Here is a 54,380-nt window from a genome sequence, read left to right as displayed (position 1 = left end):
TCAGGCTGCCCTCAGCTTCAACCGCCCTGCTGCGACAGGACGATGGCGGTGGTCTTTCACCTCCGCTCGAACAACAAGCGCCTCACGGCGCACACAGCGGGAAACACAAGGCCCATGGCCTGCTCTTCCTCGCGCTGACCGACGAGCAGGGAAACCTGATCTGGATCTCTTCCGCACGCCCCGGCCGGGCCAGCGAGATCACCGCCGCCCGCCACGACCACATCACCAGGCATCTACGCGAGGCCGGCCTCGGCGCCCTGGCCGACCTCGGCTTCGTCGGCCTCGACGACGACCCCGACGATGCTCCGGTCATCATCACCGGCCGCAAGGCGACCCGCTCCCACCGCCTCACCGACGCCGAGAAGGAGGCGAACCGGCTGGTCAGCCGCGAACGCGCCGCCGTCGAGCACGGCTTCGCGAACCTGAAGACCTGGCGCATTCTGACCAAGGTCCGCATGAACGTCCATCACGCCACCACGCTGCTACGAGCCCTGCTCGTACTGGCGAACCGCGAAGTCCAGCGGTGACAGACGTTCACCCGACGGCAATCACTCCGCCTGCCAGCACGAGGACCGCATCACGGACTCACACCAGTACCACGACCTGCGAGTTCACGATGAAACGATCTCAGTGAGGACGGGGGTCGCCTGACTCCTCCTCGCTGGTGGGCACTGAGTGGCTGTTGCTGCTCGGTGATTCGACAGCAACGAGCTGTTCAGGAGTGGCTGGGGCGGCAATTCGACGGCCCCAGCAAGGCGCCTTCAACCGGCCCCGGATTCGCGATAGTTCGTGAAGATCGGGCGTTATGAGGTGGCTCTGAGGGGCGGCTTGATTTGGGACCGCCTTCCTTCGAGATCGGCAGCCGGGACTGGCGCTGTCTTCACCACGCCAGTCCCGGCAGTTCATCAGCGGGAGCAGACCACGGTGACGAGGGTGAAGGAGGCGAAGAAGGGCCCCTCGGAGAGGGAGGTGAACCACCTGCGGCCGCGTGCTTCGTCGATGTGGCCGTCGTGGATGGCTTGTTGCATGTTGCGGCCGAGCCCCAGGGTGTGATCCGCGTCCTGAAAGTCGAGCAAGACCGGTGTCGTGGCCCTCACCGTCTCGATGACGAAACCCGTTTGCACCGCGAGACGGGCGAGGCTGCGGCCGATGGTGGCGTGCCGGACCACTTCCGAGGTGGTGTAACGCGTGAACGCACGGCTCGTGTCGAGATCCTCGGCATCGACGACCAGGGTGTCCCAGTCAGGCTCGGCCAGGCCGATCCGTGCCCCCGGCCGCGTGACCAGGTGAAGCTGTTCCAGCACTCCGGCCGGGTCGGTGACATGCATGAGGACCCGGTCGATCTTGCCCCGGTCCACCGTGCCGGGTTCGACGGGCAGGGCGTGAACGTCTGCTTCGCGGATCTGAACTGCCGGCAGGTCGCTGGTGCGTCGGCGGGCTTCGGCCAGCATCGCAGGATCACGGTCCACGCCGATCACTGTGCCGCTCGCGCCGACGCCCTCTGCCAGCGTGGGCAGGTCCGTGCCCGGGCCGCATCCCACGTCGAGCGCGGTCTGGCCTGGCTGGACGTCCAGCAGTTCCATTAACTCCTGCTTGTAGCCGCGGCTCGCAGCATGTAGGCCGCCGGGTCAGGCCGGGGTGCACCGAGAGTTGTTGACATGCGGGAAGTGAAACACGGTCCATGATCCGCGGGCAGCGCGATTCGAGAACAAACCTCTATTCGGCGCTGTTGTTCCTGACCTTGGTGCGGGCCAGGCGATAGGACTCGGTGCCGCCGGTGCCGGTTTTCCTGCCCTCGCCCGCCGAACCGGACGTGCCCGTTGGCCGAGCATCCGGCTTTCCACGTGATCCGCTGGGTCAGGTGAGGTATGCGCTGACCTGGCCGACGAAGGCCACATCCTCGTGGTTCGTCCGACGGAAACGTGCTCCGTCGGGATTGACGTCGTCGATGTTGTTGGGCGTGCTGATCTGCGCTCCACGGAACGTGTATCGCTGGGCCTTCATCTTCGCCGGGTTGTAGCGGACGAGCCCGCCCTCATTGATGCGGTCCGCTCCGTGGTAGTGGCGCCGCAGCTGTTTCCAGGTCAGATGGGGGTGCTTGTGGCCGATCCAAAGAAGCAGTCTCCACCACGCCTACCAGCCGAGGCGGGAGAACGTTCTCTTCGATGCGCCGCCTCCTGCAGCCCGACGGCCACTCGGCACGCGTCACCATCCAGTACACCGGCGCCTACGAGTGGTACACCCTCGTCGGCTCCCCGCCCCCATCTCGCCCGGCGACCGCGCCGCCTACCACCGCTACCTCCTCGGCCTCGGCCGCATCCGCCGCCGCGGCCAGGGAGCCCACGCCATCTGACCCAGGCAGCACCGGTGAGCGGCCACCCACCGCTCAGCCGGCTCAGGCACGGCCGAAGCCGATCCCCTCGCCAGTGGTAGGTGACCAGCACTAGCAGTACCTGGGGCACTCCGTTGACGGCCAGGGCCAGGGCAGGCGAAAACGTCGAGGGGTCCGACGGCTGCCGGACCCCTCATCTCGTAGCGGGGACAGGATTTGAACCTGCGACCTCTGGGTTATGAGCCCAGCGAGCTACCGAGCTGCTCCACCCCGCGTCGGTTCCACCACTGTACACAGCAGCACCGGCCAGGGCCAAACCCCTTTCAACAACGGACGATGTTCTTGGCCTGCCGTGACACCAGCACCCACACCACCCTCAAGATGGTCACCATCGCAGCACCGGAAAGCTGAGCACCACCGTCACAGCCACCGCAGATGGCTACTACCTGTACGCCTTCGCCGGCTCCTCCCCCGCCGTCACCGCCGCCGACGACTCCATCGACGTCCAACAGCGCGCGCTGCCGCCCCAGCCTGGCGCCCCTGGACCAGGCCGTCCCGCCGCGGACACGCAAACGGCCCCGCGCGGCGTGCGAACCGGGGCGCGGGACCGTCGAGACCCGGCTTTCCTGTCAGAGCTGGGCACCACGAACGTACGAGACCGCGTGATCGCCCCGCACGCCGGACGGGCCAGGCGAGTGATCGCCGGACGGGACTGCGCAGGCCGTGCGGTCGGTCACACTCGGTTGCGCGGCCACCGGCCCGCGATGGTGGAGGCGGGAGCAGCTGCGCCGCCGCATCCGTCTGGCCGCGGGTCGCCGATGCCGCAGCCCAGGACTCGCTCGCGGCACGGGAGCTGATGTTCCGCCTCGCACTCCTACACCCGAAGACAGCGATCGTCTGGGCCGACTCCGCCTACGCCGAGAACCAGCTGGTGCCCTGGGCGAAGAAGTACCTCGGCATCACGATCAAGACGGTCCGACGCCCGCCCCACACCAAGGGCTTCGTCGTCCTGCCGCGCCGCTGGGTAGTCGAGCGGTCCTGGTCATGGACCACGCGGAGCCGCCGTCACTGCTGCAACCACGTCCTTACACGGTACTTACACGGCTCTACATCTACCGTGCCTCCGAAGCTTCACGGCCCCGAATCTTCACCGGTTTCTGGCGTAGTGGCCTGCGGTCGGCCGAGGGGGGAGCACGTCTCCACCGGGCCGACCGCAAGTGCTCGTTACTCGGCCGAGCCGGTAGCCGGGGGTGCCTCCAGAACGAAGAACAGGAAGCTCATTTGGGTCGAGAAACGGTGGAAGTCGTCGGGGTACAGCTCGCGGGCGACCTTCTCCGGCGGCTGGGGCACCCGCAGTGACCCGCCTGCCGGCGATCAGGACGGGCCGGGCTGGTGCCGTTCCTGGAGCTGGTACGCCTGTACCCGTATCTCAGGTGCCCCGGCAGGCGCTCTGCAGCGCGTCGGCTGCGGGTTCAGCGCCGCAGAACCTGTCGATGACCGGAGCGAAACCTCACTCGCGTCTGATCGTTCTCTTATACGCACGGTACGAGGTCGACGGCATTGTGTTGTCGCGCTGGGGCGAGGGGGCCGTGGATGCTGGTGCGGCGATGGCTGGACGAGGCGGGGATCCACGATCCTGTACTGCGGCAGTGCTACACGCTGTGTGCACGGCGCGCTGCCGGCGAGGACGGCGGGAACCTCCGGTGGTGGGGGCTCAGATCCGTGCCCGCGGCGGTGCGGCCGCACATGGCGGCCATGGCCGCGCTGGGGTTCGAGGCCGACCTGCGTGCCGATACCGGCCCGGTCGGCCAGCGGCGGCGCACGTTCGACGCCTATGTCGACGCGGCGCTCGCTGCGATTTCCGCCGGTCATGCCGCTGATCCGGTTCATCACGCCGTGGCACACACCATGTGCGCATCCGGGATGTCGACCATCATGCTGACAGACTGGTTCGACGCCATGCGGCGGGACATCGACTTCGCCGAGTTCGCCACCTTCGAGGAGGTGCGGCAGTGGGCGAGGATGACCGCCAGCGGCTCGTTGGTCGGCATGATGACGCTGCTGGAGGGAGCGGACGTCGCCCGCGAACTGGAGGATGTACTGGACGAGTTCAGTGTGCTGCTCCAGTGGACGGACCAGCTCGCCGACCTCGCCGAGGACCTCGACAACGGGCGGATGTACCTGCCGCTGGCCGATCTCGACCGGTTCGGCGTACGCGCCGAGGACCTCAAGGCCAGGCGGTGGATGCCCGGCATGGCCGAACTCCTCGCGTTCGAGGCGGACCGGGTCACCAGCCGGATGCCCGCGCTGGTCGCACAGCAACAGCGCCACACTGCTTCCGCGCTGGTGGCGGCACTGCACGACCACTGCACACTCATGCTGCACCAAGTGCTGTCGGACGGACCCGCCCTGCTGCGTCGCCCCTCGCGCGTGCCGCTCGCGGACCGGCTGGACGTGTGGCTGCCGGTGTGGCGCTCCACGATCCCCTGCTGAACACGGAGGAACCTGCACATGCCATTACCCGCTTCCCAGCCCCACGACTTACTGGTTTCACGCATCGAAGCCGAGCTGGTCCGGCTGACCGGTACCGGCGAGAACCTGATGGAACTGGTGTGCCGTGACGCGCTGTTCCCCTCGGGCAAACTGCTGCGACCGATCCTGTGCGCGGAATCGGCGCGCGCCGTCGGCGCTGACGCCGACGCGGTGCTGCCGTTCGCGGCCGGAATCGAGTGTCTGCACGTCGCCAGCCTGATCCACGACGACATCGTCGATCAGGACCCCGTCCGCCGCGGCCGCGCCTCGACCGCCGAGCAGTACGGCATCAGCGAGGCCCTGCTGGCCGGTGACGGCCTGTCGATGGCGGGCCTGGCGGCGATACTCAGCACCGGATGCTCCGATCGCGTCCTGGAGGCCGCCCGGGTGGTGGTCGACGCAGCACGGCACATGTGCCGCGCCATGCTGCGTGAAACGGAGATCCGTGAGGACCTGACCCGCGGTGTGCCAACGGCGCTGGAGGTGATCCGCGGGAAGACCGCCGCGATGATCAGCGCCGGCTGCCAGGCGGGAGCGCTCCTGGGAAGCGGGACGCCGCAGCAGGCTGCAGCCCTTCGCCAGTACGGGGAACACCTCGGCATGGCGTTCCAGATCCGCGACGACCTGCTGCCGTACACCGCCGACGAGCGGCAGACCGGCAAACCCGCCCTCAGTGACGTCGCCAACCGGCACCCGACCCTGCCGGTACTCCTCGCCTACGAGGCAGCGGACGATGCCGACCGGAGCCGCCTGGCGGAGTGCTTCCGGGGCGACGTCGCCCCCGTCACCGCGCATCGGGACGTGTGCGACATCATCGCCCGCACCGGTGCCGTGGCGAAGGCGTCCCGGCGAGCACAGGAGTACCTCGGCAACGCGCGGGCGGCGCTTGACGCAATCCCGCACCCCGGCCGACTCACCGAGCTGGCCGCCTCGGCCGTCCCCCGAGGAGCCACATGTCCTTGCACGTGACGGACCTGCGGCACGCCTACGGCAAACGCCAGGTGCTGCGTGGCGTCACTTTCGACGTGCCCGACGGCGTACTGGCCGGCGTCGTCGGGGAGAACGGCGCCGGCAAGACCACCCTGCTGCGCATCCTTTCCGGGGAACTGACACCGGCCGGCGGCGCTGCCACCCGCACGGGCAGCCTCGGCTACTGCCCGCAGCAGGCCGTGCTGAACCACCAGCTCACCGTGGCCCAGCACCTGCGGTACTTCCAGGTGGCCTACCGGCTCGGCGACCTGCGTCTGGCCGAGGAACTCCTCGACGTGCTGAGCTTCGCCCAGTACCGCAACGAACGCGTCAGCACACTCAGCGGCGGCACCCGGCAAAAACTCAACCTCACCCTCGCGCTGATGCACGACCCCGACCTGGTGCTGCTGGATGAGCCCTACCAGGGCTTCGACTGGGACACCTACCTGCGGTTCTGGGACCTGGCGCAGCGACTGCGCCGCCGGGGCCGCTCCGTGCTGGTGATCTCCCACCTCGCCCACGACGCGGACCGCCTGGACACCCTGCACCGGCTCGAAGCCGGAACACTCCAACCGGGCACCGAGACACTCCGAGGCCAGTAGATGTACTTCGTGACAGCGACCCGCATGGCGCTGACCGAACACGCCCGCAACCGACTCGCCCTCTGGCTCGTCGCGCTGTACCTGCCCATCTGGCTCACCCTGAGCTACCTGATGATCCCCGCACAGCGCGTGAGATACGTGCTGCGCGCCCCGGGCGAAACACTGTGGGCACAAGGCAACGAACTCAGCCAGATCTCCGGCGCGCTCAACGCGGTCACCCAGATCGTCGGCTTCATGATGTTCTCCGTCACCTTCAACACCAGCGCATTCGACCGCAGACTCGCACTCGCCGGATACCCCCGCACCTACCTGGTGACCGCCAAGACCTGCGTGCTCATCACCCTCTCCGCGCTGATCTCCGGCTACGCCACCACCGCCATGACCCTCTTCTGGCACCAGCAACGACCGGCCGTCCTCGCTCTGAGCATCTTCCTCGCCGCCATCACCTACGGCGCGCTCGGCGTGCTCCTGGGCACCCTGGTCCGCGGCGAACTCGAAGGCATGTTCCTCATCCTCATGATCAGCATCGCGGACGTAGGACTGCAGAACCCCATCGCCAACCACGCGGCGGACAACGGCTACATTCGCGTACTGCCTATATACGGAGCGATGCAGGCCGCAACAGCCGGGGGCTTCTCCACCACCACACCCCTCACCCACCTCGCCCTCCAACTCACCTGGTTCGCCGCACTTACCGCCCTGGGACTGATCGTCTTCCACCGCAACACCCGCGACCGCAGCCCCCGCCCCGGAGACGCACCAGACACCCTGACCGAACACTCCCTGCCGGCCGCATAAGACGACCGGGCACACAAGGATCCGGACACAGGCGAGCGACCGGCCTCCCCGACATCCGGACGGACATGCCCCGGACTCTCCGCGTCGTGCCGATCGAGCTTGACCATGCCGATCATTGCTCCGTCGAGATCGATCACGAAAAAGCCAGGGCGCCGCCCGGGCACCTCAGGCACTGCGTGCTCGAGCTCATCACGCGGTCGAGAGCGACCGAGGTAGGTATGCATCTCCGGTGAGGCGAGCAGCTCGATGAACGCCGCACGGTCCCAGGCCTCGGGCTCGCGGAGCACGAGCCGCTCGGTCCTGATCGGGGCAGGTGGCCCGGCGACGGGTCCAAGCTCAGTCACGGCGGGCAACCTATCGCGCGCCCGCCGGGCAGGAGCCTCGGACGACCGACAGCGGCGGCAGCTTCTGCCCCGTCGGCCCGATCTACACACAGCCCCCAGCGATTGGCAGCGTGAGCCGCCCTGCCGATGGCCGCAATCGGAACGATGTCACCTTCGAGACAGCCCGCGCAGCCCCGGAATCGATGTCTTCAGCCCGCGAAGCCACCCCTCCGTAAGGAAATGAGTGGCTTGCGCCGGTCGTCGTCCCGATAATCACCATGGTCGTGAACAGGGGCACGCCCGGCTTGAGGAATCGATGGACGTAGTGGACGCGCTGCTGACGGCGTATGACGAGCAAGTGCGGGGACATGTGTCGGAACGGGCGCCTATAGGGGCCGTGGTCGAACGGGACGGGCCTGTCCTTCGGACGCATTACGGCACCCACGGGACGGTCCGCCACACTCCGTTGCCCGCCACGACCACGCCGACGGAGGTGGCTGAGCTGGTCCGTCGGGTGCAGTCAGCCTTCGCCGCTCGGTGCGAGCCGTTCGAGTGGCGAGCGTACAGTCATGACCCGGTTGCCGTGGACGAACCGCTGCGCGCCGCTGGTTTCACAGCGACGGGTCCGGAGCGGACACTGCTCCTTGCCGACCTCGCTGACGTGACGGCTGGCACGGGCGCATTGGCCCCGCCCAAGGGATTGCGTGTGCGCCGGCTGAGCTACGGCTACCACCGCGAGCGGGAGCTGGATCGCCTCGTCGAAGCCAGCGGCCCATACGCGCGCGGTCTCGCGGATGTTCGCGAGGATCACGGGAACCTGTTGAGCTGGGCCTTGAACGTCCAGCTTCTGGAAGCGGATACACGGCTCGTCGGCGTCGGCTGGGCGGAGGCCGTCGGATCGACGGAATTCGTGGCCGTGCGCGGGATGACCGGTCCGCATACCGAGTTCCTGCCCGACTGGCTCCGGTGGGCCCGCAACAGCCACGCCCTCCACCTGGGCAGCGGTCCGCCGCGAGAGGCACCGGACCGCCGCTACCTCATGGCCGAGGCACCCGACGGCCCGATCCGCGACGCCCTCCTCGCGGTCGGCTTCAGGGCCGTGTCGACCGTCCGCAGCTACGCCTGGACCCCGGCTGGTCCACCGCCGGCCGTCACCCGCCCCGTTTCCATGCTCATCGGCGACCGGGATCACGACGCGCTGTGCGAGGAGTTCAAGGCCCGCTTCACCTTCAAGCCCAGCTACACCTACTACCCTGCCATCCAGGAGCCGCCCGACTCCGTTACCTGGCACGTCGGGGACGTCACCGACACGCGCCACGCATACCGGCTCATGCGAAATCTCCCGGACGATCACCGTGTCGCTCGCCTCCAGAAGGCTGTCGAACGCGGCCTGCGCGCTTGCGTCCGCCCCGGTGAGCAGCTCTATTCGGTCAGCTGGTGGCACCAGGGTTACCGCTTCGACCCGGCCCGCGTCGGAGGCTCCGGCCGGCCGACGTGGCCGGGCGCCGCTTGTTGGGAGGGTGAGTACTACAAGCTCCTCAGCCGTGACCTGCGCATGGGTACCTTTTGGCACCCTTGGGAGGAGTCCTTGTGTGTCTTCGGTGCCGAGCTCCTGGCCGAGGTCGAGCACGACCTCACTGCCATCCTCGGCACGGTGATGCGTCGCGGCGGCCGCAACACCGGCAACGTCTGGACTTTCGAATCGCGCAGCGACCCTGTCTGAAGGGCTGCACGACCACACCGGCAGCACGGGCTCGACGCCCTGTCCACAGCCCATCTGCCGCGTCGCGTACCCGGTCGGCGATGACAGCAGCGTCCTTCGCGTCGGCCTTTCCCTCGCCGCGGTAGCCCTCGGAGGCGCGGTGGTTGGCCAGGCCGGAGATGTAGCGCACCGGCCGGTCATGGTTTTCGAGGGCGTCGCCGTCCGGGTCGCCCGGTGTGTCCTCGCGCTGGCCGCCACGGTCTGGCACCACCACAGGACCGGTGCCCCTGTCCTACGGTCCCTGACCGCACCCGATCACTGACCGTCACGGAGCCGCGTCTCGTGCTGAACCGGCGACATGGGCTTTGGGGGCCGGGACATTCACGGGCGGTCGGTGGCCGGCCCTGGCGGGCCGGCCACGCCAACGCACGCCTCGTTGCCCTCGGGGTCGGCCAACACCCAGTTCGACGGCGCGTCGGCGTCGTTCACCAGGCGGCCGCCAGCCGCAAGCGCTGCGGCTATCCGGTCTTTGGCCTGGTCGTACGGCACCCACACGTCGACGTGGACCCGGTTGCGCTGCGGGCGTCGCGCGTCCATCTGCTGGAAGTAGAACGGTGCCCCGCGGCGGCGCGGGTCGATCAGGTCCTCGCCGCTGTTCGCGCGGTCCTGGTAGCCGAGCAGGGCACGCCAGAACGCCACTACGTCGGGACCTGCGAGGGCATCGATGGTGACCTGGACGGTCTGCACCGCGGACGGGTCGGCCGGTAGGTCCAGTGTGTGGGCCACCGCCGAGATCTGCCGGGCCAGCTCGACGTGCCGTTCGGTCAGCCCGTAGTAGTCGTCCGTGACCGTGATCAGCCGTACGATCACGCCCTCCTGCCTCACGTCGACGTCCGGGTGGTCGTCCCCAACCCCCGGCATCTCACTGATGGCCTGCACGAACTGGGCGCCGACCGCGAACGACCCGGTGCGGAAGTACGCACACGCCCCCTCGCCCATGACGCGCCAGTCCTCCACGCCGATGGTCTCGTGGAACTGCTGCGGCCTGATGCGCTCGGCCTTGCTCTCTACGTAGGTCATGCGCTCAACGTAGCGTGCAGGTCCGACAACCCCCTCGTCCATTCGATACTTCGGAACCACTCATCCAAGGCTGCGTGTTTCACCGCGTCCAGGATTTGCTCCACAGTCAGATCAGGCTCGATGGGCGCGACGACGCCCACGATGGTGCCGCGTGGGTTTCAGTGGGGCCACGGTCAGGGGCCACATACCGCACCAGTCCGTCCCCACGCGCGCTCTGCGTGGCGACGAGGTTGACAGCCACCCGGAAAAGGTCTGGTTACTGCTCAGTGGCACCTGGTCAACTACGCCTCCACCCGCCGATCGGCCTGACGGTGGCTCACAGAGCGATCAGATTACTGGACTCGGCGAGTTCAACCTCGGGACCTCGCCAGACCCCAGATCCGTGCAGCGAACACCTGGATCAAGGCCGTCGGAGAAAGTCCTAGTTCCTCTCGAACTCAAGCTGGACCGGATTACCGCCGATAGAACACTGGGCACTGCAGCTGATGCGTCGTCTTGAGGTGAAAACCATCTTATGTTGTCCGCAATGGAGCTACTTACACAACTGGGTTCGACAGAGGGAGGGTGGCGGCTGGCGGAACCGCTTCCCAGCGATGGCGTCGACGTCTCGCAGTATTTCTCCCACCCCCGCCCCGAGATCGCCCAAGTCGTTCCGGAGACGGCCGACAGCGTCCTCGAACTCGGCTGCGCCGCCGGCGCCATGGGTTCAGCCATCAAACAGCGCCAGAACTGCACCTACATCGGCATCGAGATGAACTCCGGGGCGGCTGCTGTGGCCTCCCGCTCATTGGATGCCGTGCTGGTCGGCGACATTGAAGCCGGCCCGCTCCCCTTGCCTGATCAATCGATGGACTGCATCATCTGCGCCGACATCCTCGAGCATCTCGCTGATCCCTGGCAGATACTGCGGGAGCTCAGGCGCATCATTCAACCCGGCGGCACTATTGTGGCCAGCGTACCCAACATCCAGAACGTGGACATTATGCAGGCCATAATGAACGGCCGATGGGATTATCTCGATGCGGGCATTCTGGACCAAACCCACTTGCGCTTCTTCACACGTTCAACGTTCCAGGAAGCCCTCGCCCACGCCGGCTTCACCATTACGGCTGCAACTTCACCATGCTCCCCCAGCATGCATCGTTGGTCGATTTCGCCAATCCAGCCAACAGGAGAATCAAGGTCGGAAAGCTGACGTTCGAAGACCTGAATCAGACCGAGCTGATGGGCCTGGCCGCCTATCAGTGGATCTTCAGCGCCAAGTCGCCCGAGGTGACGCCGACCACGGAGCCACTGCCAAGCCCGCGTGCCACAGCCTCACCTGATCCCCGAGAGAGTTAGCAGCACCTAATATCGAAGGAGAAGTTTGTGCGATTCGCAGTCACTATTCTTCGCCCGCCAGGTTATCAGCATTGGGAAGCATTCACAGAGGTCGCCACAACCGTGCATGTGGCATTGCTACGCCTTGGACATGACAGCGTACTGACCCATGATCCGCGACTGCCGGGGCGCAGGCACATTATTTTTGGCTCCAATCTTCTAGGACACCACCCGAACCCCACCGATATCTTCCCAGAGGACTACATTCTGTATAACCTGGATCAGGTTTCCGCCGATTCCCCTTGGCTCACGCCAGGTCTACTGGATTTGTTCCGAAAGCATACAACCTGGGACTACAGCGCTCGTAACATCGCCGAGCTCGAACGCTTGGGTGTGGGCGGCGTGCGCCATGTCCCCATCGGCTATGTCCCGGAACTGGAGCGGGTGCAACCAGTGACCGAGGAGGATATCGATGTGCTCTTCATCGGTTCATTGAACGAACGTCGTCTCGCTCCGATTCGCTACCTGGCCTCGGAAGGACTCAATGCCGTCGCTCGATTTGGCCTCTATGGCGAAGCACGCGATGCACTGCTGGCCAGAGCAAAGATTGTGTTGAACGTTCACTTCTACGAAGCCAAGATCTTTGAGATCGTTAGGGTTTCCTACCTGTTGGCCAACGGCAGGTTCGTAGTGTCCGAGCACGGCTGTGACACCGAAGAGGAAGCCCAGTATGCAGCAGGTGTGGCTTTCGCCGACTACGCCAAGATTGCTGACACTTGTCGCCACTACGTCCAGCGCGCCGATGAGCGACGGGCCAGATCAGAAACAGGTAGGAAACTCATGCGCTCGAATCTCGCTACGGAATTTCTGCGCCCCGCTGTCGCTGCCCTGTAACGGTGGCTTCGATTGCTTGGACCAGGACCCTTGCCTCCCCTGGCCGCAAGGTAGAAGCCCCATCGATGGTCGGCGCGCTGGAGCCCGTGCGCACTGCGGTGGCACGCCCTCGAAGTCTCGGCAAACAGGGATCCGTCGACAAGCCACGTCGGAAATCAACGTCGGCAAAGGGCTCCTGTCGACGCGATACCTTACGGCTGGTGTCCGAGATGGAAGCACAGGGCCGGCCGGGCAGGTGACGAACCCGCGGCCGGGCGCCTGGGTGCGTTCACCGGTCCCGCCCGCAACCGCCGCGCGATGCCCTGGCAACACCTTTGCGGGCCAACCGTCGTCGTCAGCGGATCGTCCGCCGGGGCGTCCATCCCTCCACCGCATTGGCCTATGTCGATGCCCGCGACCGTCTGATCCGGTGGTTCACCAGCCGGAGCACCAGCCCTCCGATTCGGGAGCGCTGGATCCGTCGACTTGACGTGTTGGGACAGGCCCAGTTCGGTGATCCCCACCGTCCCTCAAACGCCCGGATCGAACTGGTCACCTATCCCAAAACTGTCAGTCTCACGGGTGGAGGGCCTTCCTTGGTGGGTCACGTCCCGGTGGAGCCGTCGATGCATTCGCGCAGGAGATCGGCGTGGCCGTTGTGTCGTGCGTACTCAGCGATCATGTCCACCACGATCCTGCGCAGTGAGATCGGCTCGCCGGTCCTCTTGCGGATCCCTGTTTCATCCAGCGATGCGGCAGCGGCCGTGATCTGCCTGGAGTGCTCGCACTCCGTCCGCCAGACGGCGAACGCTTCGTCGACGTCACCTTCCAGACTGTCGAAGTCCTGGTTCGGGTCATCGTCGGAGTAGTAGAGCATCGGAACGTTCTCACCGGCGAACTGGATGCGGAACCACCAGCGTTCGACGCCGGCCAGATGCCGCACCATGCCATGGAGGGACAGGCCGGACGGCGACACCGCCCGTTCGGACAGCCGCTCCGGAGGCAGGCCGGCGCACTTGAGCTCAAAGGTTGCCCGATGCCAGTCCAGGACGGCGCTCAGGATCTCCCTCTCGCCGCCGACGGAGGGCGGGGTCGGGCGAGTGTCGTTGTTCCACCTGGGTGCATAGTGCTCGGGGGCGGCTGCGTCGGTCATCGTCTGCCTTCCTGGCCGGTGATGGGCCGAGTCTGACAGGCACCACTGACATCGGGCCTGAACTGCACGCGGACTCGACACTGGCCGAGCCCCTTCCGGAACGCCTTGTTTCGCCCTCGGCGAGTCGCGAGGCAGCATGTCACCCCGCAGGTCAGTGGCCCCACCCTCTGCAAGATCTAATGGGACAGGACAGGAACCGCCATCCTCGTGAGAGGGCGTGCGGCGTGTCATCGATGGTTGTCGACGTGATGCTTCACAGCCGTTGGACGCGCAGCACGCCGGTCAGCATCGGGAGAGTGAACTCACCGCGGGCGGTCTCCGGTCTGCCGGCGAGGAACGTGCGGATCCGGCCCAGCGTGACTTCCTGTTCCTGTTCTGGCATGACCAACACTCCCGCGCGCGTCGCGATGGTCGCGACGAGAGAGTCGGTGGTGCGGCGCTGTCCGTGCGAGAACTCGGCCTGCTCCGGCGAGCCGAACCGGGCGGCCGCGCCAGTCTTGGGAAGGTGCATGCCGGCCGTCTCGGCGCGCCAGCTCGTTGGCGTGTCACGCGGGCCGATGGCCGCGCTCCCGCTGACCCGCGCGAGCCCGGCAACCCACTCGACCTGGTCGTCCATGAGGTTCCACAGGCCGGCCAGGATGCCGCTGGGCGCGAGGACCCTGGCGATCTCGGGTCCCGCGACGGCCATGTCGAACCAATGCATGGCGTTGCCTGCCAGGACGGCATCGACGGAAGCGTCCGGCAGCGGTATCTCCTCGGCACTGCCCGATAGGGCACGGACATCCGGCAATAGGCGGCACAGCTCGGTCAGCATCCCCGGGTCGGGCTCGACCGCGATGACTTCGGCGCCCAGTGCGACCAGCGTGACGGTCAGCTTGCCGGTACCGGCGCCGAGGTCGAGCACGCGCGGGCCGGGCGCGGGTTCAAGCGCCCAACGCACGGCGGTTCGGGCGTAGTCCGGACGGTGTTCGGCGTATGCGACCGCCGCCGCACCGAACGACGAGGCGTGAAGTAACCGTTCATCCTGATCCACGCGGTGAGGCTACCGGTGCTGCCGACGGTCGACCACCCCGCGTCACCGCTCCGGCGACGGCAACCCGGTAGCGCTACTAACCTCACACTCACCTGAGAAGTGCCTCCGGCTAGTCCGGAAGCCAGGGTCTCGAAGACCAGCATGCTCACTGGTCAGAGGCATTTTTCGCTGAGCTGGCCAGCTGCCGGACAGCCCGCTTCATGAAAGCGCGAGGCTAACCGGACCCGACCGGCGGTACGGGTTCGGCTGCCGCATCAACCCCCCGGCGCTGAACACGCAGTGGCCCGGGATAACGGTGGCGCCGCTCGGCGGTGGGTGGCAACAGCGGCGCCACCCGCCCGCAATGGTCGTCCAGAGCAAGATCAGCCCACACGTGGAAACCCTGCCCACCGAGTGCTTCATGGGCAAGACCCTCATTTGGATTTTGTCCCGGGAGGCGTCCGATGGTGAGTCGGTGAGGCACGAATCGGATCAGTCCAACTGCGGTGGGACCCAGGCGTGATGCCGAAGGATCATGCTCGTTGCGGCGCGGGAGGGCGTCATCCGCATCACCGTGTTCCGCAGGGCCACAGCCAGCGGGTGGGAGAGTTGCTGGCCCATCCGCCCGGCCTGCCGGGCGGCCCCGGCGACGCCTGGCTGCGCGGCCGGCGCTCGGCGTCGTACCGGGCGAGCGCGGCCTCGACGTCGGGCCCTGCTGCGAGCGCGGCGGCGAGGGTGACCGCGTCCTCCAGCGCCTGGCAGGCGCCCTGTCCGAGGTTGGGGGTCATCGCGTGCGCCGCGTCGCCGAGTAGCGCGATACTGCCGACCGCATACGAGGGAAGCGGCGTTCGGATTTCGTTCACGTCGTGGTGCAGCACCGCCTCGCGTCGGGTCGCGTCGAGCAGGGCGGGGATCGGGTGGTGCCACTTGCGGAATCGTCGGCGCAGTTCGGTCAGGGGGTCCGCGAACCGGGTCCCGGCGGGGACGTTGAGGACGGCGTGCCACTCGGCGCGCCCGTCCGGGAAGGCGATATGCCCGAACTCGGCGCCGCGCCCCCAGGTCAGCTCGAAGTCGGTGCCCACGTCGAGCGCCTGCTCGGTGATGGCGCGCAGCACCGTCGAGCCGCTGTAGATCGGGCCAGGGTGGGATGGGAAGAGATGTCTACGGACCCTGCTGCCAACACCGTCTGCCGCCACCACCAGATCGGCGTCCAGAACCGTGTCACCGCAGTGGACGCGAGCAATCCCGGCACCGAGCTGCTGGACCGAGTCCGCCTGCGCGCCGATCAGTAAAGTCTCGGCGGGTAGGGCCTCGCGAAGCAGCCCGTGCAAGGTAGAGCGGGGGATTCCCATGATCGGCGTGCCCACAGCCTTCTCCAGCGCTGCCCCGTCCATCCGGGTCAGCCAACCACCTCTGGCGTTCGGGTGCCGCCGCTGTACTGGCCCCGCGAGGCCTCCCGCACCGCCTTACCGACACCGAGTTCGTCCAGTGCCCGAAGGCCGTTGGCGGCCAGTGAGATGCCCGCCCCCGCATCGTCCAGCACGGACGCACGCTCGACGACCGTGACCTCCCAGCCGATGCGGCGCAGACCGATCCCGGCGGCCAGCCCGCCGATGCCCCCTCCGACGACCACTGCTGTGTTGCCCATGCCGAAACCTCAGCCCTTCTACATCTGTAGAAGGATGATCCTACCCGCAGCACTACAGGTGTAGAAAGGAGCTATGGCTTCGGATCGGCGCACTCTCCTCGCGGACGCAGCTCTCGACGTACTCGCAGACGAAGGGATCCGCGGCCTCACCCACCGCGCGGTCGACCGCAGAGCAGACCTTCCTTCCGGCACCACGTCGGCGTACTTCCGCACCCGAGCCGCACTGCTCACCGGACTCGTCACCCGCCTGGTCCAAGTCGACCAGGCCGAACTGCAGACGACGGCCGAACTGCTTCCATCTCTGCGCACCGAAGAGGACCTGGTGGACGGCATTGCGCTGCTCGCCCGACAGCGACTCACCGGCGAGGGCCGCCGCCGCTCGCTCGCCCGCTACGCCTGCGCGGTTGAGAGCGTTCGCGACCCGGAGCTGCGCGAGATCCTCGTCCCCCGCGAGAACGCCGGCCGCGAGGCCGTCCGACTCTTCCTCGCCGGACACGGCGTGACGGATGTCGAGAACCGCACTCACACCCTGCTGACCTGTATCGACGGGCTGGTCTTCGACCGGCTGGTGAGCGGTGGCGATGTGCCGCGCGAAGCCATCGAAGGCCTGGTCGCCGCCGCTCTGCGTTAGGAGTTGGCCACCGGCCGTTCCGGGCCATCCAACGGGCTCTCGATACCAGCGCCCTGCCCGAAATGACCTGCGGTCCGTCCGCCGCCCACGCCCTCATTGTGCAGCGATCGGCAATACGAGCCGCCCCACGCCTACGAGTTCAGTCCAGCCCTTCGGCCGCCGCGGGGCTTCCGCGCTCAGCCGCGACTGTCACCCGGCCCGAGCAGACCGGCGGGTTCGCTGATCGCCTCCGGGACGACTTGAGCCAGCGGCGGACGTTCTCCGGCTTCCTGCGCCAGGACGTCGCCATCAGCAACTACGCCCAGACGCCTCATGCACGCCGACTGGCTACATGCCAGGACATGCCGCAGCTGCTCCCTCAATTGGGTCAGCGCCTGCGGCTGCCACGGTAGCCGCGAGTCTGGATCTCCAGGAACAGGTGGGTGCGGCTGACCTGGCCTTGGACTTCGGTGAAGCGGGCGTCGAGGTGTGCCTCTATCACTGTCTTCAGAAGCGCCGATTGTTCGACGAAAACACAGCGTTCCCCACCGAACTCGCCGCCGCCGCTTGACGAGTGAAGCGCCTGATCCGATTTGGACGCCATCGGAGTTTGAGTGGCGTCGGTCACCGTCCGCGGCCGCGACATCGCGCTGGACCGATGTTGCCCCGCCTGCCCGGCGGTGTCCGACCCCTGTACGACGGGGGCGCAACTGATTGGGCATGCCGTCGGCATCGAATGGTCCGGTCCCGGATCTGGCAATGTCTGGGAGAACGTCAGGGCAGGGTCAGGATGCGGGGGCCATGGTCCGTGATGGCGACGGTGTGCTCGATGTGGGCAGCCCCGCTGCCGTCGGTGGTGCGCAGGGTCCAGCCGTCGATATCGGTGCGGTAGGTGTTCTTCCCGCCGGCCATGAGCATGGGTTCGATGGCGAGGACCAGGCCGTGGCGGAGGGGGAAGCTACGGCCGGGGCGGCCGCGGTTGGGGACATGAGGGTCTTCGTGCATGCGACGGCCGATGCCGTGGCCGCCGAAGTCGGCGGGCATGCCGCAGCCCGCCTTGCGGGCGACGGTGTCGATGGCGTGGGAGATGTCGCCGATGCGACTGCCCACCTGGGCGGCGGCAATGCCGGCGTCGAGGGCTTGCTGGGTGGCCTCGATCAGATCAAGGTCGCCGGGGCGCGGCGTTCCGACGGTGAAGGTGATGGCCGCGTCGCCCGTCCAGCCGTCGAGCTCGGCGTCGAATTACGACTTCGCCCGGAAGCAGATCCGGAGACCCGACGACCACGTCGACATGGAGCAGCTCCTGCGCCGCCTCACACGACTGGAGGCCAGAATCCACGATGCCCTGCTCCCCACCAGGACGGAGGACGTCCGCAGGATCGTGGAAAAGACCGGCCTGCCGCACGAGAGCTTCTCCGAGGACGTCGCCGAAGCGCTCGGAATGCAGCGGCCGCCGCGTTCGTAGCCACACGTAAGCGGGCCTGGTCTCCTGGTCCGCGACGCTGTTGGCGCATCAGCAGACGGGGCTCCGTCCCAGCGACCTCACGGTCGGTGCGGAGCCATGATGCATGCTCCGGCATCATTGCGTCTGCCGAACCGCGTTCTCCGCCTGCGGTCCCTTCGGCCCCTGCGTCACCGCGTACTCGGCCCTGTCGCCCTCGTACAACTCCTTGCACCCGGTGGACTGGATAGCCGAGAAGTGGACGAACACGTCCGGTCCGCCGTCATCCTGCTGGATGAACCGAATCCATTGTCGGCGTTGAACCACTTCACTACGCCTGTTGCCATCGGTATGAGTCTCTCCTTCACCGCCGTCGCACGAGCGGGGCCCAAGGCCAAGGCAGTTGGTCGGGTCAGTGTCCGCGGATGACGTTTCGATGTGAGTTCGGGAGTCACTCGGGGCGGGTCACCATGATCGATGTCAGTGAGACGTCACTGTGCTGCTCCCCCGATCTCGGGCCACCGTCGCTTGGGACGCTTAGGGGAGGAATCATGACGTTCGGTCGGCGGCCTGAGGACACCGTGAGACTAGCGGCGCTGAGGAGGGCGTCGCCGGTCAAGGCGGGTGGCTGCGCGCCGAGGGTGCCGACTCTGAGCCGCTCCCGGCCGGCTCGGCCGGCTGCCGCCTGGGCATCGAACCACGGCCTCAGGTGGTCGTCACACCACTGGTGGTAGGACGTCGTCAGGTCATGGTCCGTCAGGTCGTGGCGGGCGATCCAGTGGGCGGCTCGCAGGGCGAGGGGGATTCCCTGCCCAGAGGGTCGGGTTGGTGTGAACGGCACTGTCGCCGATGCTGATCAGGCCAGTGACCTGCGGCCCATGCTCGTCCACCAGCGCCGTCCACCGGTTGTCGAGCCCTCCCATCACGCGCACGGGGGTCACCCGCCCGTGGTGCAGGGACAGCCAGTCCGCTCCACCGGGGAAGAGTCTTGCCGCGACGTCGAAGCCCTGCGGATCGCGTCAGCGCCACCGCGAAGTAGCCGTTGCCGGACGGGAACACCCCGCAGGTGGCGAATGGGGCCGCCCCTCTGAGCGGCGGGTGGCTCCAGCTCCTGGGCATTTCCTGCTCACGGTGCCCGTGTTTGCCCGTCATTCCCCGCGGTTTCCCGCTGGATCGGGCTCGCAAGGGACACGCCGGCCCGTTCGATGCGAGCTTGTAGCGGAACGGCCGCTGAGGTGACTTCAGTTGGTCAGCTTGCTGTCGGGCTCTGCGGGACCTCCGCTCGCATGAACCCGTGGCTCCGCTCCACTTTCGCCACATGCAGCGTGTAGCTCTGGTACCACTCGGCTTGCCCGCGCTTTTGCGCCGCGCGGTGCTCGGCGTTGGACCGCCACTCCGTGAGGGCGTCGGCGTCGCGGAAGTACCCGACGGTGATGGACAGGCCACCAGGAGTATGCGCTTGATCCATCCCCAGGAACCCAGGGACGTCCTTCACCAGGTCTTCCATGCGTGCGGCGGTCTCGCTGTAGCCGCTCTGGTCCTGGGTTCGCGCCGCGGTGAAGACAGCCACGTAGTAGGGGGGTTCATAGGCCTCGACGGGCGCGACAGGCGCTTCGGAGTGATTGCTCATGGCGCCACTGTAAGGCAGGGTGCGCCCAACGATCCGGCGTCTTTCCTGAACGGGATACACAAGGGATCCGGCTCTTGACCAAAGCTGTCTGAGCTGATGCTCTCCGGCTACCTGACGGCTGGATTGGCCTCGCGCCCCAGGTCAACCGGCCTGTTCGGCTGCACACGGCCGTAGCGGGCGATGGTCTTCGACAGCTGCTCGGCTTCAGCGGCCTCGATCAGCTCGTCGACGAGTTTGGTCGCGAGCACGTAGCGGACCGCGGAAGCCCTGCATCGTGGCCTCGGTGCCCAGCGCGAACGGCAGGTGGGACTTGCCCATGCCGGAGTCGCCGATCAGGTAGAGCGGCTCGCCCTTCTTGACCCACTCGCAGGTGGCGAGGGTGTTGATGGTCGCGGGGTCGATGCTGGGGCTCGCGTCGCAGTCAAAGGCCCGCGGCGACTTGTCCCTCAGGAAGGCCGCGGCCCGGATCCGGCCTTCGGAGCGGCGCCGGGCCCGTTGGTCGCACTCGGCCATCAGCGGCTCGGCGAGGAGACCGCGGGAGGACATCTGGACGTGGCTGGTGCCGTCGGACACCTCCTTGAACCGCCGGCGGATGGTGGGCCGCCGCAGCATGCGGCATGCCTGGTCGATGGAGGCGGTGGCCTTTCCTTCGGTCAGGCCTCACTTGCGCATCATGATCCTTCCTTGTCTCCGGCCGTGCGGCCGCGCCGGGTCAGCAACTGGTCGTAGTGGGTCATCGAGGGCAGCGGTCTGGTGTCGAGCGGGACGTGCGCAAGCCTTCAGTCGGACAGGAACACCACCGAAACGGCTGGCCCGTCACCGTCGGCCAGGCCGTCGGCGCGACCGGGGGCGGGGCGAGCGGGCCGTCTGACTCGGCGAGCTTGCGGGCCTCCAAGGCGGCCGCGCCGGCAGTCAGCGCGCCGAGCCGGTAGACGGCGGCCAGGCAGACGACGACCCCTCCCGAACAGGCCCGACAGGAAGACGTAACGGAGTCCTACTAGACGCAGCGCACCCGTCGATCTCCACGAGCGGTGCGGCGCGCTCCAGTCGCCTGCGGACCTGATCAGCGAAGGCGAGCTCACCGGCCTCCCAAGACCACGTGGCCACGGTCCCTGGCTGGACCATGATCAACCGATCGGCCCGGCGTGGGTCCGTCCTCGCCATGGAATGAACCATCAAAATCATGAGTCACACGAGGAACAACCGACAGCACGTCGTGCCACTCGGCTTGGAGGGGCTTTCCATGACTGCAGAACTGCACGGATCCACCGCTCTTGTCACCGGCGCCACCGCCGGCATCGGCCGGGCCGTTGCCCTTCGTCTGGCAGCGTTGGGGGCCTCGGTCATCGTCCACGGGCGGGACGAGCAGCGAGGTGCTGAGACCGTCAAAGAGATCGCTGCAGCAGGCGGGAAGGCCCGGTTCGTTGCTGCGGATCTGAGTAGCTCTGGAGATGTCCTGCGTCTTGCCGCCGAAGCAGGCGAAGTGGACATTCTAATCAACAACGCCGGTATCTACCGGTTCGCCAGTACGCCGGACACCACCGCCGAGATGTTCGACGCCCACATGGCCGTCAACTCACGCGCGCCGATGCTCCTGGTCGGTGCCCTCGCCCCGGGAATGGCTGCACGGGGGCATGGCGCCATCGTGAATGTGACTACAGCGGCGGCTACCACGCCGGTGCGGGAAACGGGCGCTTACGGGGCCTCCAAAGCCGCACTCGAACTTCTCACACGAGTATGGGCTGACGAGTTCGGCGCCCAGGGCGTCCGTGTGAACGCCGTGGCCCCGGGCCCTGTCGCTACCCCCGGGACGGATGAGATGGAAGGTGACACCATCCAGATGATCGGGCGAACCACCGTACTGGGGCGGATCGCAGACCCTGAAGAAATCGCGGAGGCGGTTCTGTTCCTCGCCTCCTCCCGCGCCAGCTACATCACCGGCGCGGTTCTCGAGGCACGCGGCGGACAGCTCGCGATCGGCTGACTCCAGGCTGGGCCGCGATGGACATGCCAAAGCGGCCGGACGCGAAGCCGCAACATCACCCGCCGACCCGCGACGGGGAGGTCAGCGGGAAACCGCAGGTAGGAGCATGCACCCGCCCCGACCAGCCCCCGCAGCCCGGGCACCGAGCCTGCGTCGTCCGACATCTGACACCGACTTGGATCAGCTCGCCGTCGTCCTGCACCGACACCACCCTGATGTCCGGAGCCGACATGAAGAGCAGCTCTTCCAGCCGGAGCAGTACCTCGCGCACAGCCCAGAACCATCAGCCCGAACGCCGCCACCACCGGCAATTTCCAGACGATGTCGCGGGGCGCATCAGTAAGACCAACGGCCATAGGGAGTAGGCACACCAAAGAAGTTGGACCAGAACCTGAGAGCCGACACCACATCTCGTCGAGTCTGGGCAGCACTTGTCGATCACAGAAGCGCGAATTGTCGATGAGAACTGACACCGCTGCGGACGGAGGGTTCCCCTTCGATGCCGAGATGATGGCCTGGCGGCGATTCGCTGACGGGGTGTTCGCCGACGTTGGTTGATCCACAATGGGGCTATGACTGCCATCCAACCGCAGCCGCGGTTCACCATATTCGTGCACCTCACGGCTTTGCCCTCGTGGCTCGCGCTGGGGCGCCCTGAGCGTCAACAGATCATCGCCGATCATGTGCAACCGCTGCTGGACAAACACGACACTGTCCAGGTCCGGTGGTTCGACGCTGAAGCCTGGGCCGCCGCTCCGTCCGATGTTCTAGTGGCGACGACCAACGACCTGACCTCGTGGTCCGATCTGTTCGAGGGTCTTCGCGACAGTCCGCTGTGGAGCGTGCCCTACTTCCGGGTGGAGCTTGTACTGCCGACGATCGAGGACGGCTTCGCTGACTACGAGCGTCGAACCGGGCAGCGTGACTGAGCCGTCGTTGGCGCCGTGATGATGGCCGGCCGAATGCGGCACCCATGGCGGAAGGGGCCTGGTGCGAGGTCAGCTCGCGGTGTTGCCCTGGGCCGCGGCCCGGGCCTGGGTGGTGGCGCGACGGTAGGATTCGGTGCCGGTCTGGATCAGGTTGCTCGCGGGGGAAGGCGGTGGCCTTGATCCGTCGTTCCGAACGGCGGCGGGCCCGGTCGTCGCACTCGGCCATCAGCAGTTCGGCGAGGAAACCGCGATACGACATCTGGTCACGGGCGGCTGCTTCGGCCAGCTCGGGGAACCGTGCTCGAATGGTGGGCGGCAGCAGCACGCGGCATGCCTGGTCGACGGCAGTGTCGGCGGCCTGTTCGGTCAGTCCGCGGTGGCGTTTGAACGTCGTCATGGCCTGTCTCCCTCGACGGCGGAGCGGTCGGGCCGCATGGGTGCGCTGTCGCCCAGGTGCTCCATGGCCTTGCGCAGGTCACTCACAGTGAGGGCCCGGTGGAGCAGGCCCTTCCGGATCACCGCCGTGCCGTACTCGAAGGTGTGGCGGGCAGGATGGGCGGCCAACAGCAGGCACGGCGTCGGGGCGTCCGGGATGTACTCGGTGTCGCGGGCTCGGCAGGAGGCGCGGTTCACCAGCTCCCGCACGCCTTGGCGTCGGCACAGCCACGCGTGGAAGGAGCCTGTTGCCCTCGGAGGACTGAACGGCCTGCAGCAACCGTCAGTGCTGCCCGCCCGGCCCGACACGGCACGGCAGTGGCAGGCGCTCAGGTACATCCTCGGGCAGGCGGGCCGGCCTCGTCGCACGGAGGGCGCCCATACGCCGCCCATTGAGACCGGCGCACGCCTGCTCGACTGCCCATTCCCGGACGCTGACCTCACCTGCGGCGCGTCGGTGACCCTTCCGGTGTCCCTTCGCCTGGCTCTTGCGCCAAACGCGCAGCGACTGCCTTCTCGGTTGACTGGCGGGTGGTGCGGGTGGCCAGGTAGAGCGCCGAGGTGGCCATGAGGGCTGCCATCACTACGAGCATGACGCGGTAGTCCACGAGCGCGATCAGAACGGCTCCCGCGGCGATGGCCGTGGTCTGCGGAACTCCTAGCAGAACGTTCAACGCAGCGTCGGTTCGCCCCATCAAGCCGGTCGGCGTGCGCCGTTGGAAGAGTGTCATGATGCCGGCGACGATCCAGGGCAGGCTGGCGCCGATGAGTATGATGCCCGGTGCAACGGCGAACAAGGAGGGGACGGCACTCAGGAGGGAGCCACCGGCCGCGCAGGCCAGGCCGAGCACCACGGTCCGTCCTTCCCCCGCACGTCGCATGAGTGACCCAGCTGCCACACCGGCCGCTATCGCACCTGCGCCCTGCAATGAGCTGAGGACACCAAGGAACCCCGGTGGACGATGCAGTCCTTCGTCGACGACGGCGAAGAGGGCTGACTCCGAAAGACCGAAGGCGACGGTGGCGAGCACCGCGGCAACGGTGAACTGGCGCAGGGCGGGGACCGTGGCGATGTATCGGAAGCCGGCGGTGATCTGGACGCCAGACTCCGGCTGCACCGGCTGCGGGTCTTCCTCCCGCTGGCGGATCAGGGCAATAAGCAGCGCTACGAGGGCGAAGGTAGCGGCGTCCCCCATCACCAACGGGCCCAGCCCGAATACGGACAACACGCCCGCGCCCAGGAGCGGCGCGATCAGCCGCAGGCCCTGCAGCATGGTCTGCAGGAGGCCGTTGGCGTCGCCCAGGTGCTCCGGTGGGATCAATGTCTGGGTGAGCGCGGTCATGGCCGAACCGGTGACACCGCTGGCCAGCCCGTACAGAGTCATGACGACGTAACAGATCCAGATGCTGTTGCGGTCCTGCACCAGCAGCAGCGGCAGGACCAGCACCGTTGAGATCACGTTCATGGTGATCAGGAACGGTAGGCGGCGCATCCGATCCACCAGGGCGCCACCCAGGGGTGCGCCCAGGGTGCCGAGGACGAGGGCGAAGAAGATCAGGCCGGCGTCAGAGTTACTGCCGGTCAGCTCCTTGACCCGGATACCGAGGGCGATCCATAAGGCGTTGCTCCCGGCCATGTCGATCAGCCTGGCAACAACTAACAAGAGGATGTCGCGGCGGGCGAGCAGGGCACGCACGGTCAGTCCTCCAGTGGGCGCAGGGCGTCGACGGGAAAAGTGAACTGGATCAGCTCCATCGGGATGGCGCCCTCGGGCCGCAGCGACGGATCTTCAACTCGCTCGCGGTAGCGGAAGAGAAGAGCGGTCAGTTCCTCCTGGAAGGACTCGACTTCGTCAGGGGTGAGATAGAAGATCGACTCGGACGCTCCGGTGATCTTTTTCCAATGCTCGGGGAACACGGATCGTATGGCTCCGATCTTGCGGATCCGTTCCAGCCAGTACTCCCACAGCACCGTGCTGAGCGCAGTGGCGGCGATCGTGGTGTCGGGGTCGCCTCTGTGCTCGGACTCCTCGATGCTGAAGCCGATGTGAGCACGCCGCCAGGGGCGACTGCGGCCAGTACCGCCTCCGGCCTCCTCGACGAAGCCGTACTTGGCCAGGGTGCGCAAGTGGAAGGCGCAGTTGGTCGGGGACTCACCCACCATGTCCGCGGCTTCGGTCGCGGTCAGCGGCTCGCGCCGACCCAGAGCCTCGAGCAGGGCGAGGCGAGTGGGGTGCGCGACAGCCCGCATGGCCTTCGGATCAGTGAGCCTACGGGGCGCGCGTGAAGCAGCACTCTGGTTCTCGAAAGACATGTTTCGAAACACTACTCTCGAAACAGCACTCCCCGCTTAATGAGGGAAGAGATGAGGGAGACGTGATGGGCGAGCGTCCGCCAGTGAGACGTCGCGACGCGCAGCGCAACCGTAGGCTGCTGACGGACAAGGCCCGCGAGGTCTTCGTCGAACAAGGCCTGGATGCCCCGCTTGATGAAATCGCGCGGCGGGCGGGCGTGGGCAACGCCGCCCTCTATCGTCATTTCCCGACCCGCGCCGTGCTCGTCGATGAGGTCTTCCGGGATGCGCTCGCCGAGACCACAGCGGCAGGCGAGCGGGCGATCTCGGAGCCGTCCCTGCTGATGAAGAGGCAGCCTGCTCCGTGGACGCTCTAGGAGTAGGTGCCGAAGTCACCGCTCCGGCTGATCTGGTGCGAATGAACCGGGCCGAGCACGTCCGCAAGCCGCTCGAGCCTGGGGAATGCCGCCCGCATGGCTTCACCAGCCGAGCTGAGAGCATCGACGTAACCAATCACCAGGTCACACGCTTTCGTCAGATGCGGCCCTCCCATACCGCGCCACCCCCTGCGTCCGTGTACCAGGCGATTGTTCCACGTGGGCTTCCGGCGTCTCCGTCGGCGGCATTCTGAAACGATCAGTTGGTGCCGCGCCCCTGCGTCGGCTTGGTGGCGGTACGGGGGCGCACGCCCTCTGGCGCTTCGCAACGACTCCAAGACCGCTGCCGCGGAGCCGTTGCCGCCTGCTCACTCCTTCGACTGGATCCGGCCCGACTGGCTCGGCCGGCCGACATCCGCGACGATCCGATCGCCCGCATTGCCGAGGCCCAACGGGAAGGCTGGCTCGGAGAGGTCGAAGGACTACAGGTCAGCCTGGCCGCAGCAGAAGAGAAGACCGCCCAGCTCGGTGCCGCCAGGGGCGCAGGTCATCGAAGATGTTTCTCGAAGTCCCTTCGTTCGACCAAAACGGAGCTCGAACGGGCGGTGAGCCCTGATCACAAGTCGACGCCCGGAGCCTGACGGCTCTCCGTTTGGATGCGGTCATGTGCTCGGTCAGACAGGCCCCCGCCTACGCTTTGCGGGCGAGAAGGTGAATCTCCTGGAATTGCCGACGGTCGGTGGGCTGAGGCTGGCGCACCATCCGGGCTACCTCGGCGAGCCCGGACTTGCGCAGCATCGCGGCGAGGTGATCCGGCGACCAGCGATAGGCCGGAGCCACTGTGTGATCGAAGACCTGTGTCGGGTGAGACGGATCATCGCTGGCCGAAAAGCCGATCAGAAGGTGGCCGCCAGGTGCCAACACACGGTGAAACTCCGCCAAGATGACGGGGAGTTCTTGCGGCGGAGTGTGGATGATCGACCAACGTGAGAGTACGCCGCCCAGCACGCCGTCAGCGATGTTCAACGCGGCCATCGAGCCCACGTCGAACCGCAGACCCGGATAGGCCTGTCGAGCCAACTTGATCATCGCAGGAGAGGCATCAACGCCGAACGCCGCCAGCCCCAACTCGTTCAGATGGGAGGTGATATGGCCGGGTCCACACCCCAGGTCCCCGACCTGACCGTCCCCACTCGCACTTACGACCTCGGCGAAGGCACTCAAGAGAGCTCGGTCCAGGTGCCTGTCACGCAGCTCGCCGCGGAACAGCTGCGCATACACGGTGGCAGCAGCGTCGTAGGCCTCGCGGGTGACACTGAGGGCATCGTTTTCGACCATGCTCGCGACAGTAGCTCCCGGCGCTGCGGCGAGCCGGGAGAATCGCGATCTTCACTCCCCCTCGTTCGCCTGGCTAACGCCAGTTCAGAGAAGCCACAAGACCGAACGAGATGGCGCCGGACCAGATACTCCCGGGCATGGCAAACCCCCTGGTGCGCAGCCACGGGACCGCCTGCCCTGAGTACAGTCTGGAACTGGTGCTGGTCGGCGCCCAAGCCGCTCGGCCGCTGATGTCCGCGGTCAGGTACCCCGGGGCGAACGGCAGCGAGCAGGTGCTGCTCGTGCCGGTGGTGAAGGGACAGTTCGGTCCTGCCACGTCATACGTCCGTCTGCCGGGCTTCACCGTCGAGTGGGTGTCGACGGCGTGGAGGGCCTCTGCTCCCGTACCCGTGGCTTCGAGCACTGCTTGGGATGCAGTGACGGTTGCTGTCTCGGTCCGCGCCACGCTCAACGAGGCCCCCTACAACGCCTGGCGGCAGGTGCGGGAACTCGTCGGTGACGACCTGCGCAGTGTTCCGGTTGCCTTGGCGTCGGTCTGGCGCTCGGCCAGGTGTGTTCCCGGGCCGGACGGCAGTCGACGAGGTGCTTGAGGGCGCGGCCGGCCCACAGGCCGCCGTGCAGGAGCTGCTAGGCGAACGACTGCTGCGGCGGAAGTGCTGCAGCGAGGCGGTTCGCTCAGATCCGTTCTGGATGTTCGACGAACGCAGCGAGGACCTGCGTGCCTGGCTCCACGCGACAGCGCCGGACCACGCGGCCGACTCACTGACGCCTGTCGATCACGTGTGGCTGCTGGGCCGGGCCTCGAGTGCGCTGGAGGACCCAGACGGGGAGCAGAACGGGGCGTTGGCCGCCTTGGCGGAGGGCTGGAGGCGGAGCGGCCGTCGGCCGGGGTCTGGCGGACCGGCCCCGCCGGCCGACGGTTGCTCAGGGTGTTGGACGAGCTGCCATCCAGGTGGGACAGCGTGGACGCTTCCTCGTCTCGTTGTCGGTCGACGAGGTTCAGTGCGGCAGCGATGATGCGATCCGCGTCGATGTCGTGGCGACGGTGGACGTCCTCGGCCGTGCCGCACTGACCGAACCGGGTCGCGCCGGGGGTGGTGACGGACCTGCGCACCCACGTCCTCCCCGTGCCTTCCCTGCCTACCGGCCCGGTGACGGAACTCCGCGGTGGTGATTCAGCTGGATGGTGTGCGGGTGGTGGCCCGGTCCCAGGTAGGTCTCCTGGCGGGCAGTCGGGCCCGGTGTTGCCTGATCACGGTCACCTGCCAGATCGCGAGGAGCAGCAACGTGCCGGTCTCGGCAAGGAGGCTGAGGAGAGCTTGTGGGGCGGGCTGAAGACCGTGCTCGCTGAATCCGAACATGGCCACGGTGCGTGACGCGGTGAAGCCGGCAAGAGCCCCGAGCGCGACGCCGGCAGCGGCAGCGGCAGCCCTCAGCGGCAGGGGTGATATACCGGCCAGCAACAGGGCGGCGAGGGCGAAGGAGACGCTGGCCTGGAGCAGGAACAGGGTGCCGATGACGTGGATGAAGCGGTACTGGTCGACGTAGAGCTGGGCGTGGACGTATCCGCTGACGGCGAGGGTGGCGGCGGACGTTGACCGCAGGGTGGGGGCGAGCAGTCTTTGGGTGCTCATGCCAGCCTCTGATCCTTGATGGCCAGTTCGCGGTCTCCTTGGCGGTACCCGACGGTGCGGATGCCGAGTGCGTCTTTGAGCTGCCGGGCGGGGACAACCTGGGGGGTGGGGGCGGGGGCACGACCCGGTTTGGGCAGGGGGTAGGCGGTCGTGGTGGCGGAGTGGAAGGTGATGTTCCCCTCCGTCTTGGTGAACAGCTGGTGGACATGCCCATTGAGACAGGTGACGGAGGAGAAGCGGCGGAGGAGGGCGATGATCTTGAGGGCGTCGTCGGTGCTCCAGCCCCACTGCGGGTACATGGCAAACAGCGGGATGTGGCTGAACACCACGATGGGGGTGTCCGGCGACAGTCCGGCGATGTCCTTGCGCACGAATTCGATCTGGTCGTTGCCGAGGTGGCCCAGCTTCTCCAGGCTCAGGGTGTTGACGAGGGCGATGAAGTGGACGCCGTGGGTGTCGAAGCTGTACCAGCCGTCGCCGAGGGTACCCATGCCGAAGGTCCGCCGGTAGGCGCGGCCTGCGTCGCCGATGGAGTCGTGCTCGCCCGGTACGGTGAAGACGCGGTCCGTTTGCAGACCGGTCATCATCTGCTTGACCTGGTCGAACTGCCCGGCCGTGGACAGGTGGGTCAGGTCGCCGCTGTGCATGACGAAGTCGGGCCTGAATCCGAGCGAGTTGACCTGGCTGATCGCGTCGGTGAATGAGCCGGCCACGTCCATGTTCGCCGGGCCCTGGAAGCCGATGTGGCTGTCGGAGACCTGCACGAACCGTAGCGCGCCGCTTCGGGCCGCGACGGCCGTGGCAGCCGTGGCGGCGGCCGTGTCCCGGGGGTCGGCGATGTGGCTGATCACCTCTCCACTGGCCACCGTCAGCACCACGGCCCCGCCGAACCATCCAGCGTGCCGGAGGAGTTGGCGCCTGGTCATCCCGTGTTCCGAGGCGGGCTGCTCGGCATCGCCGCCCGGCGCTCCGTCGTGAGGGTCGTAGTGGCCGGTCATCGGGTCACCTCCACGGTGGCGGTCATGAACGGATGGATGGTGCAGAGATAGGAGTAGGTGCCGGGCTTGGTGAACGTGTAGTTGTAGGTTGCATGGGTGGCCAGAGCGGCCGAATGCAACGGACCGCCCGATCCGGCGCTGGTGACGGTGTGGGCGTCGGTGTCCTCATTGGTCCAGGTCACCTTCGTGCCCACTTTGACCTTCACCGTGGCCGGGGCGAACGCGAAGTTCTTGATCGCCACGGCATCCCCGGCCACCGGCGCGGCCGGTGCGCCCGCGCCCGCCCCCGCGGCCGGATGACCTATGGGCATGCGCATGCTCATGCCGGGCATCGGCGAACCACCGGGAGCGGAGCCCGACGTGGTTCCCGGTCCGCCGGCACCGGCCATCCCGGCGGCCTGGTGCTGTCCCGGACCGGGTGTGATGGCGTCGGCTTCGGTGGACGAGGAGTGCGAGGACTGGCCGCAGGCGCTGAGGAGCCCCAGCGCGCCGGCGGTGGCGACGGCCAGTCCGGCCGCAACGCGTGATCGTCGGCCCGGTGAACGATGGTTCGGGTACATGGGTTCGTTCCTCACTGATCAGACAGAGACGGGGAAGGTGCCGGCTGGACGCTCCCAACCGGAGTGGTGTGTCGTGGATGCCGGGTCACGGCCGCGCGCCCGTCATCCGCGGCCCCGGCCACCCGTCGGTCGAGCCGGGCGACGCCGGAGCCGTCGGCGGCATGGGCCCGGCCGTGTGGCAGGGGCAGTGGGCGGGGGGCCGGGCAAGGAGGTGCCCATCAGTTTCAGGGGAGCGATGCTCCGGCGCCGGACAACGGACAGTGCGTACGAGCGCTGATGGCGCTCCGTGCCGCCCGTCCGCATCGACATGCCCTGCGCTGCGCATCGGACCTTGCCTGCGGCGAAGTTGCCGGCCCCATAGGGCAGTTCGTCGTCCTGGGTCGCGAGCGAGGCATCGCAGGGACCGCGGGGCTTGCACGAGTGGTGCGCGTACGGGGCCGGGCGGGGCTCCGCCCTGGTGGTTGCCGAGCCCTGGGGCGCGCGGTGCACGGCAGTTCGGGCAGCCGGGCGGCTGTCCGCGCGCCGCGCTCCACCAAGCGCACCTGTCCACCCGCTCAAAGCTGAGGTTGCCCACGTGCTCCCGGGCACCAAGCGCCGGCATGCGGGAAGGGCCGGCCAGCTCGACGGCGTAGCCGAACGCGGCGAGCACTGTGTCCGCGGGAAGCCTGACACGGTCGGTCCCGGTTGCGACAGCACAGCCGGTGCGTTCGACGACGAGTGCTCCTGCACGGATGCGGGCGGTGAAAGCACTGGACGCGTCCAGCGCTCTGTGGAGCCATCGCCGTTGGTGTGTGGGGGGCTCGGACTGGGGCTGCCCGGTGGCGCAGGCTTCGATACGCGGGGGCGGGTGCGAGGGCGGGGGCAGGGCGAGCGTGGCCCGCGCCATGAACGCGTGCGTTGCGTGGTGTATCTCAGTCACCTCGGATCCATCCTTGTCGCGGGAGGCGCCGGAAGGGGAAGAGGACGGCGCAAAAGCATGAAGAACTGGGAAATACCGAATATGTCGGCTCTTGTCTGCCTCCACGGGTGGCGGGGGCCGCACGGTTCGACAGATGCGCATTTTTTGTGAGACTTCTTTGGGTCGCCGTAGATCGGCCGACCACCGGCGCTCACACACGCGTGGACTCGATGGTGCCGTGAGGCCAGACAGGGGCGAGCCGCCCACAGAACCCACAGAGCGTCACCGGCACCACGCCCTGAGTTACACGACAAAGCGGCATATCTGCGGAATGATCGTCTTATGCCATGGAGTTCCCGAAAACGTGGTCCAAGGACCGATCCGGATCGCTCCGTGCAGCGTGTCTCTGGTAAAGGGACCCTTTCGACCGCTGACGAGGAACTGCTCCGCACTCTGTACGCGGAGCACGCAGGACCCCTGTTCCACTACGTACTGCGACTGACCTCGGGAGACTGGCAATGGGCGGAGGATGTCGTGCAGGAGACCTTGCTGCGGGCGTGGCAGCATCCGGCCGCGTTCGACCCCTCACGTGGCCCGGCCCGGGCATGGCTGTGCACGGTCGCCCGGCACCTGGTCATCGACGCCCACCGGGCCCGGCAGGCCAGGCCGGCCGAGGCCGGCGGCGAGGCGCTGGAGCGGGCCGCCGAGCAGACACCGGGCGAGGACAGGATCGAGCAGGCACTGCAAAGCTGGGCGGTGGCCGACGCCATCCGGACACTGTCTCCGGACCATCGTGCAGTCCTGCTGGAGACCTACTACCGAGGCCGGACCATGACCGAGGCCGCCCGAGCGCTGAACATCCCGCTGGGCACCGTGAAGTCGCGGACGTACTACGCCCTGCAGGCCCTGAGGCTGGCGCTGCAGGAACGGGGCATCGAGCCATGACCGTGGCATGCAGGAGGTGGCGACCATGACTGCGGAGCACGACGCCCTCCGGCTGGCGCTGGGAGGTTATGTCCTGGGCACGCTGCCGCCGGAAGAAATGGAACAGGTACGCGCCCACCTGGCGGGATGCGCCGAGTGCCGGGCGGAACATGCCCAGCTGGCGCGACTGCCCGAGCTGCTGGCGACGGTGACCGCAGCCGAAGCCGAAGGCCAGACGGTGCCGACAGCCAGTGCGGACCTGGCCGATCGGCTGGTGGCGCGGGCCGCCGAGAGCGCGCAGGGCTCCCCGCCGACACGGCCGGCCGTACCCGCGGTACCGCAGGCGCCGGAGGCAGGTGTGCTGGAGAGGCTGCTCCAGCAGGCCGCGGCACGGCGCCGCAGGACCTGGCGTCTGCAACTGGCCGGCGCCGTCGCGTCCCTGACGTTCATCGCGGCAGCGGTCGGCGGCACATGGCTGGCTGCCGTCGGATCCCTGGGCACTCAGGCGACGCAGCCCGCACCGACCGCACCGGCTGCCTCGCGCACCTTCTCCGGGAGTGATCCCACCACCGGCGTCACCGCCTCGGTGAAGGTCTCGCCCTCCGCCTGGGGCAGTGTCCTGCAGGTCTCCGCCAAGGGAGCACCCGCCGGAATCACCTGCCGACTACAGGCGGTCGGCCCCGGCGGGGCCAGGGCGGACGGCGCCACCTGGCGGGCAGGCCACTACGCCCCGGGCACCACGATCCCAGGGGCGGTTGCCATGTCTCCGGAAGCCATCGAGCACTTCGAGATCCTCGCGGACAACGGTCAGAAGCTGGTCACGATCCATGCGTGAGGGCAAGGAGCCCCAACCGACTCCTCGCAGTGCGCCGCGCATGCAGGCCCGCATGCAGGCCCGGTCCGGTCTGTGCGCGGATGGTGACACACCGCGCGCAGGGCTTCCTCCAGGAATGTGCGCACCGGGCGTGGCCGCGTCACCCCCGCATACCCAGCGGGCCGAGAGGTAGGCGGCAACGGCCATCCGAGCGATCCTGCCGCTGGAGTACCGCACGTCCCCAGGACCGGAAGGTGCTGCCGCTGCTTCGTCCGCACAGCCTGTCGTCGGGGGACTGGATCGGCACCGATGCAGTTCTGCGGCTCGGTCGCAGGGCTCTGGCCCGCTCCACTCATGAAACTGCCCGGCAGGGCGGCATCCACCTCAACCTCCGGCCAGAGGAGGCCCAGCCAGCGCCGGGGTCCTTTTCTGCGCGCGCCGACGGTTTCCGGGAGCTGAACTTGATGCGTGTGTGCGCAGCCGGTGTGTGCACACTCCCTGCCGGAGGCCGGAGGCCGGTGACTGGTGACGGTGTCCGCAACTCTGCCTTTCTTCCGAAGTCCCGGAGCCCGCAGCGAAGATGAGGATGCAGGACATCAGTCCGCCGAGGGCCCCTACGGCACCAGGGAAACGTAGCGTCGTGAACGATGGGCCGGGGAGGGCGTCGAACTGCCGATGCCCGGCTCGTGGGATACGACATCGAGCTCTGGCAGCGGCGAGTGGGCTCACCTCCGCCAAAGGCGTTGACCCTGACTCGCCAGAAGTTGAGCAAAAGGCGCAAATATCTCGAACCATTCGACATGCGCCATCCGTGGAATTGAATGAGCGCTCCCCTACAGCTTCCGGCATACCGAACCGCCTCTCGAAGTCTTGGCGGTCCTCCACGTCCGGTCTCCGCACATCCACGGAAGAGCCAGAAGACCATGTCTGTGACCGATTCCCCCCGCCCGGGTTCCCTGCACTGCCGGCCTTCCCGCCACCAAGCGCTGCTCACCCTGCCCGCGCAAGAGGCGCACGTCTCCGCCGCACGTCACTTCGCGGCAGATCTACTGGAGACCTGGAGTGTTCCCGAAAGCCAGCGGGACTCCGCCGTTCTCATCGTCGACGAACTTGCCGCGAACGCCGCCCAGTACGGCCGGGAGTGCATGACCCTACTGCTCGCCCTCGACGACGGCACTTTGCACATTGTGGTCAGTGACTCCGGAATGGCCGTGGATCACCCTCGCCCCGACATCGCCCCGGACGAACACGGCCGCGGCACCGGCATCGTCCAGTACCTCGCACAGTCGACCGAAGTTCACCAGACGCGCGGCGGCCGCGAAGTCCGTGCCTGCCTGAGGTGCTCGGCATGACTGGCCCCGGCGTTGCGGACGAGCGGCGGCTCCTTGCCAGGTGCGGCTCCACAGCAGTGCAGCGGCAACCGGCCACCGCCAGTGGCTGCGGAGCCGGGGCACCCGACGGCTGCCCCGAGGGGGTGCTCGCGACCCACAAGCCGTGCCCCATCGACGGCTGCCCCGGCCCGGCCCGGGCACCTGCGGAATCCCGGACAAGCCTGCCGGCCCCCCACCAGAGCGACCCCGACCACGGCACGGAACTGTGCAACCGCTGCGGCGCAGCCCCCGGCGCACCGGGAGAGGTGTGACTGTGGACATCGCTCTGAACTCCGGCGAGGAGAACGGCGCCCCACCCCCGCACGAGGCGTACGCGAACTCCCCCGTCCTCCACCGCGAGATGCGCCTGGTGCTCACACTCGGGGTCGAGCGCGACGCCCCCAGGCCAGGACCATCACCGGGCCGTCAGTCGGTGCGGCGGCCGTCGAACGCGCCTGGCTGCTGTGTCAAACCGCCCTCATGGCCCGGATGGCCCTGAACGATACCTCCCCGGCACCTACCGCGGTTCCACACCCGGCATGGGAGGCGGGTGCCGTTGCGTGGAACCACGCGATATGGGCTGCGACGGTACGACCGTGTCGCTCGGCGGCCACGCTGACGGCACAACGCGGTTCGTAGCACCCGTACTTGTGTGGCCCATGCGGGAGGCGGCGCTCGACGCACCGGGCACCGGATGGCGCGACGTTCGCATCCCGCACAAGCGACGCACCGCGGGCCGGAACCCGCCGCACCGAGCACGACGCCTGGCCAAAGGGGTGGCTCGCGGCCGCCCTTGGGGAGCCCCCTCACCCTTGACAAACCGTGGGCACAACTGAAAGCTGACCGACCAGTTGGTATGAAGGGATGGACCGTGACCGAGTTGAGCATCTCCACTGCGGCAGGCCTATTTGATGCGATCGCGGCGGGGCCACGTGAGGGCCGCTCGGTGTTGATGCTGCACGGCTTCCCGCAGACGAGCCTGGTATGGCGACAGCAGATCGCGGCGCTGGCCGGGCACGGTTACCGGGTCGTGGCACCCGACCAGCGCGGGTACTCCCCCGGGGCCCGCCCCGAACGGCCTGAGGACTACCGCATCAGCGCCCTGGTCGACGACGTGGTCGCGATCACAGAGGAGCTGGGCTGGACATCGTTCGACCTGGTCGGCCACGACTGGGGAGGCGCAGTGGCGTGGTGGACCGCCCATGCCCACCCCAGCCGCATACGCACCCTGACGGTTGTCTCGACCCCGCACCCCGGCGCCCTGGCCACCACCCTGCGCACCGACCCGGACCAGCGCGAACGATCGCGCTACATGATCGACTGGCGTGAGACGCCCGCGACCGAAGAGCGCATGCTCGCCAACAACCCCGAGGAACTTCGCTCCATTTACACCGGCAAGGTCCCGCAGGACAGCGTCGAGGCCTACCTGCGGCACCTTTCCCAGCCGGGCGCTCTCACCGCGGCGCTGAACTGGTACCGGGCCGGCCGCCCTGACGGCGCGATCGGCTCCATCGACGCGCCCACGCTTTACGTCTGGAGCACCGAGGACAGCGCGTTCGGCCCGGCAGCCGCGCAGGAGACCGGTCAGTGGGTCAACGGGCCGTACCGGTTCGAGACCCTCCAGGGCGTCAGCCACTGGGTCCCCGAGGAGGCACCCGAGACGCTGAGCCGCCTGCTGTTCGAACATCTGGGCGCGCACGGCGAGTACGGAACCACAGCGAATGCCCATCTGCCGATTCTTGGAAGGTGACCCGATGAAGACAGCGCGAGCAGCCTGGCGCCGGCTCGAGCCCGTACACGGCATGATCTACTTCGCCCCCGAGGCAAGGCGGCGGTACACGGCCCTCGGGCTCAGCGGACGGGCCGGCTACTTCGCTTCCCGCAGCGCCGCCTTCGGTCGAGCATCTGCCGAGCTGGTCATCGCGACCTTCTACAACTTCAATCCCGATCTGGTACGGGAGGCGGTCCACGGCGTCTGGAACGCGACGACGCCACAGCAGGTGCTGGACGCGAGGTACGCCGCCGCGAGTGAGGCCCTGCGACGGGCCGCGATCCACGAACTCCCCGCTTTCGACGAGGTCCTGGCGCTGACCCGCAGGGCCGCCAGCGCCGCCGGCGAGCACGCTCAGGGCCGCCCGCTGTTCGCCGCACATGCCGCGCTGCCCTGGCCGGATGAACCGATACTGCAACTCTGGCACGCCCAGACGCTGCTCCGCGAGTTCCGCGGAGACGGCCATGTCGCGTGCTTGCTGACCGAGGGCGTGGGAGGCCTGGAGGCCTTGATTCTGCACGCTGCCACCGGTGAGGTTCCCATCGACTTCCTCAAGGCAAGCCGCGCATGGCCCGAGGACGAGTGGGCCGACACCAAGGAACGCCTGCGCATGCGAGGCCTTCTCGACGGCGACTCCCTCAGCCCGGAAGGCGTACGCCTGCGCCAGCACATCGAGGACCGCACCGACCGCCTGGCCCTCCCCGCCTATGCTGCCCTGGGTGACACCGACTGCGAACGTCTCGCCGAACTCGCAAGCCCCTTCGGACGCGCCGTCATCGAATCCGGCCTGCTCAAGGTCGGCTGAACAGGTCTTCAGCCGACCGCTTACCGCCTGATCTGCTTGTCCGCGTGCGACGACGCGGGCGAGCGGTGGGGGCGCTACACCGCTCCGCTCTTCAACGCCCTCGCACCCGCGGCAGCGACCAATCCCCAATCCAGTTCAGGCATCACAACCTCCGGGCTGGGTCCGGAGTGCACCCGGAGCGGGCGTCAATTACAAGTTGACGCTGAGGCATCGTCAACTTACGATTGACGCATGAGCCCACTCGACATCAGTCTCGCTGACCTGATCGCCCGTCTCGATGAGGAACTTCCCGCCGCCAACGAACTGGCCCGCATCAGCGAGGCGCGACTTCGTGCCCAGACGTTGTCCGACCTCGGTGACCAGCTCATCGACCACTACGTCAGCAAGGCCAAGCAGACCGGCGCGTCGTGGACCGAGATCGGCGACGCCATCGGGGTGTCCAAACAGGCCGCCCAGCAACGCCACGCACCCGCAGCGTTTGAGCGGTTCACCAACCTGAACCGGCACAGCATCGTGCTGGCGCAGGAGGCCGCCCGAACGCACAGGCACGACTTCATCGGCACCGAACACATCCTGCTCGGCCTGCTCGGCGAACCGCGGGGCCTGGCGTATCTGGTGCTGGTGGCGAAAACCGAGTCGGAACAACGCATCCGCGACGCGATCGAGGAAGCGATGCCGACGGCCGGACAGAAGGCGCTGCGGGGTCACATCCCGTTCCGACCGGAGAGCAAGGAGGCCATCGAGCAGGCACGCCGCGCCTCGGCCGACCTCGGCCACGACTGGGTCGGTACGGAACATACGCTGCTGGGCCTGATCCGCACCGAGGAGAGCCCGGCCGCGCAGATCCTGCGCAACCTCGGCTTCACGTCGGAGGAACTGCACGAGACGGTCAAGACCGAGATCGCCAAACGGCCCGCCGTGCGCGACAAGTAGTCGCGACAAGTAGTAACGAAACGATCAGTCGCCGCGGAGGACCGGGCCGACACAGCCTTCCCACCCGCCACGGGGCGGTGCGCTCGTGCCGCCAACCGCCCACCCTACGTCGCCAAAACCCTTGTAGTGCACGGTCGGTGAGAGGAAGCCGATACGTCGACTCATTTCGAGACCGTCAGTTACGCCTCGCTCGTGGACCGGAACGATCACGATGATCCCACGGGTGTGAACGTTCGCGTTATGGCCGTGTCAATCTGCCACCACTGGGCGGAGGCTCCGGGTCGTCGGGGGCGTGGCGCGGGCCGCGGGTGCGCGCCACCGCACGCACCCGCCGTGTGTGGTCTGCCGCTTCAGCTCCTGTTGCCCTGAGGGCAAGTGGGCCGTGCCGTCGACAAGGCCAGCTGGAGTGGTGAACGCTGCGGTTGGAAGTAGTGGGTGAGTGTCCAGACGCCGATGCGGTTGCCGGCCCGGCATCCGGCGACGTCTGCCGAGCGAAAGTGGATTCCCGCCCAGACACGGGCGTTGATCATGTCCTCGTTCAGCTGGTCGGCGTAGGCGTAGTGCCGTGTGGTGCCGGTGGCCTCGGAGGAGATGTTGAGGTCGAGGCGCGTGGTGCCCAGGATCCCGCTGAGGGTCTGGGCCACGGCGCCGGCGACCGCGGCGTGACCGCTGATGTAGTCGGGGTGCGGTGGCGTGATGAGCAGCGGCTGCCACAGCGGGTCGGCCACGGTCGCGGGGTTGCCGTCGGTGTCGGCCAGTTGGATGGCCGTGATCGGGCGCCAGCGCCCGTAGTGGAGCTTGGCGTCCCAGGCGGTGATGACGGCGTCGGTTGCCGACATGTTCGCCGCGGCGAACATCCGCGCCGTCTCGGCGATGCCCAGGTGGTGCCGATCGGTGTAATCCCGGAGCGCCCCTTGAATCTGCACCGCCAGATTGCCCCCGAAGAACAGGGCGGTCTCGGTCTGGAGCGCAGTGCGGGAGGAGCCGGTGTTCGCCCCCATGGTCTTCACCTCGTTCACGTCCCGGGCATAGCGGGCCGAGGGCAGAGCGGGCGGCGCGCCAGGACGGAACTGGGCCGGGGAGGTGAGCAGCATCGGGCGCAGTCTGCCGAGCCAGGTGTCGATGAAAGGCAGATGGCCGGGTGGGGTGGGCCGCCAGACGCCGGGCGCGGGCGCGGCGGTGAACTCCACCGATGCGTAACGGCCGTCGCCTTCGCGCAGGTCGATGATGTGCTCGGCGGCGCGCTCCCCAAAGGCCACGCCCTGCGTCTTCGCACTGTCCTCGGGGATCCTGGCGAGAGAATCGGCGTAGGCGGCATCGAGCGCGGCCCGGGAAGCAGGAAAGTAGGTGAGAAGGACACGGTGTGCCGCTGTCACGGCCGCCGCCTCGGGCGATGCGGTGGAAGGCCCGCGCATCTGCCACTTGTAGGGAACGTAGTCGCCCTGAATACCGACCACGGCGTTGTATACGGCGGCCGAGACGAACCCGTGCCAGATGAGCGCCTGTCCCGAGGGGCGGGTGGCGCCCAGGTTGGTGCTGATGGTGTTGGTGGCGATGGCGTTCCAGTCACGGATCGCCGCGGCGTCACCTGAGGGCGTCGCGTGACTGCTGGCGGTGGCCGGGGGGCCGGTCAGAACCGCGACAACGAGAAGCAGGAGTGACGTGACAGCCCCAACGGCGGTCCGTCTGCACGATCGAGAAGCGTCCATGACTGACGTAACTCCCCCGTGCGGGAACGGTCACGCCGACTCGGCCGGAGGACAGGCGTGCGGGCACGCAACCTCCACGATGATCCTGTCAGAGCATCTGTGGACACCCACGTCCGGGGCTGGGACGATCCACTTTGCATTACTTCTCTGCGCTGCAGAGCGAGCCTGAGCCAGTTGTGTGAGGCGGCGTAATCGCGCATCCCGGCGGCCAGCTCGGTGTTGGGATTGTCCCAGCTCAAGGCGGCGGAATAGGCCGTCGCCCTGCCCAAGCTCCGTGGCATCGCCGAGGTCGACCGGGCCCCGGGAACTGAGGCGATCGCCGGCCGCCTCGCGCCAAGGCAGGCAAGAGCCGCCCGCCCTGACGCTGCCCCCCCCTGTTCCCTGTCCCTCCTCGCGGCCGTCGTCGCCCCGCCACAAACTCGATTGGCTGGACCAGCACGATCGGCCAAGCTAGGACCATGTCTCGCAGAATCATGTTCGTGCAGCTCAAAACGGGCTACGACACCGACCGCGGACCCTCGTGGATCGGGTGGGTAGACTTCTCCAAGACCTGGAAAACGGCCTACTTCCAAGGGCGAACACTGCGGCGTGCCACGGGCCTCGGCTTGTTCGACGCAAACTTCTACGACGTCGAAACCAGCGAGGATTTCTGGATCTCCGGACCCAAACGCGACCGGAGCGACACTCGGTACGGTCCGGCAGGGCCGACCATAGAGGCTGATGTCGCAGACGCTTACCGATCTTTTCTCCAGGGGGCGCCGCTTCCCGGCCGGGAGAACAGCTAGCCAGCAAGGTGGCTCGCAGGAGCTGAGACCGGGCGTGACAGGATCCTCGGCATGATGAGCTCTGACAGAGTGCGTGGGCTGGATTTCTTCCGGGGGGACGTCCCCATCTACACGCTGACCTTCGCCAAGCAGGTGTCTCCGGAGGAACTGCTGACTCGGATGGGTGCCGACCCAGACAGCGTGGTCTGGCGCGATGTAAAGAGCCTGCATGACGAGTACGGCGACACCCTCCTCGATGAAGACGAACCGGTGGTGACGACCGGCATCGACGGCGCGTGGACGTGGGCCTGGGAGCAGGGCGGCATGCACGGTCTCGACGAGCGGATCCTCTGCGCGGTCTCGGAAGGGACAGAGGCCGTCGTGCTGCACTACAACGAGAAGCCGATGTACTGGTTCAAATACGCGGTGGACGGTGACGTCCTCGTCGACTTCCATACGCTCGGGCCGTTGGAGCTGACCGGTCCGACACCGCAGCAGCTCGATGAGGCGATGCAACCGCTGGGACTCGTCCCCGGTCAGCCCGTCCCACTCCACAACGTGCTGTCTCTCGCCGAGACCGCGTTCGGGCTACGCGTGACGCCGGCGGAAGACGATGAGGAGCGCTGGAGCGGCAATCTGCTCGCCCTGCCCGAGCGGCCCTAGATCTCCCGTTCCCACCCCGGTCCGCCTCGCCTCGGTCTGCTGAGCGGCGTACTGGGCCAGTCGGGCCAACTACGCCGCTCGGTAGCAACAGCTATGACTGAGCTCATTGGGAAGCCAATGAGGTGACCCGAACTGAACGTCAAGGGGCGAGACAGCCCCATGTCAGTACCAGGGCATACGGTCTGCGCATGATTGACCAAAGGTGGGATGGCGTGCGGGAACGTGTCATGGCGTTGGGCGCAGGGCCGGCGAGCAGCGAAGTATTTGGAGCGTTCGCGGGGGCCTGCCGGACCGTTGCGTGACGGCGGCGCCCTGTGGCGAGGTACTTCGTCACGGTGTCGGCATCTCGAACTGACGACGCCAACGCCATGACGAATGCCGACCTGGCGGATTCACCGCCGACGACACTGACCCATCTGGCGCGGGGCGGCTTCAGCCGTCGCGCCCGGCACCGCGATCGGGTGCGCTCATGTCCCCCGTCCCGGGCGTGCCATCGGCGAGCCCGTAGCGCAGGTACACGGTGCCCTTCGGACCGGCTACCGGCGGTTCGAGGAGTGTGACGTTCGTGGGCACCGCGCCACCGTCGAACACCTTCTTACCGACGCCGAGCACGATCGGGTGCACCCAGAGGTCGAGGCGGTCGAAGAGCTTCTCGCGCAGGAGGGTCTGCACCAGGTTCAGGCTTCCGACGACCTTCACGTGCTCGTGCCGGTCACGGATCTCGCGCACCGCGCCGGCCAGATCCGGGCCGAGCTGCGTGGACCCGTCCCACGAGAGGTCGGGCCTGCCGCGGGAGGCCACGTACTTCGGGACGCTGTTGAAGAGCGTGGCGATCTCGTTGTCCTGGCCGCCCTCCTGGTACGGCCAGTAGGCGGCGAAGATGTCATACGTCCGTCGGCCGAGCAGGAGGGCGTCCGTGCCCTCGTACGCGGCACCGACCTGCGCCCCGGCGACCTCGTCCAGCAGGGGCGCCTGCCAGCCGCCGAACGGGAACCCCACCGGGTCCTCGTCGGGGCCGCCGGGTGACTGCCCGACGAGATCGAGGGTTGCGAACAGCTCGATGTGGATGAGGCCCATGACTTACTCCCGATGAGTTGGTTGTCCCGGTCGGGAGATAGACCTGTGGGCGCCGACAGACTCATCGCTGCGACGGCACCCAGCTTCGTACTCGTCGACCGCCTCTCCCGGTGCATCGGTCACCACCCGTCCCGCGGCCAGCGTCCTTGCGGCGCCCGGCAGCAGGACTCGGCAGGCACTATGCCGTGCGCCTTTATCCAGGCCCGCACGTCCGATTCCTCGAACAGCACGTGCCGACCGATCTTGAAGCGCGCAGCACGGTGCCCTGCCTGCGCCACCAGGCCGGGATACCGTACCGGCACTCCCCGCTCACGATAGATCACAGGCCGCGTCCACACTGTTGGCTGCCTCGCGTCCAGCGTCACCGCAGCTCACCGGCGCGATCCACGGCTGTGGTGTCAGCGCAGACCTGGCCGCGCCGGCCAACCAAAGCGCTCAGTCGCCACAGCTTCCTGTCCCAAGTAGGCCCAGGTCAAGGAGGCACCTGGGGCCTTCCGTCGCGGTCGGGCGGGCGTGCCACCCGCCACACAGACCGTGCTTGGCGCTTGGCCTTGTCGCAGCGTCATGGTTTTCACCGAGGTCATTCGAATCGGCGAACTCGCCGCCCTCGTCGGGATCACCCCGCGGGCCGTACGGAAGCGCGGCCATCAGCCCTCAGTTGGCCAACCGGAACATGCTGGTCGGCCAGGGCGTGCCCGACTGGTCCATCCGCGTATGGTGTCGAGGTCGACGCCGGTCAGTTGACAGCCGGCGTCCCACAGTCGCGCCGCGACCGCGGTGTCGGTGAGGCAAGGTGACTCCATACCGCTTCACGGCAAGGTGCGCCGCGCAGACCGAGGAGGCGTGGTCCCCGCATCTACCCTCCGCTCACGGCGGATCGAACATCACCCGGACCGCGGGCCATGCGCCGGCGTGCTTGCCCTGGACGAGGACGGCGGCAGGTGCCGCGCGCAGCCGCGCGCCGGTGGTCCGCACATGGACTGGAGGCCGTGGCTGCCCACCCTCATCCCCCTCATGAACTGAAGGACCCTCAACAGCCGCTCCATGGTGCGGCCGCAGGTCGAACGCGGCACGGCTGGCGGAGCGGACCGGAGCGGAGCGGAGCGGCCGTGACTACCCCGATGCCGATGTGCTGGTGAGGGCCTGCCGAACCTCGGCTGCGGGGAACGGAGTGCGCTTGCTCTGCGTGAGGAATCGGTGGTGGAAGTCGTCCAGGACGATGGCGTGCGGGGCGTGCCGGTCGATGATCACGCCGATCTCGGGCGGAACGCCGTCGGGTCTGCGTCCCTCCACCCATGCACGCAGGAAGGTCCCGTGGTCGTTGCCGCCCCGCACGTCGTCGGGCAGGTGGTGGCGCAACAGGTGGCCTGGTGCATAGCTGCGGTCGTACACAAGATGATCGGCCAGGAAGGCGTCCTCCTCCGCCGAGAGGTCGAAGTCGCGGCTCAGCGCGAGCCCGAAGTCCGCGAAGTACACCTGGCGACCGTCAGTGAGCAGGTTGGCGAAGTGCGCGTCGAAGTGGACCAGTCCACGCGCGCTCATGAATTCCGTCCCTAGCATCAGCGCGGCCTCGGCCCACCGATAGGACGAGTCGCATCGCGACTCCAGACTGGCCGCATCGCGGGTGCCGCCGAGCCAGGCGGCGAGCGTCTGAGGCACATGCTCCAGGAAGAGCACCAAGCTGAAGGAGGACCTGCCGATGGCCTCCAGTCGACGGCGCACAGCCTGTGACCCATCCCAACGCGCGACGGCCCCCTCAACTCCCCCTAACGCGTCGACGAAGCCACGAGGGGGGCTGTCGGGCAGAACCCGCCAGTGATACAGCAGGGGGAAACCCGCGTACTCGTTCTTCAGCACCCAGCCTGTGGTCATGATCTGAGCGGCCAGTTCACGCCAGGCACCGAACCCCGCCGACCCGGCCCCGTACTGGTAGAAGAGAGGAAGTTCGAACAGGTTGGCGGTCGATCGCAGGTGCTCCGGTCGCAACTCGATGTCCGTCAGCGGGACCCGCTTGACGAAGACGCGTATCCCCTCGACTTCCATCTCCGCCGACCTGCCGCCGATACCGGAACCCAGACTCGGCGCGGCGGCCACGGCATCCCCGAGTCGCCGATCGCTGAACAGGGACAGCCGTGCTCCCACGGTCGCATAAGCGGACACTCGCGCAGCGTGCTCTGACACGATCTCATCCATTGGCGGCTCCAGCGGGGCATCAAGACTCACTTTGTTGATCATGCCAGGCGACCACACACGATTCCCGAAGAACTGACATGTCAGCTCCGGGAACACCGGGGCTGTTCGTTCTCCGGCGCGGGCCCTTGCGCGTCGGTGCAACGAACTGGCCGCCGAACTGGTCAGGGACCGCCCAGACCGATTCGGTGGATTCGCCTGCCTGCCCCTGCCCGACGTCGACGGTTCGCTCGCCGAGCTCGCCTATGCACTGGACGTGCTGAGCCTTGACGGAGTCGTGTTGTTCAGCAACGCCCTCGGCGCCTACCTGGGCGATGCCCGTCTGGCTCCACTCTTCGATGAATTCCAGCGGCGCAAGGCGCTGGTCTTCGTCCACCCGAACGCGTCGCCCGATCCCAGCGCCCATGCGCTCGGCCTGCCCGACTCGCTCATCGACTTCACCGCCGACACAACCCGCGCCGTCGCCCAGCTGTTGTACACCAACACCTTCGCCCGTACTCCCGACGTCAGCTACGTCTTCTCTCATGCCGGCGGCACGATCCCCTACCTGGCCGGACGCATCGGCATTGTCGACGAGCTGGGCGTCATCCCCGGAGCCGAGGGGCGCGAGAGCGCGGCCGAGACCTTCCGCAAGCTGTACTGGGACACGGCGCTGTCATGGTCCGACCCAGTACTCCACCTGCTTCACGAAACCGTTGGCATGGACCGCGTCGTCTTCGGATCCGACCACCCATACCTGCGGCAAGACATCGCCGTCGCCAACCCCCAGCGGATCGCGACGAGCGCAGAGCTGTCGGAGGCTGAACGCGCCACCGTGCTGGGCGGTACCGCCACCAAGCTCATCCCGCGGCTGCGAAGCCTCCAATAGGCCCGCCCGGCCGGTCCGTTCGGTACCGCCCCGGTCCAACGCAACCCGGCACTCGGGCCAGCACCCAGCTCGCCTGCTCGCCCCCGCGGGCGGGGCCTCTCAGCACGGGATGGTCGGTGGTTCTGCGATGCCGATGAAGTTCCCGGCCTTGGTCCGGATGTGGACCGACCACCCCAGAGCTGCGAGGTCGTCCGTGAGGGTCTCGGCATCGTGGAATACCTTCACGATGCGGTACTGGCGGCCGTCACCGAGTCGGCGCAGCGTCGCCGGGGTCGGCTGGTTCGCGAGGACTTCCTCGTATGTGGCTGCGGCAGGACCGTCGTCGATGAAGATCGCTTTGCCGCCTGGCGCGAGCGCGGCAGCGACGGTGTTCCAGAAGCCGGGCAACCGCGTCGGTGGAACATGGGAGAGCCAGAAGGCGAAGAACACGGTGTCGTAGCGTCGTGGCGGCTGCCACTCGAAGAGGTCAGCCTGAATGAACTGGACGGTGGGGGATGCGGTGCGCGCACGAGCGAGAACCAACACTTCGGCTGCCGCGTCGACAGCCGTCACCGAACGGGCCCGCGCGGCAAGTCTCGGGGTCCACTGGCCCGTTCCACAGGCCAACTCCAGCACATCCCCGGCAATCGGGAGGTCATCGACGACAGCCAGCAGCTTCTGCAGGCCTTCATACTCTGCATAGGACCGGTCGTATTCGGCCGCGCCGGCCCTGTAGTAGGCCATCTGCTCTGCCAGGAGAGCGTCGTCATCCATCCAGGTTCCTCTCATCCGGGTTCGGTCAGGCTCAGCTGGCCGGGTTGGTCGCCACAGACACCGTCGGTCTTCACCCTCGGGCAAGGTCAAGAGTCCGCTCCGGCGAGCCTGACCTGCCGGCCCGTTGGGCCGGATCGGGTCGCAGGAGTGAACATCGGACTCACGCGTGGGGCGCGGCGATCTGGCGAACGGCCAGTAGGTATGGCCGGCACCGTTGTTACCGAAGGGCATCGATCCGGGCCGTCCGCCGGTATGGACGCGACGGCAGCTGATGAACGGCATACGGTGGCGGACCCGGACCGGTGCCACTGACGCGATGTACCAGAACGCAACGGGCCCGGAGAGCGGGTCCATGATCTGTTCCGTCGCTGGCAACGAGACGGCACCCGGGCCAGGATCGTCACCCAGCTCCAGGCCCAGGCCGACGCGAAAGGCCTGATCACCTAGGACGTACATATCGACTCCACCGTGTGCCGGACCCGTCAGCACGCGGCCGGAGCGGCGCAAAAGGGGACCTGCAAAGGAGCCGCCCGGGGGCATCGCCGTCGAGCCGGGAGCGAGGCGATTCTCCGCAGTTCGAGCCCGTCCTGGAAGCGATCCAGGTGCCTCGAATCGGTCTTGGCCGACCCCGCAGGCGACCGAACCGGGTGCGAGCCGACAAGGCGTACGGCGCCCGCCGCGACAGGGATTACCTGCGAGGACGCGGCGCCAAAGCGGCCATCCCGGTCCGCCGCGGGCCGGGGCCACAATCGCCTGGAACTCGGCTCCCGGGGCGACTGACCGCCGAAGTGCGACACAACCGACTACTGCGAGCGTCACGAAGCAACCGTGCTGGTCGCGGTGCTCAACGAACTCTTTGTGACGGCCTGCCGGCTGACGGTCTAGTCTCCGCAGTCATGAACCGAAGACGCTCGAAGAAGCAGTCGAATCGCTTGGTCAGAGCGGCGATGATCGGGGACATCACGCTCGTCCGTCGTCTCCTGCAGGCCGGAGCGAGTCCGCAAGCAGCCGATTCCGGCGGCACGACCCCCCTGTACGCGGCGGCGGTCCAAGGAGCCACCGATATTGCCGATTTCCTCCTGCGAGCCGGCGCCGATCCTGATGTCGAAAGCGGCCACCGCACCGAGGGCACACCGCTGTGCGCAGCCGCTTGCTGGGGGCACACAGAAACCGTGCTCACACTCATCGCGGCGGGTGCGGACCCCAACCTCCGCGAAGACCACGGCACGGGCCGTTCGCCTTTGAGTTGGGCGATGGCCGGACCGTACCCAGAGACGATTGCGGCGCTGCTGTCTGCAGGGGCTCATCCGGCGAACGAAGCGCCCCAGGCGCACGCTTGACGACCGTCCGCGGCTCCATACCCCCGCCCCCGAAGGCCACTTTCCCAACAGACCCCAGGAGTGGCCCGCCGGTTCACTCGGGACTGGAGTGCTGGGACCACAGCGATCTCGGTGGGTCAAGGGGGACTTGAAGATCCCCTTCGACACGGGTGGCCGGGTCGGGTACGGAAGCACGAAAGCCAGCCTGGCGGACAGCGCCCTCGGCCCAGCGCTTGCAGTCGTGGCACAGGACACCTGGGTCAAGGTCACAACGCTGCACCGACCCCAGTTCGGGCGGATCCACCCGTTCGGCTACGACGGCTTGGGGGACACACCCGCAGCCCCGGCCAGTGCCTTGGCCGCGCGACATCACCGCCCTCACGTCGGCGGAGCCCGCCCAGCTAGGTGAACACCACCGACGCGTACGTGGTGCCGGCACGGTGAAAGTTGGTCCATGAGCACTGTCATGGATAGCGCGGAGATCGTTTTGTGGGTACGGCACGCGGACGGCCGGTGGTCGGCCAGGACGGTCTGGGTGGTGGTGCTCGACGGGGAGGCGTATGTCCGCTCGGCTTTCGGACGGCGCAGTGCCTGGTACCGCCGGGTCCTTCGGCACGCGGACACGGAGGCGGAGGTGGCCGGGGTCCGGCTGTCCGTCACGCTCCGGCCGGTGGACGCCCCCGAGCTCGTCCGGCGCGTCTCCGGTGCCTACCGGGCCAAGTACGGGTTGAGCTGGCCCGGCCCCGTGGAGTCGATGAACGGTGACGAGGCCGCGGCCACCACCATGCGACTAACGAATCTCGGGCACGCCTCGCAGTTGCCTGCGTGAGGTGAGCCCGAGCTTGCGGAAGATGTTGCGCAGGTGCGCATCGACCGTCCGCGGGCTGAGGAAGAGCTTCGCCGCCACCTCCTTGGAAGTGGAGCCGTCGGCGACCAGGCGTGCGATGTGCACCTCCTGCATCGTCAGTTGCTCCGACGCCTTCGACGAGCGGCTGCGGGCCTGCTCGCCCGTGGCGCGCAACTCGCCGGCGGCGCGCTCGGCGAACGCCTCCACCCCGAGGTCGGACAGCGACTCGTGCGCCAGCCGCAGCTCGGAGCGGGCGTCACGCCGTCGGCCCTGCCGGCGCAGCCACTCTCCGTACAGCAGATGTGCCCGGGCGCGGTAGACCACCAGTGTGCTGTCGTCGAGCAGACCGATCGCCTGCTGATAGGCGGACTCGTCCTCGGTCACCATGGCCCGCGCATACGCCTCGACGCCGAGCCCCCACGCCTGCCGGCCTGCCTGGACGCGTTCTTGGAGGGACGCGAGGGCCGCGGCGGCGAGTTCGGCCTCGCCGCACCGCATGGCCGCCTCGACCAACTCGGGCAGGGCAAGCCCCGCCGTGCCGACGGCGCCGTACTCGACCGCCAGCTTCGCCGCCTTCAGCGCGGCCTGGTAGTCGGCCAGGCCGTTGTTGAGCACGGCCGTCGCCCACTGCACGCTGAGGCTCATACGGTGATCCACCGACGCGAACAGTTCGACGGCCTCCTTGCGCCGCCCGCGTATCGCGGCCAGGTGGAGGCGCGGGTAGACCAGCGGTGCCGCGCCGGTGGCGTCGGCGATCGCCTCCTCCTCGGAGATCAGCTCCATCGCGGCACCGAAGTCGCCCCTGTGCACGGTCGCGGTGGCCTGCATGGCCAGTCCGATGGGCAGCGCGTGGAAGGACCCCGACTCGCGGCCCGCCGCGACGGCACGGCTGGCGATGCCGTAAAGGGCATCGAAGTCCCACAGCTCGGTGGCCACCATGAAGCCCAGTGACGGCCGCCTGGCCCACACCTCGTCGTCGGCGTCGCTGACGACCGGCCCGAGGATCTCCCCCGCCGCCGGATGCCCGTCGCTGACCAGGCTGATCAGGCCGGTCAGGACCGCCGCCGCACCGGATACCGGGTCGCCCGACGGCGGGGCCTTCCTGACGGCCTCCACCACGTGGTCGAGGCCGCCGAGAAGAAGGCCCATCTCGATGGCGTCCAGATAGCACTCCCGTGCCCAGGCAGGGTCGGAGGCCGCCAGCCGGGCGGCGGCACGCAGGAGGTACTCCGTGGGGCCTTCGTCGCCCCGGCGGCGGACGAACGACAGTCTGCCGCGAAGCAGGTCGGCCCTGGCGGCCTGGCTCGGATCGTAGGTCGGGACGGTGCTGAGCAGGTCGGCCGCCGCGTCGAAGTCTCCCACCGAGAGCTTGGCCTGGACCGCGGCGAGAACCCGCTCGGTGCGTTGGACCGGGCTGATCGTGAGCACGGCCGAGCGTTCGAGGAAGGCCGCCGCCGCCGCGATGCCGCCACGTTCCTGGGCGCGGGTGGCGGAGGCTTCCAGCTCGGCGGCGACCTGCTCGTCCGGGCCGGCACTGGCCTGGGCGCGATGCCAGGCCCGCCGGTCGGGGTCGACGACCGGGTCGGTCACGGCGGCCAGTGCCCCGTGCGCCCTGCGCCGCTCCTCCGGCGCCGCGGCGCGGTAGGCGGCCGAGCGGGCGAGGGGGTGGCTGAAGCGGATTCGGGTGCCGAACTCGACCAGCGGGACGGACTCCGCAGCGGCAGCCACGTCGATGCCCAGCAGTTCGGCCGCATGCCACAGCAGGCCGGGATCGCCGATCGGGTCGGCGGCGGCGACGGTCACCAGCAGCCGAGTCGCCGGCGGCAGGAGCTCCAGCCGGGACCGGAAGCTCTGCTCGATCACGCTGGGTACCGAGTCGGGCTGGGCGAATCCGCCCGCCATGCCGGCGAGTCCGGCGGTCCTGGGAAGCTCCACCAGCGCGAGGGGGTTGCCACGCGCCTCGGCCAGGATGCGGTCGCGCACCCGCTCGTCCAGCGGGGCGCGGATCGCCGCGGCCAGCAGCGCCCGGGCATCCGCTTCGCCAAGACCTTGAAGCGTATGGGCGGGCAGGTCGTCCAGCTCGGGCAGGCGGCTCGGCTCGCGCGCCGCGAACACAACGGCGATCGGCTCGGCCGAGACCCTGCGGGCCAGGAAGGCCAGCGCCTCGGCCGACGCCCGGTCCAGCCACTGTGCGTCGTCGACGACGCACAGCAGCGGGCGCTCCCGCACGGTCTCCACCAGGAGGCCCAGCGTGGCGACGCCGACCAGGAACGGATCGGATGTGCCGGTGTCGAGGCCGAAAGCGATCTCCAGCGCCTTACGGTACGGCGGAGGCAACGCCATCAGCCGGCCCGTCACGGGCGCGAGCAACTGGTGCAGCGCGGCGAACGGCAGCTCCGACTCGAACTCCGCGCCGGACGCCCGCATGACGAGGAACCCCGTCGCGGCCTCGTCCAGATGCCGCAACAGCACGCTCTTGCCGATGCCCGGCTCACCACGAAGGACCAGGGCGCCACCCCGGCCCTCCCGTGCCGCTTGGAGCAGGGCGTCGAGCTGCCGTATCTCGTCCTGACGGCCGATCAGCACGTCCGCGTATGTCTCGGGCATGTCCGAGAACCTAGGGGTTCGTGCGCCGCAGAATCCAGGCACGACCCAAGTCGCCCACGGAGTTGTATAGGCGATGACTACCGACGCGAGCGGCGGGCGCCCGCTGCGAGGGTCGAGCCATGACCCGCACCGCAACCCAACGGACCACCACCGGCTGGATACCGCTGGCGGTTCTGGCCACGGCCCAGTTCCTGGTCGTGCTGAGCACTTCGATCGTGAACGTCGCCCTGCCCCAGATCCGGGCCGGGCTCGATCTGTCGGACGCGGGCCAGGCATGGACGGTCAACGCCTACGTACTGGTCTTCGGCGCGCTGTTGCTGCCGGGCGGGCGCGCCGGCGACGTGTATGGCCTTCGCCGTGTGTTTCTGCTCGGCATCGGCCAGTTCGCCCTCTCCTCCCTGGGCGCGGCACTGGCGCCCACGGCGATCGTGCTGATCGTCTGCAGGGCAGCGCAGGGAATCGGCGCCGCACTGCTGGCGCCCACGGCGCTGGCCCTGGTGCTGACCCTCTATCCCGACAGGGAGCGGCGTGGCATCGCGCTCGGAGTGTGGGGCGCGGTCTCCGGTGCCGGCGGGGCGGCGGGCGTGCTGCTGAGCGGCCTGCTCACCAGCCTGTACGGCTGGCGTGCGGTGTTCGTCGTAATGGTGCCCCTCGCCCTGGCCGTCCTGGTGGCCGCCTGGCTGCTGGTCGGGGCCGACCGGCCACGCGGCGGAAGCCTGGACGCGGCGGGCGCGGTGACGGTGACGGCGGGACTGGTCGCGCTCACCTACGGCTTGTCAGGCCCCTGGCCGCTCGCGTTGATCGGTCTGGCCCTGCTCGGCTTGTTCGTGATGCTCCAGCGCCGCGCCGCCGACCCGCTGCTGCCGACACGCATGAGCGTGGTGGCGGTGCCCAACGTGCTGATGGCCCTGCTGGGCGCGGTCTGGCTCGGCCTGTTCTACTTCCTGCCCCTCTACCAGCAACGCGCCCTCGGCTACTCCCCCTTGGAGGCCGGACTGACCCAGCTTCCGCTCGCCGTCGTGATCACCCTCTCCTCGTGGGTCACCGGCAAAGTCTCCGGCCGCCACGTGCTCCCCGTGGGCCTGCTGGTCCTAGCGGCCGGACTGGCCTGGCTGTCCCGGACCCCGGCCGACGGCACGTTCCTCATCGACCTGCTCGGTCCGACGCTCCTCATCGGCATCGGGCTGGGGGTGGCCTTCGTCCGGCTCACCGCGATGTCCTCCGCCGGCATCCAGGCCACCGACAACGGCCTGGCCGGAGGGCTGGTCAACGCCACTCGGCAGATCGGCGGTGCCATCGGCCTCTCCTTCCTGAACCTGCTCCCCTCCTCCGGCGCGGCCTTCCTGGCCTGCGCCGCCCTGACCGTGCTCATCTCGGCTCTCTCGACGCGAAAGGCATGAAACATGACCCTGGACAAGCCGTACATCAGCGGCCACTTCGCCCCCGTCACCGACGAGATCATCGGCCGCGGGCTGAAGGTGCGCGGCGCCCTCCCGCCCGAGCTGAACGGCCGCTACTTCCGCAACGGCCACAACCCCAAGCCGGGCGTCACCCCCACCCACTGGTTCCGCGGCGAGGGCATGATCCACGGCGTCCGCCTCACGAACGGCCGGGCCGAGTGGTACCGCAACCGCTGGGTGCGCACCCCCTTCCTGGAGGGCGTGCCGTTCACCGGAACCGAGCTCGAAGTCAGCGCCGCCGCCACCAACATCATCTTCCACGGGGGCCGCTACCTGGCTCTGCAGGAGGCCAACCTGCCCTGGGAGGTCAGCGCCGACCTCGACACGATCGGCGTCCACGACTTCGGCGGCAAACTCACAGGCGCGATGACCGCCCACCCCAAAGAGGACCCGGAGACCGGTGAGCTGCACTTCTTCAGCTACAGCCCCTTCCCGCCGTACCTGACCTACTACGTGGCCGACGTGTCCGGCGAGATCGTCAAGTCGGAGGTCGTCGACGGCTCCGGCCCGTCGCTCATGCACGACTTCGCCATCACGCGCGAGCACGTCGTCTTCATCAACTCGCCCGTGGTCTTCGACCACGCCGAGCACTCCGGCATCCCCTACCGCTGGCACGACGACGTCCCGCTGCGCATCGGCGTGATGCCGCGCGCCGGCGGCACGACCACCTGGTTCGAGGTGGCGGACCAGGGGGCGCTGCTGCACGTCGCCAACGCCTACACCGACACGCAGGGCCGGATCGTCCTCGAAGCACCGCGCTTCGACCGGTCCGCCTGGGAGAGCTCGTGGAAGTGGTGGGTCGGCGCTCCCGGCTACGGCACCAGCCCCGACGCCGGCTCGACCTTCTACCGGTGGATCATGGACCCGGCCACGGGCAAGGTCACCAGTGAGTCCCTCAACGACCTGGCCACCGAGTTCCCGTCGATCAACGACGCACACACCGGCTCGGCCTACCGCTACAGCTACGCCATCGCCTTCCCCGGCGCAGGCCTGTCGGGCTACCACACCATCAAGTTCGACACGCGGACCGGCCAGGAGAAGCTGCTCGCGCACGGCGAGGGCCGGATGCCCGGCGAGGCCGTCTTCGCTCCCGCCGAGGGCGGGACCGCCGAGGACGACGGCTACCTGCTCACCATCGTCAGCGACCTCAAGTCCGATGTCTCGGAGCTGCTCGTCCTGGACGCGAGCGACCTGAGCACCGTGGCTGCCGTCGAACTCCCCCGCAGGGTGCCCGCCGGCATCCACGGCCACTGGATCCCCGACTCCGAACAGCCCGCCTGAACCGCCCCAGCCGCCCGGCCGCCACCTCGCCGATGCGGCCGGGCCTCCAACCCGTAAGACATCCACCGCCGCCGGAGACCCCCGACTCCGATCTGCCCGCCTGAACCGCCGAGCCGTCCGGGCCACCGTTGACTCCCCCTCACGGCGGCCCGGACCCCAACACCGAGGAACTGCCATGACGTACCCCACGACCATCGACGAGAACGCCCCCGTCATCGCCGACCACTCCATCCGGATCGCCGCTCCCCTCGATCGGGTCTGGCAGCTGCACACCGGGATCGGCTCCTGGCCCGGCTGGCAGCTCGCCATCACCGAGGCCCGGCTCGATGGCCCCGTCGCCCCCGGCACCACCTTCCACTGGTCCACAGCGGGCCTGTCCATCGACTCCACGATCTACGCCGTCGACGCGCCGCACCGCATCCTGTGGGGCGGTCCCGCGCACGGCATCACCGGCGTGCACGAGTGGAGGTTCACCGAGGATGGCGACGGCGTCGTGGTCCGCACCCGGGAGTCCTGGGCGGGCGCCCCGGTCGAGGCCGACCGGGACAACCTCGCCGCCGCGCTGAACGACTCACTCAGCGCCTGGCTCGACGCCCTGAAGAACGCGGCGGAGTAGGGACCGAGCCGCTCTTCCTCACCGATCGGATGGCGGCCGTCTTGCCGGCGATCACCGGCGGCCTGCTGGGCCGCCGGGCCAGCCGCCGTCTGGCACAGCCCGCACCACAGCAGGGCGAGGCACGACGAAGACCGCTCG

General features: G+C 68.1%; 46 protein-coding genes, 1 tRNA gene and 10 pseudogenes. 29 read left to right on the top strand and 28 right to left on the bottom strand.

Annotated features, from left to right (window positions below; translation table 11 throughout):
• On the top strand, positions 1-527 hold a 527-nt coding region (locus tag ACIPSA_RS28245; protein ID WP_402639294.1), incomplete at its 5' end, for a transposase family protein.
• Positions 528-905: 378 nt separating this feature from the next.
• Here the strand turns inward: ACIPSA_RS28245 and ACIPSA_RS28240 are convergent.
• From ACIPSA_RS28240 to ACIPSA_RS28230, 3 genes are all read right to left on the bottom strand, one after another.
• Positions 906-1,583, bottom strand: a complete 678-nt coding sequence (locus ACIPSA_RS28240; RefSeq protein ID WP_402639292.1) for a methyltransferase domain-containing protein — start codon at positions 1,581-1,583, stop codon at positions 906-908.
• Between the two features lie 274 nt (positions 1,584-1,857).
• A complete protein-coding gene (locus ACIPSA_RS28235; RefSeq protein WP_402639290.1) occupies positions 1,858-2,004 on the bottom strand; it encodes a hypothetical protein in 147 nt (48 codons plus the stop codon).
• A gap of 529 nt (positions 2,005-2,533) precedes the next feature.
• Positions 2,534-2,607, bottom strand: a tRNA-Met gene (locus ACIPSA_RS28230).
• Here ACIPSA_RS28230 and ACIPSA_RS28225 point away from each other — a divergent pair.
• Positions 2,571-3,380 (top strand): annotated as a pseudogene (locus tag ACIPSA_RS28225) (hypothetical protein); the annotation flags it as partial. The gene ACIPSA_RS28230 and the pseudogene ACIPSA_RS28225 sit on opposite strands and share 37 nt — an antisense overlap.
• Positions 3,381-3,556: 176 nt before the next feature.
• On the opposite strand, the gene ACIPSA_RS28220 reads toward ACIPSA_RS28225, so the two are convergent.
• Positions 3,557-3,682, bottom strand: a complete 126-nt coding sequence (locus tag ACIPSA_RS28220) for a hypothetical protein (protein WP_402639288.1) — start codon at positions 3,680-3,682, stop codon at positions 3,557-3,559.
• Positions 3,683-3,925: 243 nt separating this feature from the next.
• On the opposite strand from ACIPSA_RS28220, the gene ACIPSA_RS28215 reads away from it, so the two are divergent.
• From ACIPSA_RS28215 to ACIPSA_RS28200, 4 genes are read left to right on the top strand one after another with little or no spacing between them, the layout of a single operon-like run.
• Positions 3,926-4,825 (top strand): phytoene/squalene synthase family protein, encoded by a 900-nt coding sequence (locus ACIPSA_RS28215; protein ID WP_402639286.1) that lies wholly within the window; start codon positions 3,926-3,928, stop codon positions 4,823-4,825.
• A gap of 18 nt (positions 4,826-4,843) precedes the next feature.
• Positions 4,844-5,833: a polyprenyl synthetase family protein gene (locus ACIPSA_RS28210; RefSeq protein WP_402639284.1), complete on the top strand. Its 990-nt coding sequence runs from the start codon at positions 4,844-4,846 to the stop codon at positions 5,831-5,833.
• Entirely contained in the window at positions 5,818-6,435 is a 618-nt protein-coding gene (locus tag ACIPSA_RS28205) for an ATP-binding cassette domain-containing protein (protein ID WP_402639282.1), read from the top strand. The genes ACIPSA_RS28210 and ACIPSA_RS28205 overlap by 16 nt, the downstream gene beginning before the upstream one ends.
• Positions 6,436-7,233 carry an ABC transporter permease gene (locus tag ACIPSA_RS28200; protein ID WP_402639280.1) on the top strand — a complete coding sequence of 266 codons (798 nt, stop codon included), beginning with the start codon at positions 6,436-6,438 and terminating at the stop codon, positions 7,231-7,233.
• 41 nt (positions 7,234-7,274) lie between these two features.
• On the opposite strand, the pseudogene ACIPSA_RS28195 reads toward ACIPSA_RS28200, so the two are convergent.
• A pseudogene (locus ACIPSA_RS28195) lies at positions 7,275-7,577 on the bottom strand (GNAT family N-acetyltransferase); the annotation flags it as partial.
• Between the two features lie 304 nt (positions 7,578-7,881).
• Here ACIPSA_RS28195 and ACIPSA_RS28190 point away from each other — a divergent pair.
• Positions 7,882-9,279 (top strand): DUF2716 domain-containing protein, encoded by a 1,398-nt coding sequence (locus ACIPSA_RS28190; RefSeq protein WP_402639278.1) that lies wholly within the window; start codon positions 7,882-7,884, stop codon positions 9,277-9,279.
• A gap of 64 nt (positions 9,280-9,343) precedes the next feature.
• On the opposite strand, the pseudogene ACIPSA_RS28185 reads toward ACIPSA_RS28190, so the two are convergent.
• A pseudogene (locus ACIPSA_RS28185) lies at positions 9,344-9,448 on the bottom strand (transposase); the annotation flags it as partial.
• 191 nt (positions 9,449-9,639) lie between these two features.
• Entirely contained in the window at positions 9,640-10,338 is a 699-nt protein-coding gene (locus ACIPSA_RS28180; protein WP_402639276.1) for a VOC family protein, read from the bottom strand.
• Between the two features lie 526 nt (positions 10,339-10,864).
• Here ACIPSA_RS28180 and ACIPSA_RS28175 point away from each other — a divergent pair.
• Both ACIPSA_RS28175 and ACIPSA_RS28170 read left to right on the top strand, forming a co-directional pair.
• A complete protein-coding gene (locus ACIPSA_RS28175; RefSeq protein WP_402639274.1) occupies positions 10,865-11,533 on the top strand; it encodes a class I SAM-dependent methyltransferase in 669 nt (222 codons plus the stop codon).
• Between the two features lie 173 nt (positions 11,534-11,706).
• The gene (locus tag ACIPSA_RS28170; RefSeq protein WP_402639273.1) at positions 11,707-12,552 is read left to right on the top strand and encodes a hypothetical protein; all 846 of its coding nucleotides are present in this window, start codon (positions 11,707-11,709) and stop codon (positions 12,550-12,552) included.
• 583 nt (positions 12,553-13,135) lie between these two features.
• Here the strand turns inward: ACIPSA_RS28170 and ACIPSA_RS28165 are convergent.
• The 3 genes and pseudogenes from ACIPSA_RS28165 to ACIPSA_RS28155 form a co-directional block, all read right to left on the bottom strand.
• The gene (locus ACIPSA_RS28165) at positions 13,136-13,684 is read right to left on the bottom strand and encodes a DinB family protein (RefSeq protein WP_402639271.1); all 549 of its coding nucleotides are present in this window, start codon (positions 13,682-13,684) and stop codon (positions 13,136-13,138) included.
• A 253-nt stretch (positions 13,685-13,937) separates the two neighbouring features.
• Entirely contained in the window at positions 13,938-14,588 is a 651-nt protein-coding gene (locus ACIPSA_RS28160; RefSeq protein ID WP_402639269.1) for a class I SAM-dependent methyltransferase, read from the bottom strand.
• A gap of 600 nt (positions 14,589-15,188) precedes the next feature.
• Positions 15,189-16,344 (bottom strand): annotated as a pseudogene (locus ACIPSA_RS28155) (FAD-dependent monooxygenase).
• A gap of 73 nt (positions 16,345-16,417) precedes the next feature.
• Between ACIPSA_RS28155 and ACIPSA_RS28150 the strand changes: the two are divergent.
• Positions 16,418-16,975: a TetR/AcrR family transcriptional regulator gene (locus tag ACIPSA_RS28150; protein WP_402639267.1), complete on the top strand. Its 558-nt coding sequence runs from the start codon at positions 16,418-16,420 to the stop codon at positions 16,973-16,975.
• Positions 16,976-17,342: 367 nt separating this feature from the next.
• Here the strand turns inward: ACIPSA_RS28150 and ACIPSA_RS28145 are convergent, their stop codons facing one another.
• Both ACIPSA_RS28145 and ACIPSA_RS28140 read right to left on the bottom strand, forming a co-directional pair.
• Positions 17,343-17,558 (bottom strand): hypothetical protein, encoded by a 216-nt coding sequence (locus tag ACIPSA_RS28145; RefSeq protein WP_402639265.1) that lies wholly within the window; start codon positions 17,556-17,558, stop codon positions 17,343-17,345.
• A 170-nt stretch (positions 17,559-17,728) separates the two neighbouring features.
• Positions 17,729-18,190 (bottom strand): annotated as a pseudogene (locus ACIPSA_RS28140) (M24 family metallopeptidase); the annotation flags it as partial.
• Here ACIPSA_RS28140 and ACIPSA_RS28135 point away from each other — a divergent pair.
• Positions 18,156-18,419, top strand: coding sequence for a hypothetical protein (locus ACIPSA_RS28135; protein ID WP_402639263.1), 264 nt, complete (start codon positions 18,156-18,158; stop codon positions 18,417-18,419). The pseudogene ACIPSA_RS28140 and the gene ACIPSA_RS28135 sit on opposite strands and share 35 nt — an antisense overlap.
• Positions 18,420-18,533: 114 nt before the next feature.
• Here the strand turns inward: ACIPSA_RS28135 and ACIPSA_RS28130 are convergent.
• From ACIPSA_RS28130 to ACIPSA_RS28120, 3 genes and pseudogenes are all read right to left on the bottom strand, one after another.
• Positions 18,534-18,742 (bottom strand): annotated as a pseudogene (locus ACIPSA_RS28130) (cold-shock protein).
• Between the two features lie 902 nt (positions 18,743-19,644).
• Positions 19,645-20,025, bottom strand: coding sequence for an antibiotic biosynthesis monooxygenase family protein (locus tag ACIPSA_RS28125; RefSeq protein ID WP_402639261.1), 381 nt, complete (start codon positions 20,023-20,025; stop codon positions 19,645-19,647).
• A 161-nt stretch (positions 20,026-20,186) separates the two neighbouring features.
• A pseudogene (locus ACIPSA_RS28120) lies at positions 20,187-20,637 on the bottom strand (ATP-binding protein); the annotation flags it as partial.
• Positions 20,638-21,268: 631 nt separating this feature from the next.
• Between ACIPSA_RS28120 and ACIPSA_RS28115 the strand changes: the two are divergent.
• Complete coding sequence (locus ACIPSA_RS28115) at positions 21,269-22,009, top strand: SDR family NAD(P)-dependent oxidoreductase (protein ID WP_402639260.1); 741 nt, start codon at positions 21,269-21,271, stop codon at positions 22,007-22,009.
• A 572-nt stretch (positions 22,010-22,581) separates the two neighbouring features.
• Complete coding sequence (locus ACIPSA_RS28110; RefSeq protein ID WP_351095524.1) at positions 22,582-22,938, top strand: darcynin family protein; 357 nt, start codon at positions 22,582-22,584, stop codon at positions 22,936-22,938.
• Between the two features lie 151 nt (positions 22,939-23,089).
• On the opposite strand, the pseudogene ACIPSA_RS28105 reads toward ACIPSA_RS28110, so the two are convergent.
• From ACIPSA_RS28105 to ACIPSA_RS28090, 4 genes and pseudogenes are all read right to left on the bottom strand, one after another.
• Positions 23,090-23,335 (bottom strand): annotated as a pseudogene (locus tag ACIPSA_RS28105) (ATP-binding protein); the annotation flags it as partial.
• A complete protein-coding gene (locus tag ACIPSA_RS28100) occupies positions 23,332-23,571 on the bottom strand; it encodes a hypothetical protein (protein WP_402639258.1) in 240 nt (79 codons plus the stop codon). The gene ACIPSA_RS28100 and the pseudogene ACIPSA_RS28105, both read right to left, overlap by 4 nt.
• A 242-nt stretch (positions 23,572-23,813) precedes the next feature.
• Complete coding sequence (locus tag ACIPSA_RS28095; protein ID WP_402639256.1) at positions 23,814-25,070, bottom strand: MFS transporter; 1,257 nt, start codon at positions 25,068-25,070, stop codon at positions 23,814-23,816.
• Positions 25,071-25,072: 2 nt separating this feature from the next.
• Positions 25,073-25,624 (bottom strand): winged helix-turn-helix domain-containing protein, encoded by a 552-nt coding sequence (locus tag ACIPSA_RS28090; protein WP_402639254.1) that lies wholly within the window; start codon positions 25,622-25,624, stop codon positions 25,073-25,075.
• A gap of 128 nt (positions 25,625-25,752) precedes the next feature.
• On the opposite strand from ACIPSA_RS28090, the pseudogene ACIPSA_RS28085 reads away from it, so the two are divergent.
• Positions 25,753-26,001: pseudogene (locus ACIPSA_RS28085) on the top strand (helix-turn-helix domain-containing protein); the annotation flags it as partial.
• Positions 26,002-26,733: 732 nt separating this feature from the next.
• Here the strand turns inward: ACIPSA_RS28085 and ACIPSA_RS28080 are convergent.
• Positions 26,734-27,381: a class I SAM-dependent methyltransferase gene (locus ACIPSA_RS28080; protein ID WP_402639252.1), complete on the bottom strand. Its 648-nt coding sequence runs from the start codon at positions 27,379-27,381 to the stop codon at positions 26,734-26,736.
• Between the two features lie 137 nt (positions 27,382-27,518).
• On the opposite strand from ACIPSA_RS28080, the gene ACIPSA_RS28075 reads away from it, so the two are divergent.
• A complete protein-coding gene (locus tag ACIPSA_RS28075; protein ID WP_402639250.1) occupies positions 27,519-27,971 on the top strand; it encodes a hypothetical protein in 453 nt (150 codons plus the stop codon).
• Between the two features lie 585 nt (positions 27,972-28,556).
• On the opposite strand, the gene ACIPSA_RS28070 is transcribed toward ACIPSA_RS28075, so the two are convergent.
• Genes ACIPSA_RS28070 through ACIPSA_RS28060 form a run of 3 tightly spaced genes read right to left on the bottom strand, consistent with a single transcriptional unit; the run spans position 28,557 to position 30,573 of the window.
• A complete protein-coding gene (locus ACIPSA_RS28070; RefSeq protein WP_402639248.1) occupies positions 28,557-29,015 on the bottom strand; it encodes a hypothetical protein in 459 nt (152 codons plus the stop codon).
• Positions 29,012-30,013 carry a metallophosphoesterase family protein gene (locus tag ACIPSA_RS28065; protein WP_402639246.1) on the bottom strand — a complete coding sequence of 334 codons (1,002 nt, stop codon included), beginning with the start codon at positions 30,011-30,013 and terminating at the stop codon, positions 29,012-29,014. Before ACIPSA_RS28065 ends, ACIPSA_RS28070 begins: the two co-directional genes overlap by 4 nt.
• Entirely contained in the window at positions 30,010-30,573 is a 564-nt protein-coding gene (locus ACIPSA_RS28060; protein WP_402639244.1) for a cupredoxin family copper-binding protein, read from the bottom strand. Before ACIPSA_RS28060 ends, ACIPSA_RS28065 begins: the two co-directional genes overlap by 4 nt.
• Before the next feature lie 1,240 nt (positions 30,574-31,813).
• Between ACIPSA_RS28060 and ACIPSA_RS28055 the strand changes: the two genes are divergently transcribed.
• The 6 genes from ACIPSA_RS28055 (at position 31,814) to ACIPSA_RS28030 (ending at position 38,088) form a co-directional block, all read left to right on the top strand.
• Entirely contained in the window at positions 31,814-32,416 is a 603-nt protein-coding gene (locus ACIPSA_RS28055; protein ID WP_402639242.1) for a sigma-70 family RNA polymerase sigma factor, read from the top strand.
• Between the two features lie 25 nt (positions 32,417-32,441).
• Positions 32,442-33,230, top strand: a complete 789-nt coding sequence (locus ACIPSA_RS28050) for an anti-sigma factor family protein (RefSeq protein WP_402639240.1) — start codon at positions 32,442-32,444, stop codon at positions 33,228-33,230.
• Between the two features lie 902 nt (positions 33,231-34,132).
• Positions 34,133-34,561, top strand: coding sequence for an ATP-binding protein (locus ACIPSA_RS28045; protein WP_402639238.1), 429 nt, complete (start codon positions 34,133-34,135; stop codon positions 34,559-34,561).
• Between the two features lie 889 nt (positions 34,562-35,450).
• Positions 35,451-36,329 carry an alpha/beta fold hydrolase gene (locus ACIPSA_RS28040; protein WP_402639236.1) on the top strand — a complete coding sequence of 293 codons (879 nt, stop codon included), beginning with the start codon at positions 35,451-35,453 and terminating at the stop codon, positions 36,327-36,329.
• Positions 36,330-36,333: 4 nt separating this feature from the next.
• A complete protein-coding gene (locus tag ACIPSA_RS28035; RefSeq protein ID WP_402639234.1) occupies positions 36,334-37,155 on the top strand; it encodes a hypothetical protein in 822 nt (273 codons plus the stop codon).
• Positions 37,156-37,386: 231 nt separating this feature from the next.
• Positions 37,387-38,088: a Clp protease N-terminal domain-containing protein gene (locus tag ACIPSA_RS28030; RefSeq protein ID WP_402639232.1), complete on the top strand. Its 702-nt coding sequence runs from the start codon at positions 37,387-37,389 to the stop codon at positions 38,086-38,088.
• Between the two features lie 350 nt (positions 38,089-38,438).
• Here the strand turns inward: ACIPSA_RS28030 and ACIPSA_RS28025 are convergent, their stop codons facing one another.
• Complete coding sequence (locus ACIPSA_RS28025) at positions 38,439-39,797, bottom strand: vanadium-dependent haloperoxidase (protein ID WP_402639230.1); 1,359 nt, start codon at positions 39,795-39,797, stop codon at positions 38,439-38,441.
• Positions 39,798-40,255: 458 nt separating this feature from the next.
• Between ACIPSA_RS28025 and ACIPSA_RS28020 the strand changes: the two genes are divergently transcribed.
• Together ACIPSA_RS28020 and ACIPSA_RS28015 are read left to right on the top strand one after the other, a co-directional pair.
• Positions 40,256-40,582: a hypothetical protein gene (locus ACIPSA_RS28020; RefSeq protein ID WP_402639228.1), complete on the top strand. Its 327-nt coding sequence runs from the start codon at positions 40,256-40,258 to the stop codon at positions 40,580-40,582.
• 51 nt (positions 40,583-40,633) lie between these two features.
• Complete coding sequence (locus ACIPSA_RS28015; RefSeq protein WP_402639226.1) at positions 40,634-41,224, top strand: DUF6461 domain-containing protein; 591 nt, start codon at positions 40,634-40,636, stop codon at positions 41,222-41,224.
• 432 nt (positions 41,225-41,656) lie between these two features.
• Here ACIPSA_RS28015 and ACIPSA_RS28010 read toward each other — a convergent pair whose 3' ends face one another.
• On the bottom strand, positions 41,657-42,301 hold the full coding sequence (locus ACIPSA_RS28010) for a dihydrofolate reductase family protein (protein ID WP_402639224.1): 645 nt from the start codon (positions 42,299-42,301) through the stop codon (positions 41,657-41,659).
• 1,113 nt (positions 42,302-43,414) lie between these two features.
• Positions 43,415-44,494, bottom strand: coding sequence for a protein kinase family protein (locus ACIPSA_RS28005; RefSeq protein WP_402639312.1), 1,080 nt, complete (start codon positions 44,492-44,494; stop codon positions 43,415-43,417).
• Between the two features lie 133 nt (positions 44,495-44,627).
• On the opposite strand from ACIPSA_RS28005, the pseudogene ACIPSA_RS28000 reads away from it, so the two are divergent.
• Positions 44,628-45,359 (top strand): annotated as a pseudogene (locus ACIPSA_RS28000) (amidohydrolase family protein); the annotation flags it as partial.
• 99 nt (positions 45,360-45,458) lie between these two features.
• Here ACIPSA_RS28000 and ACIPSA_RS27995 read toward each other — a convergent pair.
• Positions 45,459-46,112, bottom strand: coding sequence for a class I SAM-dependent methyltransferase (locus tag ACIPSA_RS27995; protein WP_402639221.1), 654 nt, complete (start codon positions 46,110-46,112; stop codon positions 45,459-45,461).
• Between the two features lie 896 nt (positions 46,113-47,008).
• On the opposite strand from ACIPSA_RS27995, the gene ACIPSA_RS27990 reads away from it, so the two are divergent.
• Positions 47,009-47,452, top strand: a complete 444-nt coding sequence (locus ACIPSA_RS27990) for an ankyrin repeat domain-containing protein (RefSeq protein ID WP_402639219.1) — start codon at positions 47,009-47,011, stop codon at positions 47,450-47,452.
• Between the two features lie 433 nt (positions 47,453-47,885).
• The gene (locus ACIPSA_RS27985; protein WP_402639217.1) at positions 47,886-48,260 is read left to right on the top strand and encodes a DUF2255 family protein; all 375 of its coding nucleotides are present in this window, start codon (positions 47,886-47,888) and stop codon (positions 48,258-48,260) included.
• Here the strand turns inward: ACIPSA_RS27985 and ACIPSA_RS27980 are convergent.
• Positions 48,222-50,885, bottom strand: a complete 2,664-nt coding sequence (locus ACIPSA_RS27980) for an AAA family ATPase (RefSeq protein WP_402639215.1) — start codon at positions 50,883-50,885, stop codon at positions 48,222-48,224. The genes ACIPSA_RS27985 and ACIPSA_RS27980 overlap by 39 nt on opposite strands.
• 119 nt (positions 50,886-51,004) lie before the next feature.
• Here ACIPSA_RS27980 and ACIPSA_RS27975 point away from each other — a divergent pair, with 119 nt between their 5' ends.
• The 3 genes from ACIPSA_RS27975 to ACIPSA_RS27965 all read left to right on the top strand — a co-directional run bounded on the left by ACIPSA_RS27975 (position 51,005) and on the right by ACIPSA_RS27965 (position 54,242).
• Positions 51,005-52,285: an MFS transporter gene (locus tag ACIPSA_RS27975; protein ID WP_402639213.1), complete on the top strand. Its 1,281-nt coding sequence runs from the start codon at positions 51,005-51,007 to the stop codon at positions 52,283-52,285.
• Between the two features lie 3 nt (positions 52,286-52,288).
• On the top strand, positions 52,289-53,626 hold the full coding sequence (locus ACIPSA_RS27970) for a carotenoid oxygenase family protein (RefSeq protein ID WP_402639211.1): 1,338 nt from the start codon (positions 52,289-52,291) through the stop codon (positions 53,624-53,626).
• Between the two features lie 175 nt (positions 53,627-53,801).
• Positions 53,802-54,242, top strand: coding sequence for an SRPBCC family protein (locus ACIPSA_RS27965; RefSeq protein WP_402639209.1), 441 nt, complete (start codon positions 53,802-53,804; stop codon positions 54,240-54,242).
• Positions 54,243-54,380: the final 138 nt, after the last annotated feature.

It is taken from the genome of Streptomyces sp. NPDC086549 (genome assembly GCF_044746205.1).
Lineage (GTDB): Bacteria > Actinomycetota > Actinomycetes > Streptomycetales > Streptomycetaceae > Streptomyces.
This window is presented reverse-complemented; position numbering and strand designations above follow the sequence as displayed.

Coding starts and splice junctions, on each gene's coding strand:
- ACIPSA_RS28240 (WP_402639292.1), bottom strand. CDS start 1,583: ATGGAACTGCTGGACGTCCAGCCAGGCCAGACCGCGCTCGACGTGGGA.
- ACIPSA_RS28235 (WP_402639290.1), bottom strand. CDS start 2,004: ATGAAGGCCCAGCGATACACGTTCCGTGGAGCGCAGATCAGCACGCCC.
- ACIPSA_RS28215 (WP_402639286.1), top strand. CDS start 3,926: ATGCTGGTGCGGCGATGGCTGGACGAGGCGGGGATCCACGATCCTGTA.
- ACIPSA_RS28210 (WP_402639284.1), top strand. CDS start 4,844: ATGCCATTACCCGCTTCCCAGCCCCACGACTTACTGGTTTCACGCATC.
- ACIPSA_RS28205 (WP_402639282.1), top strand. CDS start 5,818: ATGTCCTTGCACGTGACGGACCTGCGGCACGCCTACGGCAAACGCCAG.
- ACIPSA_RS28200 (WP_402639280.1), top strand. CDS start 6,436: ATGTACTTCGTGACAGCGACCCGCATGGCGCTGACCGAACACGCCCGC.
- ACIPSA_RS28180 (WP_402639276.1), bottom strand. CDS start 10,338: ATGACCTACGTAGAGAGCAAGGCCGAGCGCATCAGGCCGCAGCAGTTC.
- ACIPSA_RS28175 (WP_402639274.1), top strand. CDS start 10,865: ATGGAGCTACTTACACAACTGGGTTCGACAGAGGGAGGGTGGCGGCTG.
- ACIPSA_RS28165 (WP_402639271.1), bottom strand. CDS start 13,684: ATGACCGACGCAGCCGCCCCCGAGCACTATGCACCCAGGTGGAACAAC.
- ACIPSA_RS28150 (WP_402639267.1), top strand. CDS start 16,418: ATGGCTTCGGATCGGCGCACTCTCCTCGCGGACGCAGCTCTCGACGTA.
- ACIPSA_RS28145 (WP_402639265.1), bottom strand. CDS start 17,558: ATGGCGTCCAAATCGGATCAGGCGCTTCACTCGTCAAGCGGCGGCGGC.
- ACIPSA_RS28135 (WP_402639263.1), top strand. CDS start 18,156: ATGGCCGCGTCGCCCGTCCAGCCGTCGAGCTCGGCGTCGAATTACGAC.
- ACIPSA_RS28125 (WP_402639261.1), bottom strand. CDS start 20,025: ATGAGCAATCACTCCGAAGCGCCTGTCGCGCCCGTCGAGGCCTATGAA.
- ACIPSA_RS28115 (WP_402639260.1), top strand. CDS start 21,269: ATGACTGCAGAACTGCACGGATCCACCGCTCTTGTCACCGGCGCCACC.
- ACIPSA_RS28110 (WP_351095524.1), top strand. CDS start 22,582: ATGACTGCCATCCAACCGCAGCCGCGGTTCACCATATTCGTGCACCTC.
- ACIPSA_RS28090 (WP_402639254.1), bottom strand. CDS start 25,624: ATGCGGGCTGTCGCGCACCCCACTCGCCTCGCCCTGCTCGAGGCTCTG.
- ACIPSA_RS28080 (WP_402639252.1), bottom strand. CDS start 27,381: ATGGTCGAAAACGATGCCCTCAGTGTCACCCGCGAGGCCTACGACGCT.
- ACIPSA_RS28075 (WP_402639250.1), top strand. CDS start 27,519: ATGGCAAACCCCCTGGTGCGCAGCCACGGGACCGCCTGCCCTGAGTAC.
- ACIPSA_RS28070 (WP_402639248.1), bottom strand. CDS start 29,015: ATGAGCACCCAAAGACTGCTCGCCCCCACCCTGCGGTCAACGTCCGCC.
- ACIPSA_RS28065 (WP_402639246.1), bottom strand. CDS start 30,013: ATGACCGGCCACTACGACCCTCACGACGGAGCGCCGGGCGGCGATGCC.
- ACIPSA_RS28060 (WP_402639244.1), bottom strand. CDS start 30,573: ATGTACCCGAACCATCGTTCACCGGGCCGACGATCACGCGTTGCGGCC.
- ACIPSA_RS28055 (WP_402639242.1), top strand. CDS start 31,814: ATGCCATGGAGTTCCCGAAAACGTGGTCCAAGGACCGATCCGGATCGC.
- ACIPSA_RS28050 (WP_402639240.1), top strand. CDS start 32,442: ATGACTGCGGAGCACGACGCCCTCCGGCTGGCGCTGGGAGGTTATGTC.
- ACIPSA_RS28045 (WP_402639238.1), top strand. CDS start 34,133: ATGTCTGTGACCGATTCCCCCCGCCCGGGTTCCCTGCACTGCCGGCCT.
- ACIPSA_RS28035 (WP_402639234.1), top strand. CDS start 36,334: ATGAAGACAGCGCGAGCAGCCTGGCGCCGGCTCGAGCCCGTACACGGC.
- ACIPSA_RS28030 (WP_402639232.1), top strand. CDS start 37,387: ATGAGCCCACTCGACATCAGTCTCGCTGACCTGATCGCCCGTCTCGAT.
- ACIPSA_RS28025 (WP_402639230.1), bottom strand. CDS start 39,797: ATGGACGCTTCTCGATCGTGCAGACGGACCGCCGTTGGGGCTGTCACG.
- ACIPSA_RS28020 (WP_402639228.1), top strand. CDS start 40,256: ATGTCTCGCAGAATCATGTTCGTGCAGCTCAAAACGGGCTACGACACC.
- ACIPSA_RS28015 (WP_402639226.1), top strand. CDS start 40,634: ATGATGAGCTCTGACAGAGTGCGTGGGCTGGATTTCTTCCGGGGGGAC.
- ACIPSA_RS28010 (WP_402639224.1), bottom strand. CDS start 42,301: ATGGGCCTCATCCACATCGAGCTGTTCGCAACCCTCGATCTCGTCGGG.
- ACIPSA_RS28005 (WP_402639312.1), bottom strand. CDS start 44,494: ATGGATGAGATCGTGTCAGAGCACGCTGCGCGAGTGTCCGCTTATGCG.
- ACIPSA_RS27995 (WP_402639221.1), bottom strand. CDS start 46,112: ATGGATGACGACGCTCTCCTGGCAGAGCAGATGGCCTACTACAGGGCC.
- ACIPSA_RS27990 (WP_402639219.1), top strand. CDS start 47,009: ATGAACCGAAGACGCTCGAAGAAGCAGTCGAATCGCTTGGTCAGAGCG.
- ACIPSA_RS27985 (WP_402639217.1), top strand. CDS start 47,886: ATGAGCACTGTCATGGATAGCGCGGAGATCGTTTTGTGGGTACGGCAC.
- ACIPSA_RS27980 (WP_402639215.1), bottom strand. CDS start 50,885: ATGCCCGAGACATACGCGGACGTGCTGATCGGCCGTCAGGACGAGATA.
- ACIPSA_RS27975 (WP_402639213.1), top strand. CDS start 51,005: ATGACCCGCACCGCAACCCAACGGACCACCACCGGCTGGATACCGCTG.
- ACIPSA_RS27970 (WP_402639211.1), top strand. CDS start 52,289: ATGACCCTGGACAAGCCGTACATCAGCGGCCACTTCGCCCCCGTCACC.
- ACIPSA_RS27965 (WP_402639209.1), top strand. CDS start 53,802: ATGACGTACCCCACGACCATCGACGAGAACGCCCCCGTCATCGCCGAC.